Annotated in this window: 56 protein-coding genes (2 of these 56 cut by a window edge); 21 read left to right on the top strand and 35 right to left on the bottom strand. The window is 73.6% G+C overall.

The annotated features are described in order from the left end of the window. Positions 1 to 97, bottom strand: partial view of a S1 family peptidase gene (locus tag ACZ4NB_RS12505; protein WP_467660663.1) — the start only. Its footprint begins 710 nt before the window's first position; 97 of the gene's 807 nt are visible here — the first part of the coding sequence; it begins with the start codon at positions 95 to 97; its stop codon lies beyond the left edge, outside the window. A gap of 266 nt (positions 98 to 363) precedes the next feature. Between ACZ4NB_RS12505 and ACZ4NB_RS12510 the strand changes: the two genes are divergently transcribed. Beyond that, the gene (locus ACZ4NB_RS12510) at positions 364 to 1260 is read left to right on the top strand and encodes an RING finger protein (protein ID WP_467660664.1); all 897 of its coding nucleotides are present in this window, start codon (positions 364 to 366) and stop codon (positions 1258 to 1260) included. 33 nt (positions 1261 to 1293) lie between these two features. Here ACZ4NB_RS12510 and ACZ4NB_RS12515 read toward each other — a convergent pair whose 3' ends face one another. Beyond that, entirely contained in the window at positions 1294 to 2544 is a 1251-nt protein-coding gene (locus ACZ4NB_RS12515) for an alpha/beta hydrolase family protein (protein WP_467660666.1), read from the bottom strand. Positions 2545 to 2629: 85 nt separating this feature from the next. On the opposite strand from ACZ4NB_RS12515, the gene ACZ4NB_RS12520 reads away from it, so the two are divergent. After that, positions 2630 to 3601, top strand: a complete 972-nt coding sequence (locus tag ACZ4NB_RS12520) for an ArsR/SmtB family transcription factor (protein ID WP_467660668.1) — start codon at positions 2630 to 2632, stop codon at positions 3599 to 3601. 63 nt (positions 3602 to 3664) lie between these two features. Here the strand turns inward: ACZ4NB_RS12520 and ACZ4NB_RS12525 are convergent, their stop codons facing one another. Continuing rightward, positions 3665 to 4366 carry an alpha/beta fold hydrolase gene (locus ACZ4NB_RS12525; RefSeq protein WP_467660670.1) on the bottom strand — a complete coding sequence of 234 codons (702 nt, stop codon included), beginning with the start codon at positions 4364 to 4366 and terminating at the stop codon, positions 3665 to 3667. A gap of 169 nt (positions 4367 to 4535) precedes the next feature. On the opposite strand from ACZ4NB_RS12525, the gene ACZ4NB_RS12530 reads away from it, so the two are divergent. Continuing rightward, positions 4536 to 5582, top strand: a complete 1047-nt coding sequence (locus ACZ4NB_RS12530; protein ID WP_467660672.1) for a LacI family DNA-binding transcriptional regulator — start codon at positions 4536 to 4538, stop codon at positions 5580 to 5582. 32 nt (positions 5583 to 5614) lie between these two features. Here ACZ4NB_RS12530 and ACZ4NB_RS12535 read toward each other — a convergent pair whose 3' ends face one another. Next, positions 5615 to 6364, bottom strand: coding sequence for an MBL fold metallo-hydrolase (locus ACZ4NB_RS12535; protein WP_467660674.1), 750 nt, complete (start codon positions 6362 to 6364; stop codon positions 5615 to 5617). Between the two features lie 142 nt (positions 6365 to 6506). On the opposite strand from ACZ4NB_RS12535, the gene ACZ4NB_RS12540 reads away from it, so the two are divergent. After that, positions 6507 to 7004, top strand: coding sequence for a hypothetical protein (locus tag ACZ4NB_RS12540; protein WP_467660676.1), 498 nt, complete (start codon positions 6507 to 6509; stop codon positions 7002 to 7004). Positions 7005 to 7087: 83 nt separating this feature from the next. Then, positions 7088 to 7561, top strand: a complete 474-nt coding sequence (locus ACZ4NB_RS12545; protein ID WP_467660678.1) for a PPOX class F420-dependent oxidoreductase — start codon at positions 7088 to 7090, stop codon at positions 7559 to 7561. A gap of 4 nt (positions 7562 to 7565) precedes the next feature. Here ACZ4NB_RS12545 and ACZ4NB_RS12550 read toward each other — a convergent pair whose 3' ends face one another. After that, positions 7566 to 8294: an SDR family NAD(P)-dependent oxidoreductase gene (locus ACZ4NB_RS12550; RefSeq protein WP_467660680.1), complete on the bottom strand. Its 729-nt coding sequence runs from the start codon at positions 8292 to 8294 to the stop codon at positions 7566 to 7568. Positions 8295 to 8402: 108 nt separating this feature from the next. On the opposite strand from ACZ4NB_RS12550, the gene ACZ4NB_RS12555 reads away from it, so the two are divergent. Next, positions 8403 to 8984: a MarR family winged helix-turn-helix transcriptional regulator gene (locus ACZ4NB_RS12555; protein WP_467660682.1), complete on the top strand. Its 582-nt coding sequence runs from the start codon at positions 8403 to 8405 to the stop codon at positions 8982 to 8984. A 23-nt stretch (positions 8985 to 9007) separates the two neighbouring features. Here the strand turns inward: ACZ4NB_RS12555 and ACZ4NB_RS12560 are convergent, their stop codons facing one another. Further along, the gene (locus ACZ4NB_RS12560) at positions 9008 to 9769 is read right to left on the bottom strand and encodes an ArsR/SmtB family transcription factor (RefSeq protein ID WP_467660684.1); all 762 of its coding nucleotides are present in this window, start codon (positions 9767 to 9769) and stop codon (positions 9008 to 9010) included. A 67-nt stretch (positions 9770 to 9836) separates the two neighbouring features. Between ACZ4NB_RS12560 and ACZ4NB_RS12565 the strand changes: the two genes are divergently transcribed. Next, positions 9837 to 10433: a hypothetical protein gene (locus tag ACZ4NB_RS12565; RefSeq protein ID WP_467660686.1), complete on the top strand. Its 597-nt coding sequence runs from the start codon at positions 9837 to 9839 to the stop codon at positions 10431 to 10433. Positions 10434 to 10856: 423 nt separating this feature from the next. Here ACZ4NB_RS12565 and ACZ4NB_RS12570 read toward each other — a convergent pair whose 3' ends face one another. From ACZ4NB_RS12570 to ACZ4NB_RS12580, 3 genes are all read right to left on the bottom strand, one after another. Further along, positions 10857 to 12317: a glutamate synthase subunit beta gene (locus ACZ4NB_RS12570; RefSeq protein ID WP_467660688.1), complete on the bottom strand. Its 1461-nt coding sequence runs from the start codon at positions 12315 to 12317 to the stop codon at positions 10857 to 10859. Beyond that, positions 12310 to 16923: a glutamate synthase large subunit gene (gene gltB / locus ACZ4NB_RS12575; protein WP_467660690.1), complete on the bottom strand. Its 4614-nt coding sequence runs from the start codon at positions 16921 to 16923 to the stop codon at positions 12310 to 12312. The genes ACZ4NB_RS12570 and gltB overlap by 8 nt, the downstream gene beginning before the upstream one ends. A gap of 301 nt (positions 16924 to 17224) precedes the next feature. Beyond that, the gene (locus tag ACZ4NB_RS12580) at positions 17225 to 17956 is read right to left on the bottom strand and encodes a VIT1/CCC1 transporter family protein (protein WP_467660855.1); all 732 of its coding nucleotides are present in this window, start codon (positions 17954 to 17956) and stop codon (positions 17225 to 17227) included. Between the two features lie 508 nt (positions 17957 to 18464). Here ACZ4NB_RS12580 and ACZ4NB_RS12585 point away from each other — a divergent pair. Genes ACZ4NB_RS12585 through ACZ4NB_RS12610 form a run of 6 tightly spaced genes read left to right on the top strand, consistent with a single transcriptional unit; the run spans position 18465 to position 25878 of the window. Next, positions 18465 to 19610 carry an ADP-ribosylglycohydrolase family protein gene (locus tag ACZ4NB_RS12585; protein ID WP_467660692.1) on the top strand — a complete coding sequence of 382 codons (1146 nt, stop codon included), beginning with the start codon at positions 18465 to 18467 and terminating at the stop codon, positions 19608 to 19610. Beyond that, complete coding sequence (locus tag ACZ4NB_RS12590; protein WP_467660693.1) at positions 19607 to 20890, top strand: ADP-ribosylglycohydrolase family protein; 1284 nt, start codon at positions 19607 to 19609, stop codon at positions 20888 to 20890. Before ACZ4NB_RS12585 ends, ACZ4NB_RS12590 begins: the two co-directional genes overlap by 4 nt. Then, on the top strand, positions 20887 to 22155 hold the full coding sequence (locus tag ACZ4NB_RS12595; protein ID WP_467660695.1) for an ADP-ribosylglycohydrolase family protein: 1269 nt from the start codon (positions 20887 to 20889) through the stop codon (positions 22153 to 22155). The genes ACZ4NB_RS12590 and ACZ4NB_RS12595 overlap by 4 nt, the downstream gene beginning before the upstream one ends. After that, positions 22152 to 23615: an ADP-ribosylglycohydrolase family protein gene (locus ACZ4NB_RS12600; protein WP_467660697.1), complete on the top strand. Its 1464-nt coding sequence runs from the start codon at positions 22152 to 22154 to the stop codon at positions 23613 to 23615. Before ACZ4NB_RS12595 ends, ACZ4NB_RS12600 begins: the two co-directional genes overlap by 4 nt. After that, positions 23612 to 24868, top strand: coding sequence for a CaiB/BaiF CoA transferase family protein (locus ACZ4NB_RS12605; RefSeq protein WP_467660698.1), 1257 nt, complete (start codon positions 23612 to 23614; stop codon positions 24866 to 24868). The genes ACZ4NB_RS12600 and ACZ4NB_RS12605 overlap by 4 nt, the downstream gene beginning before the upstream one ends. Continuing rightward, on the top strand, positions 24865 to 25878 hold the full coding sequence (locus tag ACZ4NB_RS12610; RefSeq protein WP_467660700.1) for an HpcH/HpaI aldolase/citrate lyase family protein: 1014 nt from the start codon (positions 24865 to 24867) through the stop codon (positions 25876 to 25878). Before ACZ4NB_RS12605 ends, ACZ4NB_RS12610 begins: the two co-directional genes overlap by 4 nt. A 77-nt stretch (positions 25879 to 25955) precedes the next feature. Here the strand turns inward: ACZ4NB_RS12610 and lgt are convergent, their stop codons facing one another. The 11 genes from lgt to hisI form a co-directional block, all read right to left on the bottom strand. Beyond that, positions 25956 to 27086, bottom strand: coding sequence for a prolipoprotein diacylglyceryl transferase (gene lgt, locus ACZ4NB_RS12615; protein WP_467660702.1), 1131 nt, complete (start codon positions 27084 to 27086; stop codon positions 25956 to 25958). A gap of 146 nt (positions 27087 to 27232) precedes the next feature. Then, positions 27233 to 28153, bottom strand: coding sequence for a DsbA family protein (locus ACZ4NB_RS12620; RefSeq protein WP_467660704.1), 921 nt, complete (start codon positions 28151 to 28153; stop codon positions 27233 to 27235). A 105-nt stretch (positions 28154 to 28258) separates the two neighbouring features. Beyond that, the gene (trpA, locus tag ACZ4NB_RS12625; protein WP_467660705.1) at positions 28259 to 29077 is read right to left on the bottom strand and encodes a tryptophan synthase subunit alpha; all 819 of its coding nucleotides are present in this window, start codon (positions 29075 to 29077) and stop codon (positions 28259 to 28261) included. Beyond that, positions 29077 to 30348 carry a tryptophan synthase subunit beta gene (gene trpB, locus ACZ4NB_RS12630; protein ID WP_467660707.1) on the bottom strand — a complete coding sequence of 424 codons (1272 nt, stop codon included), beginning with the start codon at positions 30346 to 30348 and terminating at the stop codon, positions 29077 to 29079. The genes trpA and trpB overlap by 1 nt, the downstream gene beginning before the upstream one ends. A 149-nt stretch (positions 30349 to 30497) precedes the next feature. Further along, positions 30498 to 30725, bottom strand: a complete 228-nt coding sequence (gene trpM / locus ACZ4NB_RS12635) for a tryptophan biosynthesis modulator TrpM (protein WP_393494038.1) — start codon at positions 30723 to 30725, stop codon at positions 30498 to 30500. A 17-nt stretch (positions 30726 to 30742) separates the two neighbouring features. Next, positions 30743 to 31552: an indole-3-glycerol phosphate synthase TrpC gene (gene trpC / locus ACZ4NB_RS12640; RefSeq protein WP_467660709.1), complete on the bottom strand. Its 810-nt coding sequence runs from the start codon at positions 31550 to 31552 to the stop codon at positions 30743 to 30745. A gap of 150 nt (positions 31553 to 31702) precedes the next feature. Continuing rightward, on the bottom strand, positions 31703 to 32149 hold the full coding sequence (locus ACZ4NB_RS12645) for a DUF2752 domain-containing protein (protein ID WP_467660710.1): 447 nt from the start codon (positions 32147 to 32149) through the stop codon (positions 31703 to 31705). A gap of 205 nt (positions 32150 to 32354) precedes the next feature. Continuing rightward, entirely contained in the window at positions 32355 to 32594 is a 240-nt protein-coding gene (locus ACZ4NB_RS12650) for an HGxxPAAW family protein (RefSeq protein ID WP_467660711.1), read from the bottom strand. Between the two features lie 86 nt (positions 32595 to 32680). Continuing rightward, a complete protein-coding gene (locus tag ACZ4NB_RS12655) occupies positions 32681 to 33334 on the bottom strand; it encodes a TIGR02234 family membrane protein (protein ID WP_467660713.1) in 654 nt (217 codons plus the stop codon). Between the two features lie 67 nt (positions 33335 to 33401). Next, on the bottom strand, positions 33402 to 34943 hold the full coding sequence (locus ACZ4NB_RS12660; RefSeq protein ID WP_467660714.1) for an anthranilate synthase component I: 1542 nt from the start codon (positions 34941 to 34943) through the stop codon (positions 33402 to 33404). 11 nt (positions 34944 to 34954) lie between these two features. Then, on the bottom strand, positions 34955 to 35341 hold the full coding sequence (hisI, locus tag ACZ4NB_RS12665) for a phosphoribosyl-AMP cyclohydrolase (protein WP_467660715.1): 387 nt from the start codon (positions 35339 to 35341) through the stop codon (positions 34955 to 34957). Positions 35342 to 35373: 32 nt separating this feature from the next. On the opposite strand from hisI, the gene ACZ4NB_RS12670 reads away from it, so the two are divergent. Then, complete coding sequence (locus tag ACZ4NB_RS12670; RefSeq protein WP_384442405.1) at positions 35374 to 35514, top strand: hypothetical protein; 141 nt, start codon at positions 35374 to 35376, stop codon at positions 35512 to 35514. A gap of 215 nt (positions 35515 to 35729) precedes the next feature. Here ACZ4NB_RS12670 and ACZ4NB_RS12675 read toward each other — a convergent pair whose 3' ends face one another. Beyond that, the gene (locus ACZ4NB_RS12675; protein WP_467660717.1) at positions 35730 to 36362 is read right to left on the bottom strand and encodes a TIGR03085 family metal-binding protein; all 633 of its coding nucleotides are present in this window, start codon (positions 36360 to 36362) and stop codon (positions 35730 to 35732) included. Between the two features lie 9 nt (positions 36363 to 36371). Further along, positions 36372 to 37316, bottom strand: a complete 945-nt coding sequence (locus ACZ4NB_RS12680; RefSeq protein ID WP_467660719.1) for a LysR family transcriptional regulator — start codon at positions 37314 to 37316, stop codon at positions 36372 to 36374. A gap of 95 nt (positions 37317 to 37411) precedes the next feature. Here ACZ4NB_RS12680 and ACZ4NB_RS12685 point away from each other — a divergent pair, with 95 nt between their 5' ends. From ACZ4NB_RS12685 to ACZ4NB_RS12695, 3 genes are read left to right on the top strand one after another with little or no spacing between them, the layout of a single operon-like run. Then, entirely contained in the window at positions 37412 to 38164 is a 753-nt protein-coding gene (locus ACZ4NB_RS12685; RefSeq protein WP_467660720.1) for a succinate dehydrogenase, read from the top strand. A 4-nt stretch (positions 38165 to 38168) separates the two neighbouring features. Next, positions 38169 to 40154, top strand: a complete 1986-nt coding sequence (locus tag ACZ4NB_RS12690; RefSeq protein WP_467660722.1) for a fumarate reductase/succinate dehydrogenase flavoprotein subunit — start codon at positions 38169 to 38171, stop codon at positions 40152 to 40154. Continuing rightward, positions 40151 to 40894, top strand: a complete 744-nt coding sequence (locus tag ACZ4NB_RS12695; RefSeq protein WP_467660724.1) for a succinate dehydrogenase/fumarate reductase iron-sulfur subunit — start codon at positions 40151 to 40153, stop codon at positions 40892 to 40894. The genes ACZ4NB_RS12690 and ACZ4NB_RS12695 overlap by 4 nt, the downstream gene beginning before the upstream one ends. Positions 40895 to 40946: 52 nt before the next feature. Here the strand turns inward: ACZ4NB_RS12695 and hisF are convergent, their stop codons facing one another. The 8 genes from hisF to hisD are packed head-to-tail and all read right to left on the bottom strand — an operon-like array spanning position 40947 to position 46725. After that, the gene (gene hisF, locus ACZ4NB_RS12700) at positions 40947 to 41711 is read right to left on the bottom strand and encodes an imidazole glycerol phosphate synthase subunit HisF (protein WP_467660726.1); all 765 of its coding nucleotides are present in this window, start codon (positions 41709 to 41711) and stop codon (positions 40947 to 40949) included. Then, entirely contained in the window at positions 41708 to 42121 is a 414-nt protein-coding gene (locus tag ACZ4NB_RS12705; protein ID WP_467660728.1) for a Rid family hydrolase, read from the bottom strand. Before ACZ4NB_RS12705 ends, hisF begins: the two co-directional genes overlap by 4 nt. After that, entirely contained in the window at positions 42118 to 42843 is a 726-nt protein-coding gene (priA, locus tag ACZ4NB_RS12710; RefSeq protein WP_467660730.1) for a bifunctional 1-(5-phosphoribosyl)-5-((5-phosphoribosylamino)methylideneamino)imidazole-4-carboxamide isomerase/phosphoribosylanthranilate isomerase PriA, read from the bottom strand. The genes ACZ4NB_RS12705 and priA overlap by 4 nt, the downstream gene beginning before the upstream one ends. Positions 42844 to 42851: 8 nt before the next feature. After that, entirely contained in the window at positions 42852 to 43502 is a 651-nt protein-coding gene (hisH, locus tag ACZ4NB_RS12715; protein ID WP_467660732.1) for an imidazole glycerol phosphate synthase subunit HisH, read from the bottom strand. After that, positions 43499 to 43663 (bottom strand): hypothetical protein, encoded by a 165-nt coding sequence (locus ACZ4NB_RS12720; protein ID WP_393494081.1) that lies wholly within the window; start codon positions 43661 to 43663, stop codon positions 43499 to 43501. Before ACZ4NB_RS12720 ends, hisH begins: the two co-directional genes overlap by 4 nt. 4 nt (positions 43664 to 43667) lie before the next feature. Continuing rightward, positions 43668 to 44261 (bottom strand): imidazoleglycerol-phosphate dehydratase HisB, encoded by a 594-nt coding sequence (hisB, locus tag ACZ4NB_RS12725; RefSeq protein ID WP_467660734.1) that lies wholly within the window; start codon positions 44259 to 44261, stop codon positions 43668 to 43670. Continuing rightward, positions 44258 to 45391, bottom strand: a complete 1134-nt coding sequence (locus ACZ4NB_RS12730) for a histidinol-phosphate transaminase (RefSeq protein WP_467660857.1) — start codon at positions 45389 to 45391, stop codon at positions 44258 to 44260. The genes hisB and ACZ4NB_RS12730 overlap by 4 nt, the downstream gene beginning before the upstream one ends. An 8-nt stretch (positions 45392 to 45399) precedes the next feature. Next, the gene (hisD, locus tag ACZ4NB_RS12735) at positions 45400 to 46725 is read right to left on the bottom strand and encodes a histidinol dehydrogenase (protein WP_467660736.1); all 1326 of its coding nucleotides are present in this window, start codon (positions 46723 to 46725) and stop codon (positions 45400 to 45402) included. A gap of 271 nt (positions 46726 to 46996) precedes the next feature. On the opposite strand from hisD, the gene ACZ4NB_RS12740 reads away from it, so the two are divergent. The 3 genes from ACZ4NB_RS12740 (at position 46997) to ybaK (ending at position 49925) form a co-directional block, all read left to right on the top strand. Beyond that, on the top strand, positions 46997 to 48598 hold the full coding sequence (locus ACZ4NB_RS12740) for an oxidoreductase (RefSeq protein WP_467660738.1): 1602 nt from the start codon (positions 46997 to 46999) through the stop codon (positions 48596 to 48598). A gap of 68 nt (positions 48599 to 48666) precedes the next feature. Next, the gene (locus tag ACZ4NB_RS12745; RefSeq protein ID WP_467660740.1) at positions 48667 to 49413 is read left to right on the top strand and encodes an LON peptidase substrate-binding domain-containing protein; all 747 of its coding nucleotides are present in this window, start codon (positions 48667 to 48669) and stop codon (positions 49411 to 49413) included. Between the two features lie 17 nt (positions 49414 to 49430). Beyond that, positions 49431 to 49925, top strand: a complete 495-nt coding sequence (gene ybaK / locus ACZ4NB_RS12750) for a Cys-tRNA(Pro) deacylase (RefSeq protein ID WP_393494096.1) — start codon at positions 49431 to 49433, stop codon at positions 49923 to 49925. Between the two features lie 54 nt (positions 49926 to 49979). Here ybaK and ACZ4NB_RS12755 read toward each other — a convergent pair whose 3' ends face one another. From ACZ4NB_RS12755 to ACZ4NB_RS12770, 4 genes are all read right to left on the bottom strand, one after another. Continuing rightward, entirely contained in the window at positions 49980 to 50711 is a 732-nt protein-coding gene (locus ACZ4NB_RS12755; RefSeq protein ID WP_467660742.1) for an ABC transporter permease, read from the bottom strand. A gap of 68 nt (positions 50712 to 50779) precedes the next feature. Next, positions 50780 to 51580, bottom strand: a complete 801-nt coding sequence (locus ACZ4NB_RS12760) for an ABC transporter permease (protein WP_467660859.1) — start codon at positions 51578 to 51580, stop codon at positions 50780 to 50782. 100 nt (positions 51581 to 51680) lie between these two features. Then, on the bottom strand, positions 51681 to 52691 hold the full coding sequence (locus tag ACZ4NB_RS12765) for an ABC transporter ATP-binding protein (RefSeq protein ID WP_467660744.1): 1011 nt from the start codon (positions 52689 to 52691) through the stop codon (positions 51681 to 51683). Between the two features lie 82 nt (positions 52692 to 52773). After that, a complete protein-coding gene (locus ACZ4NB_RS12770; protein WP_467660746.1) occupies positions 52774 to 54051 on the bottom strand; it encodes an NYN domain-containing protein in 1278 nt (425 codons plus the stop codon). A gap of 275 nt (positions 54052 to 54326) precedes the next feature. Here ACZ4NB_RS12770 and ACZ4NB_RS12775 point away from each other — a divergent pair, with 275 nt between their 5' ends. Continuing rightward, complete coding sequence (locus ACZ4NB_RS12775) at positions 54327 to 54497, top strand: hypothetical protein (protein ID WP_467660747.1); 171 nt, start codon at positions 54327 to 54329, stop codon at positions 54495 to 54497. A gap of 82 nt (positions 54498 to 54579) precedes the next feature. Here ACZ4NB_RS12775 and dnaE read toward each other — a convergent pair whose 3' ends face one another. After that, positions 54580 to 55122, bottom strand: partial view of a DNA polymerase III subunit alpha gene (dnaE, locus tag ACZ4NB_RS12780; protein ID WP_467660749.1) — the end only. Its footprint extends 3009 nt past the window's final position; 543 of the gene's 3552 nt are visible here — the last part of the coding sequence; its start codon lies beyond the right edge, outside the window — the gene reads right to left on this strand; the stop codon is at positions 54580 to 54582.

Below are 55122 nucleotides of genomic sequence, written 5' to 3' on the forward strand. Positions count from 1 at the left end.
GGGCCGCGGAGGCCGAGCCGGGCTGGAGGCTGAAGGCGGCCAGGGCGATCGCGCCGACGGCGGTGGTTCTCTTCAGGAGCTTCCGGTAGCTGCGCAACGGGCTTCCTTTCGTGGGGGGTTGCACGTCGCTGACGAGCCCATGCCAACACCGGAGCCGGACGTACCCGCCGAAAAAGTGCGTGGAGGAACGGCGGCACGCCGTGAGGCGTCCGGACCCAGTGGGGGATGAGTCCGTAAAGCGCCCTTGGATTATGTGGAGTGGGCGATCAGGGTGACAAGGGTGCGCATCCAGCCAACTCCCTTACTACCCACGCCCCGTACGGCCCATACCGGACGAACCGGGGCAGTCGTAGAGTGGGCCGGGTGACCACGGGTGGCAGCGGTATCGAGCACGGATTCCCTCATCTCGACACGGTGCGCGCGGCCGTCCACGCCGTGTTCGCACGCCTGTCGTACGACACGGTGAGCACCTTCGCCACCAGCGTGCTCCCGGTCGACGTGGCCTTCGACGACACCGAGGACCTGTATCTGGGGGCGCAGCGCGTCGCCCATGCCCTGGTGCGGCAGCTGCGGCTGCCGGACGCGCGGATGGTGGTCGGCTTCCGCGAGATGGAGCACGCCGCGAACGTCGAACTCACCGCGGGACCCGAGTACTTCATCGAACTCAACGCACGCTTCAAGAAGCACCGCAAGGACATCGGCGCCGCGCTGGCCCATGAGGTGATGCACATCTATCTGCACCGCCTGGACCTGTCGTTCCCCGGCACCCGCGACAACGAGATCCTCACCGATACCGCGGCGGCGTACCTCGGCTCGGGCTGGCTGCTGCTGGACGCCTACCGCGAGCACGGCCCGTTCTCCCAGAAGCTGGGCTATCTGACGCCGGAGGAGTTCGGCTACGTCCTCGCCAAGCGGGCGGAGTTCTTCGGTGAGGACCCGGCGCCGTGGTTCACCAGCCCGCAGGCGTACGACGCGTATGCGGCGGGCGCGGCGCGGGCCCGCCAGGACGCGCGCCGGCCGCCGCTCGCCGGCGCCGGGTGGGCCGCGCGGCTCCGCTACGCCAAGGACCGCCGGGCGGCACAGGATCCGCGGCACACCGGCCGCCCGCCGGGCCCGGACGGCGGTTACGCCTTCGAGGGGCCGCCGCTGCGGGTGTCGTTCCGCTGCCCGGTGTGCGATCAGCGGATCCGGGTCCCGGTGCGCGGACGGCTCCAGGCACGCTGCGGACTGTGCAAGTCCCTGCTGGACTGCGATACGTGAGCGGGAGCCTTGCCCGTGACCTGAGCCGACCGGTCAGCGCCGGGGCAGGTGCCGGGCGAAGAACGACCGGATGTGGTGCCGCACCAGGGGCACCGATACGGCCGGCTCGATCGCGCCGACCAGCGCGACCCGATCCTCGGGCGGCATCAGTCCGGCGGCCTGCAACTGGGGCGCCAGCGCGGCGTAGTCGGTGAACACCGCGTGCGCGGCGTGGTCGATCCGCCGCCGGCGGGTGTGCCCTCCCGGATGGGCGAGCATCGCCGCCCAGGACCGCGCCAGCTCCGCGCGGCCGGGGAAGCCGTCGGTTCCCAGCAGGAGCAGCGGACGGTCCACCCCGTGGCGGGCGACCGGGAACAGCTCCCCTTCCCGGCCCGGACCGGGCGCCGGGTGGTCGAGGTAGCCCTCCATGTCGACCGCCGCGCCGATCCGGCGGTCCTCGTACATCGCCTCGGCCACGGTGGTCCCGCCGGCCGAGTGCCCGTAGGCGCCCACCCGCCGCAGATCCAGCGCCCGGCCGAGGTCCGGCGGCAGCGGGCGGCCGGCCGCGTCGGGGTTGCCGCCGGCCGCCAGGACCGCCAACTGGTCCAGCACGAAGCGGAGGTCCGCGATCCGGGTGCCGATCGCGGTGCGGAAGGTCTCCGGGGACGTACGGGGGTCGCCCCGGAAGACGGTCGGGCGGACCCGCCCCCGGCCCGCCCTCGCGGTGGGGAAGGCGACCTCGGCGGCGTCGCCGGGGTGGTCGACGGCCACCACCACCCAGCCGTGGCTCGCCAGTTCCTCCGCGACCCCGGTGCCCAGGGTGCGCGGATCACCGCCCCCCGGGCTGTAGAGCAGCACCGGGCGCGGTACGGCCTGCGCGGGGGCGCCCCTGTGCGCATGGGTCATGGTGGCCGCCCAGTCCACACCGGACTTCGGCAGGTGGTGGATCGCGGCGTCGATCCGCCCGAACAGGGCCGCGGCGTCGGCGGTCATCTGCGGGGCGACCGGGTGGCCGTGGACGGCGCGGGCCGGATACCAGACTGTGGCCATCACTTCCCGTACGGCGAGGGCGGCATCCCACGGGTCGCGCCGGGCGGGGTCGACCAGATACAGCGTGGTGTGGCCGATGCGGTGCGGACCGGTCGGTGCGGGCAGCCGCAGGATGCGGCCGCCGGCGGGTGCCGCCGCGGGCCGTGCCGTCGCGCGGGCGCCACCGGTGAGCAGCAGCGCGGCGGCCAGTGCGGCCGAGGCGGTGACGGTCCGCCGGGTCACCGCGCCGGCGCCATGAGTGAATGAGGAGGACATGACCTGAATGCTGGCGTCCGGCCGCGGCACGGGCGAACGTTGAGGGCCGGGCCGAAACGATGGCGCGGTGCCGCGGAGGAGAGTAGTGATCCGGATCCATTTCACGGCCGCCGACTTCGCCCGGGTCCGGTTCGCCCCCCGGCCGGCCCCGCTGCAGGAGCTGAACGTGGCCCTGCTGCGGATGACCCGGCCCGACGACGCGGTGCTCTTCGGCCGCTGGCGGCAACGGCTGCTGCGGGCGCTGCCGGCCGCCGCCGAGCCCCTGGCGGACCTGGTCCCCGCCGGTGAAGCCCCGCGGTTCCTCGATGTGTTCAGCGACAGCCTGGCGGAGGGACTGGAGGCGGTGCGGGCCGACCGCCCGGAAGTGGTGCGCGCCGAGATCGAGCGGGTCTACGCCCGGCACCCGGCCCCGGCACCGCCGTGGATCCGCGCGCTGCACCGGGGCGACGCCGAGGCCCTCCGGCTCCTGCGCCGCGCACAGCACGCGGCCTTCGAAACGGCCGTGCGCCCCGTATGGCCCGTGGTGCAGGACCTGCACCGGGCGGAGTTCACCCGCCATGCGCTGACGGTGGCCGAGCACGGTATCGGCGCCGCGCTCGACCGGCTCGTGCCCGGCGGCCGACTCCGCGGCGGCGTCTGGGAGTTCGCCGGGCCCGGGGAGTCGGACCGCCGGCTGCGCGGGCGCGGCCTGGTGCTCCAGCCCACCTTCCACTGGAGTGGCCCGCCCCTCATCGCCGACCTGCCCGGCCGCCCCCTGTTCCTGACCTACCCGGCCGGTCCGGGCCTGCCGCTCACTCCCGACGGGGCGAACGGCACGGCCGACGCGCTGGCCGAGGTGCTGGGACGCACCCGCCTGGAGATCCTGCTGCTGCTCGCGGCGGAGCACTCCACCACCGGGCTCGCCCGGCGACTGGGCGTCAGCAACGCCACCGCCTCCGCCCACACCGCCGCGCTGCGCGGCGCGGGCCTGATCACCACGGTCCGCGCGGGCCGCTGCGTACTGCACCGGCGCACGGCACTGGGGACGCTGCTGGTCCGGCAGCACGGCGCGGTATGACAGCGGGCGTCGACCGGTACGGCCGGGGTCGGCCCGCCGGCCGGAGCCCTGACGGACGCGCCCCTAGACCCACCCCTCCAGCCCCGCCAGGAAGCCGTCGAAGTCGTCGCGGTGGATGGTGTGGCCCGCGCCGGGCACCGTGCGGACCTCGAAGCCCCGGTCGGTCAGGTCGGCGGTGGCCGCCGCCTGGTCCGGGAAGAGGAAGCTCTCCCCCGCGATCTGGACCAGCGAGGGGACGACCGGCTTCTCGGGTGTCCGGTCCTGGAGCCGCTCGGTGGACAGCGCCAGGGCGGTCCCGGTGTCCCAGTCCGCGACCGTGGCGAGTTCGATGTCGACGTCGATGTCGTCCCAGCGCGGGTTGAAGCTCCGCACCATCGTGCGGTGGGCGGTCTTGAAGGTGACGAACACGGCCGGGTCGACGGGCTGTTCGACCCGGCCGAGCGACCAGGCCGGTTCGCTGTAGACCGCGCGACGCGGCTGCAGCCGCTCCACGGCCAGGGAGAGCGCCAGGCCGCCCAGGGAGTGGCCGATGGCGACTTCGGGGGCGGCCGGCAGGGTCTCGACCAGGTCGTCGGCGTACAGCTCGGCGCCGTACTCGCCGCGCGGGCTGCGGCCGTGGCCGCGCAGATCGACGGCGATGACGCGGTAGCCCCGCTCGGCGAGCGCCGGGCCGACCCGGCGCCAGGTGCGGTGGTCGGACATCATCCCGTGGACCAGCACCGCGATCCGTTCGCCGGCGCCCCATTCGTGGGTGTGCAGCTGCATGCCCGTGCCCTCTCTCCCGCAGGTCCGCTCCGGTCTACCGGCGCCCCCGGCCCCGGACTTGGCCGGGGACAGACCGCACCCCTGCGACGTTACACGTGTCAGTAGCCGTGAGGAATGTGCCGCGCCCCGACCCGCCGGGCAAAACCCCTGTGCGAGGATGCCCAGCAGCATGACTGACCCAGCCGGCCCACGGGCCCATCCAACGCCCCCCACCAGCGCGGCCGTTGCCCGGCGCGCCGGGGTCTCCCGCGCGACGGTCTCCTACGTCCTGAACGGGCAGGCCGCCGGGCGGGTCGGCGAGCGCACCCAGGCGAGGGTGCGGGCGGCGGCCGAGGAGCTGGGCTACGTGCCGCACGCGGCGGCCCGGAGTCTGCGGGCCGGGCGGGGCAGCATCGTGCTGCTGGCCGCGCACGCCGACACGGTGCCGGTCCTCGGCCCCCTCTTCACCCGGTTCCTGGCCGGCTTCCAGACCGCGCTGCACGGCCTCGGCTACACCGTCGTACTGCACGGCGCGCCCGCCGCCTCCCCGGTGGCGGCCGCCCGCGCCTGGGCCGAACTGCGGCCGGCCGCCGTGCTGACGCTGCACGGCCCGCCGCTGGACGCGGCCGCCGTCGAACTGCTGCACCGCTCCGGTACGGCCGCGGTCCTCACCCACGGGCCGTCGGCGCCGCCCGGCGCCCATACCCTCCTGCTCGACCAGCGGGAGGCCGGGCTGCGGGCCGGGGAGCATCTGCTGGCCGGCGGCCGGCGCCGGATCGGGGTGGTGCGGCCCGCCGAGCCGGGCCTCGCCGCCTTCGCGGAGCCCCGGCTGGCCGGCGTACGGGCCGCGGCCGCCGCCCACCCGGGCGTCCGGGTGCGGCCGCTGGACCTCGCGCTCACCGAGGAGTCCGCGGCGCGGCTCGCCGCCGACTGGCCGCGGTGGGGCCTGGACGCGGTGTTCGCCTACAACGACGAGTACGCGATGCTGCTGATGCGCGCCCTCCAGGACGCCGGCCGCACGATCGGTACCGCCTCCCCCGACCACATCGCGGTGGTCGGCGCGGACGATCTGCTGCTGGCCCGGCTGCTGCGCCCCCGGCTTACCAGCGTCCGCGCCGAGATCACCGCGCCGGACCGGATCGCGGAACTGGTCGACGCCCTCATCCGCGCCCCCGGCACCGCCCCGGCGACCCACCGGCTGGGCACCTTCCACGTCCAGGCCCGCGACTCCGGCTGAGCCGCCCAAGTCCCCCCGGTGGGGCGCCCAGGTCACAGCCAGTCCTCCTCCGGGCGCGCCGCCGCGAGCACCTTCCGGGCGCCGGTGCGGATCGGCCTGCCGTGCGCCACGCACACCGTGTCGAGGTCGTCGAGGGCGGCCAGCCGCCGGAAGGCCGCGATGGCCGCCTCCCGTTCGACGTTGCCCGGGCCGAGGACCGCACGCCCGCCGTCGGGATCGGTGCCGATGGCATCGCCGGGGAACAGCAGCCGGCTCCCGGGCAGATGCAGCGCGATCGCGCCCGGTGTGTGGCCGGGGACATGGAGCACCCGGACCGGCTCCGGCCAGCCGTCGAGGGTGTCGCCGTCGTGCAGTTCGACATCGACCGCGGTGGGGCGCGGCGGCGGGACCTCGGCGGCGGCGAGGTCCGCCATGATCCCTTCGTGCAACGTGCGTTCGGCGGCGGTGAAGGCGGGCACGGGCTCCGGGGCGGTACCGCGGATGTACGGGGCGTCCAGTGCGCCGGCCAGTACGCGGGCTCCGGTGGCGGCGACGAGGTCGGCGGCGGAGCCCATGTGGTCCAGGTGGAAGTGGGTGAGCACGATCTGCCGCAGCTGCTGCGGCCGGCCGCCGATCCGGGCCAGTGCGTCGAGGATGGCGGGGGCCGAGCCCGGTAGGCCGGTGTCGACCAGCGCGTATCCGTCGTCGGGGAGGGCGACGGCGTACACGTGCCCTACGGGGAAGGGGAGTTGCCAGACGTTGTCGGTGATCCTGACGGGGGTGATCGGGGTGAAGGTGTCCATGGCGTGGACGCTAAGGGACGGTCGGGCCGCCGCGGGACGGCTTGCGCCGTGGGCGGATTGAGCGGACCGCGAACGCGTTCGGATCCGGCCGGAACCCGTCTTGCCTTCGGCACGTCAGAGAGCTGAACCAAGGAGGCATGTCATGCGAGGATCCCACCTCTCCCGCACCCGTTCGCTCGCCGCCGTGCTGGCGCTGGCGGCGTCCGGCGCCGTCGCCCTGTCCGGCTGCGGTCAGAAGCAGCAGACCGTGAGCGGCGCGACGCCGTCGAAGAAGCAGGACGCCTTCGAGCGCCGGGCGGACCAGATAGTGCGGGACTGGCCGAAGGTCTCGCCGGTGGCGGGGCGGCAGGAGGCGCTGCTGCCGCTGGTCGGCGCGGAGCGCCCCAAGGACCCGAAGAGCAAGGACATACGGGAGATCACGGTGACCGTCGGGCACAGCGCCTGCGACGTCCGCTTCGGTGCGCGCAGCCAGGAGTCCGAGCGGCTGGTGGTGGTGACCGGCTGGGGCAAGAAGAAGAGCGCCAAGGGGATGTGCACCGAGATGCTGGCCACCGACAAGGTGAAGGTCAAGCTCCAGGACGCGCTGGGCGACCGCAAGGTCGTGGACGCGGCCACCGGCAAGGAGCTGCTCAAGGGCTGACCGCCGCCGGCCGGGCGCGACGCGGCGGGGCCGTCGCCCGCGCGTTCGCCTCGGAGCGCGCGCAACGCCCTACGCTCGGCCGTATGAGCCCTTCCATCGCCACCACCCACCGTGTCGAACTGCCCGAGCTGCTGGAGTTCGTCCGCCCCCGTCACCGCGCGATCCTGCTCACCCGCCGCAGCGACGGCACCCCGCAGGGCTCGCCGCTGACCTGCGGGGTGGACGACTCCGGGCGGCTGGTGATGTCGACGTACCCGGAGCGGGCCAAGGTCCGCAACGCCCGACGGGTGTCGTCGGTCAGCGTCATCGTGCTGTCCGACGAGTGGAACGGCCCGTGGGTGCAGATCGACGGCGAAGCCGAGGTGATCGACGCTCCGGATTCGATCGAGCCGCTCGTGGAGTACTACCGCAACATCGCCGGCGAGCACCCGGATTGGGACGAGTACCGTGCGGCGATGCGCAAGCAGGGCAAGTCGCTGATCCGGGTGGTTCCGCGCCGCTGGGGCCCGGTGGCGACCGGCGGGTTCCCGGCCCGCTTGGTGGAGGGCGACGCCTAGGGCGTCAACGGGTGGTGCGGGTGCCGCCGTTGACGTTGAGCACCTGGCCGGTGAGGTGCCGGGCCGCCGGTGAGGCAAGGAAGGCGACCGTCCCCGCGATGTCGTCCGGGGAGCCCGCGCGGCCCACGGCCGAGGCGGCCACCAGGCTCTCGCGGCGCTCGGCGGTGAGGTGGTCGCCGAAGAAGTCGGTGTCGGCGATATAGCCGGGCGCGACGACGTTCGCGGTGATGCCGCGCGGGCCGAGTGTCCGCGACAGCTCGACGTTCCAGGAGGCGAGGCCGGCCTTGGCCGCTCCATAGGAGCCCGCCCCCTGGTCGGCGGCGATCGATCCGATGTGGACGACGGCACCACCGGGTGCCAGCCGGTCCCGCACCGCCGTGGTGGTCAGTGCGGCGCTGAGCAGGTTCGCGTCGAGGTTGGCGCGGAAGTCGCGGGCGTAGGCGGCGAGGTCGGCGGCGCCGTCGGCCGCGGCGTCGAAGTCGGTCTTGCCGCCGGCGTTGTTGACCAGGACGTCGATGCGGGCGGGGAGCTCGGCCAGCAGCGCGGTGAGCGACTCGGGGTCGGTGTGGTCGCAGACCAGCGGGCGGATGCCCGGGTGGCCGCCGGCCGTGTCCTGGAGGGGTCCGGGGCGGCGGCCGGTGACGACGACCTCGTCGCCCTGGGCCGCGAAGTGGTGGGCGACGGCGCGTCCGATGCCGGTTCCGCCGCCGGTGACCAGGATGGTGCGTGACATACGCTGAGCTCCGTTCATCATGTTCAGCCCTAAATCCAGAGCACGGACCAGGACTTCGTTCGTTTAGGTCTATATTTAGAGCTGAACATAACATCACCGGGAGGGCCAGTGGCAAGGGATTTCAAGGCGGAGCGCGGCCCCGACCGCTCCACGGCGCAGGCCGCCCCGTACCCCGTCGAGGAGATCGCCGCCGCCTGGGAGCGCGAACGCCCCGGCACCCCGGTGTCCTCCATCGGGATCGTGACGCCCATCTGGCAGCTGGCCAAGCTCCTGGGCGACGACCGGCGGCGGGTGCTGGCCGCCGCCGGGGTGGACACGGCCACCCTCGACCTGCTCAGCATGCTGCGCCGCAGCGGCGAGCCGTACACCCTGACGACCCGTGAGCTGAGCCGGCGCTCGATGGTCACCGCGGGGGCGATCTCCCAGCGGGTGGCGCGCGCCGAGCGCGAGGGGCTGGTGACCCGGCGGCCGGGCGAGGGCCGGACGCGTACGGTCCTGGTCGCACTCACCCCGGCCGGCCATGAGCTGGTCGAGGCCACCGTCGACCAAGTGCTGTGCCGTGAGGCCGAGTTGGTCGGCGGACTGACGCCCGAGCAGCAGGAGCAGCTCGCCGGGCTGCTGCGGATCCTGCTCCAGGACACCCAGCACAGGCTCGGCGACGACCGGCTCCGCCACGTCGGCGAGGACTGAGCGCCCGGGCGTCCCCGCGGCGGTCAAGTACGGGGGGACGTGAGCGGGAGGGACGGGAAGAGCGCCTCGTCGGGCAGGCCGAGCAGCTCCCGGAAGGCCGTACGGCCCGCGTCGGTGACGCCGAGGATGCGGGTGGTGGGCGACTTGGCGATCCACGCGCGGTCCAGGGCGTGGCGGTAGAGGGCGGCACCGACCGCGCCGGAGAGGTGCTGGCGGCGCACCGTCCAGTCGAAGCAGGTGCGCACATGGGCGCGATGGGCGGCCGAGGGGCCGGTGTCGGGGATGCCGACGGCGGTCAGCCACCGGGCCCCGGCGCGGGTCAGCACCAGGCCGTACTCCCGGGCGAGCAGGCCGCGTTCGGTCATCGCCTCGGCGAGGGCGACCCCGAGGGCGCCGGCGATGTGGTCGTAGCACGTACGGGCATGGTGCAGGGCTCTTCGCTGGTTGGCCTCGGCCAGGGAGCGGATCGGGACATGGCGGTAGGGGGCCAGGCCGGCGAGGTTCTCCAGGACCTCCGCGGTGCCCGGCCCGGCCAGGCGGACATAGCGCCGCCGGCCCTGGCGCTCCTCGGCGAGGAGGCCGCCGGAGACCAGGAGGTTGAGGTGCTCGGTGGTCGTGGAGGGCGCCACACCGGCGTATTCGGCGAGCTCACCGGCGGTCCAGGTGCCGCCGTCGAGCAGGGCCATGCAGATGGCGGCGCGGGTGCGGTCCGCGAGCAGCGCCGCGAGAGCGGCGAGGTCGGGCGTCTCCGCGAGGCTTTCCTGATCTGCGTCCCATCGGTTCATGTACACAGAGTAACCTCTGATAACATTTCGGTGAGCACCGAATCATCTGGCTTCTATCCTCGACGGCATGAAAGGCGCGCTGGAGAAGAGCAGTTCGGTCACCCCGGCGCTGCTGTCCACGGAGAACGACGACGGAACATTCGTGCTGGTCGAGCTGCGGATCCGGTGGGAACTCGGCCCGGTCGTGAGCCTCTGGCTGCCGACCCGGGGGCGCACCGCCAAGAACCTCGCGGTACGCCCGGACGTGGTGTTCAATCTGCCGCCGGACGCGAGGGGGACCGAGGAAGGGACGGGCGCCATGGCGCCGTCGACGGACGCTCCATGGACGGAGCCGTCCGAGCTGGTACGACCACCCCGACTGGTGCACTGCCCCGTGCAGTTGGAGGCACGCCGGGTCGGTGAGCGCACGGTGACCGACGGAGCGTGGACGCAGCTTGAGGCGCAGGTGCTGCGGGTGCACGCCGACCCGCGGTGGGTGCTGCCGCTGAGCGACCGCCGGATCGACCTGGGGGCGTGGCATCCGCCGGTGCACGACTTCCGGCCGCCGGCCGATCCCCCCGCACAGGCATTACCGGCCCCGGCCCAGGAACTGGCGCGGCAGTTGGGGCGGCGCTTCCCGACCGAGCGCAGCGGCCTGTTGGGGGCGGGCGAACAGATCCCGTAGGGGACGCGAGGGCCCCTTGCGGGCCACAACGGGGTGGGGGTGGCGGGTATTCCCGCGAAGAGAGGCGGGGGTAGTCCCGCGAAGAGAGGCAGAGGTAGCCCCGCGAAGCGGGCGAGGCGAGGGCGGGGGGTGTTCTCGCGAAGAGGGGCGGGGGTGAGGGTGTTCCCGCGAAGAGGGGCGGGAGTGGGGGAATTTCCCGGGAAGAGGGGGCGGGGCGAGCGTGTTCCCGCGAAGACGGGCGGAGAGGGGGAACTTCCCGCGAAGACCCGCGGGCGTGAGGGTGTTCCCGCGAAGACCCGCGGCGCCTGCCCTCCGGTCGGGGAAGGAGACAGGCGCCGCGGTCGGGATCGGGGTCGGCCCCGGTCCCCATGCCTCCGTACGACGTTGTACGGGACACTCAGGGACGGTCGCTCACACTGCCGGTCACACGGTCAGTGCGCGGTCCGTCGGCTTGATGGGAGCCGGCAGGGCGCTGGCTCCGGTCAGGAAGCGGTCCACACCGCGGGCGGCGGAGCGGCCCTCGGCGATGGCCCACACGATCAGCGACTGGCCGCGGCCGGCGTCGCCGGCGACGAACACACCGGGGACGTTGGTGGCGAAGTCGCCGTCACGGGCGACGTTGCCGCGCTGGTCCAGCTCCAGGCCGAACTGCTCGACCAGGCCGTTCTCCTGGTCGGTGCCGGTGAAGCCCATCGCGAGGGTGACCAGCTGGGCCGGGATCTTCCGCTCGGTGCCCGGCTTCTGCTCCAGCTTGCCGTCCTTGAACTCCACCTCGATCAGGTGCAGCCACTGGACGTTGCCGTCCTCGTCGCCCTCGAAGTGGGTGGTGGAGACGGAGTAGACCCGCTCGCCGCCCTCCTCGTGCGCGGAGGTGACCTTGTAGAGCATCGGGAAGGTCGGCCAGGGCTGGCCGGCGCTGCGCTCCTCGCCCGGCTTGGGCATGATCTCCAGCTGGGTGACGGAGGCCGCGCCCTGGCGGTGGGCGGTGCCGACGCAGTCCGCACCGGTGTCGCCGCCGCCGATGACCACGACGTGCTTGCCCTCGGCGGTGATCGGGGCGACCGTCAGATCGCCCTCCTGCACCTTGTTGGCGAGCGGGAGGTACTCCATCGCGAAGTGGACGCCCTTGAGGTCGCGGCCGGGCACCGGCAGATCGCGGGAGGTGGTGGCGCCGGCGGCGATGACGACGGCGTCGTAGCGCTTGCGCAGCTTCTTGGCGTCGATGTCGCGGCCGATCTCCACCTCCGTACGGAACTTGGTGCCCTCCGCGCGCATCTGCTCGATGCGGCGGTTGATGTGGCGCTTCTCCATCTTGAACTCGGGGATGCCGTAGCGGAGGAGACCGCCGATGCGGTCCGCCCGCTCGTACACCGCCACGGTGTGGCCGGCCCGGGTCAGCTGCTGGGCGGCGGCCAGACCGGCCGGGCCGGAGCCGATGACGGCCACGGTCTTGCCGGAGAGGCGCTCGGGCGGCTGCGGGGTGACGTCGCCGCTGTCCCACGCCTTGTCGATGATGGAGACCTCGACGTTCTTGATGGTCACCGGCGGCTGGTTGATGCCCAGCACACAGGCGGCCTCACAGGGGGCGGGGCAGAGGCGACCGGTGAACTCCGGGAAGTTGTTGGTCGCGTGCAGCCGCTCGCTGGCCTCGGTCCAGTCCTCGCGGTAGGCGTAGTCGTTCCACTCGGGGATGAGGTTTCCGAGCGGGCAGCCGTTGTGGCAGAAGGGGATGCCGCAGTCCATGCAGCGCGACGCCTGCTTGCTGATGATCGGCAGCAGCGAGCCCGGCTGGTAGACCTCGTTCCAGTCCTTGACGCGCTCCTCGACGGGGCGGGTCTTGGCGATCTCGCGCTGGTGGGTCAGGAAGCCCTTGGGGTCAGCCATTGGTCGCCGCCTCCATCATCTTCTCGTGGGTCTCGGACTCGGAGAGTCCGGCCTGCTCAGCGGCGTCCTTGGCGTCGAGCACTGCCTTGTACGTGGGCGGGATGACCTTGCTGAAGCGGGCCGCAGCCGCATCCCAGTCGGCGAGGAGCTTGGCGGCGACGGTCGAGCCGGTCTCCTCCTGGTGGCGGCGCACCACGTCGTGCAGCCATTGCTTGTCGGCGGCGTCCAGCGCGTGGACCGCGGAGACCAGCTCCTTGTTGACGTTGTCCGGGTCCAGGTCGATGACGTAGGCGAACCCGCCGGACATACCGGCCGCGAAGTTGCGGCCCGTCTCGCCGAGCACGACCGCGTTGCCGCCGGTCATGTACTCGCAGCCGTGGTCGCCGACGCCCTCGGAGACCACCGTGGCACCGGAGTTGCGGACGCAGAAGCGCTCGCCGACCCGGCCCCGCAGGAACAGCTCGCCGCCGGTGGCGCCGTAGGCGAGGGTGTTGCCCGCGATGGTGGAGTACTCCGCCAGGTGGTCGGCGCCGCGGTCCGGGCGGACGACGATGCGGCCGCCGGAGAGGCCCTTGCCGACGTAGTCGTTGGCGTCGCCCTCCAGGCGCAGCGTGATGCCGCGCGGCAGGAACGCGCCGAAGGACTGGCCGGCCGAGCCGGTGAAGGTGATGTCGATGGTGTCGTCGGGCAGGCCCGCGCCACCGAACTTCTTGGTCACCTCGTGGCCGAGCATGGTGCCGACCGTGCGGTTGATGTTGCGGACGGCGACCTGGGCGCGCACGGGCTGCGCGGCCTCGGCGGTGTCGGCGGCCAGCGCGTCGGCGGCGAGCTTGATCAGCTCGTTGTCGAGCGCCTTCTCCAGACCGTGGTCCTGGACGGTGACCTGGTGGCGGACCGCGCCTTCGGGCAGCTCGGGGACGTGCAGCAGCGGGGCCAGGTCCAGGCCCTGCGCCTTCCAGTGGTCCACGGCCTTGGTGGTGTCCAGCAGCTCGGCCTGGCCGACGGCCTCTTCGAGGGACCTGAAGCCCAGCTCGGCGAGGAGCTCGCGGACCTCCTCGGCGATGAACTCGAAGTAGTTGACGACGTACTCGGCCTTGCCGCTGAACCGCTCGCGCAGCGTCGGGTTCTGGGTGGCGATGCCGACCGGGCAGGTGTCCAGGTGGCACACGCGCATCATGACGCAGCCGGAGACGACCAGCGGGGCGGTCGCGAAGCCGAACTCCTCGGCGCCCAGCAGGGCGGCGATGACGACGTCGCGGCCGGTCTTGAGCTGGCCGTCGGTCTGCACGACGATCCGGTCGCGCAGGCCGTTGAGCAGCAGGGTCTGCTGGGTCTCGGCCAGGCCCAGCTCCCAGGGGCCGCCCGCGTGCTTGAGGGAGGTGAGCGGGGAGGCGCCCGTACCGCCGTCGTGGCCGGAGATCAGGACCACGTCCGCGTGCGCCTTGGAGACACCCGCGGCGACCGTGCCGACGCCGACCTCGGAGACCAGCTTCACGTGGATGCGGGCCTGCGGGTTGGCGTTCTTGAGGTCGTGGATCAGCTGGGCCAGGTCCTCGATGGAGTAGATGTCGTGGTGCGGCGGCGGGGAGATCAGGCCCACACCGGGGGTGGAGTGCCGGGTCTTGGCCACCCAGGGGTAGACCTTGTGGCCGGGCAGCTGGCCGCCCTCGCCGGGCTTGGCGCCCTGGGCCATCTTGATCTGGATGTCGTCGGAGTTGACCAGGTACTCGCTGGTCACACCGAAGCGGCCGGAGGCGACCTGCTTGATGGACGAGCGGCGCGCCGGGTCGTAGAGGCGCTCGGGGTCCTCGCCGCCCTCACCGGTGTTGGACTTGCCGCCCAGCTGGTTCATGGCGATGGCGAGGGTCTCGTGCGCCTCCTGGGAGATGGAGCCGTACGACATGGCGCCGGTGGAGAAGCGCTTGACGATCTCGGACGCCGGCTCGACCTCCTCGATCGGGATCGAGGGCCGGTCGGACTTGAAGCCGAACAGGCCGCGCAGCGTCATCAGCCGCTCGGACTGCTCGTTCACCCGGTCGGTGTACTGCTTGAAGATGTCGTAGCGGCGCGAGCGGGTGGAGTGCTGGAGCCGGAAGACGGTGTCCGGGTCGAAGAGGTGCGGTTCGCCCTCGCGGCGCCACTGGTACTCGCCGCCGATCTCCAGCGCGCGGTGCGTGGCGGCGATGCCGGAGGCCGGGTATGCCTTGGCGTGCCGGGCCGCGACTTCCTTGGCGATGACGTCCAGGCCGGCGCCGCCGATCTTGGTGGCGGTGCCGTGGAAGTACTGGGCGACGAACTCCTCGTCCAGGCCGACGGCCTCGAAGACCTGCGCGCCCCGGTAGGAGGCGACGGTGGAGATGCCCATCTTGGACATGACCTTCAAAACGCCCTTGCCGAGCGCCTTGATGAGGTTCTTGATGGCCTGCTCGGCCTCGATGCCGGGCAGGAAGGTGCCGGCCCGGACCAGGTCCTCGACGGACTCCATCGCCAGGTAGGGGTTGACCGCGGCCGCGCCGTAGCCGATGAGCAGCGCGACGTGGTGCACCTCGCGCACGTCGCCGGCCTCGACCAGCAGCCCGACCTGGGTGCGGGTCTTGGTGGCGATGAGGTGGTGGTGGACCGCTGCGGTCAGCAGCAGCGAGGGGATCGGCGCGTGCTCGGCGTCGGAGTGGCGGTCGGAGAGCACGATCAGCCGGGCGCCGTCGGCGATGGCGGCGTCGGCCTCGGCGCAGATCTTCTCGATCCGGGCGGCCAGCGACTCGCCGCCGCCGGAGACCCGGTAGAGGCCGGAGAGGGTCACGGCCTTCATGCCGGGCATGTCGCCGTCGGCGTTGATGTGGATGAGCTTGGCCAGCTCGTCGTTGTCGATGACCGGGAAGGGCAGGGTCACGCTGCGGCAGGAGGCCGCAGTGGGCTCCAGGAGGTTGCCCTGCGGGCCGAGCGAGGAGATCAGCGAGGTGACCAGTTCCTCGCGGATGGCGTCCAGCGGCGGGTTGGTGACCTGCGCGAAGAGCTGGGTGAAGTAGTCGAAGAGCAGCCGGGGGCGCTCGGAGAGCGCGGCGATCGGCGAGTCGGTGCCCATCGAGCCGATGGGCTCGGCGCCGGCCTTGGCCATCGGGGCGAGGATGACCCGCAGCTCCTCCTCGGTGTAGCCGAAGGTCTGCTGGCGGCGGGTGACCGAGGCGTGGGTGTGCACGATGTGCTCGCGCTCGGGCAGGTCGGCCAGCTCGATCAGGCCGGACTCCAGCCAGTCCTGGTAGGGGTGCTCGGCGGCGAGCTGCGCCTTGATCTCGTCGTCCTCGATGATGCGGTGCTCGGCGGTGTCGACGAGGAACATCCGGCCGGGCTGCAGGCGGCCCTTGCGGACGACCTTGGACGGGTCGATGTCCAGGACGCCGACCTCGGAGGAGAGCACGACCAGGCCGTCGTCGGTGACCCAGTAGCGACCGGGGCGCAGGCCGTTGCGGTCGAGGACCGCGCCGACCTGGACGCCGTCGGTGAAGGTGACGCAGGCCGGGCCGTCCCAGGGCTCCATCATCGTGGAGTGGTACTGGTAGAAGGCGCGCCGGGCCGGGTCCATGGAGGTGGAGTTCTCCCATGCCTCCGGGACCATCATCAGCACGGAGTGCGGCAGCGAGCGGCCGCCGAGGTGGAGCAGCTCCAGGACCTCGTCGAAGGAGGCGGAGTCGGAGGCATCGGGGGTGCAGACCGGGAAGATCCGCGCGAGCTTCTCGGGCTCTCCCTCGCCGAACAGCTCCGAGGCGAGCTGGGACTCGCGGGCGCGCATCCAGTTGCGGTTGCCCTTGACCGTGTTGATCTCGCCGTTGTGCGCGACGAAGCGGTAGGGGTGGGCCAGCGGCCAGCTCGGGAAGGTGTTGGTGGAGAACCGCGAGTGGACCAGGGCGATGGCCGTGGCGAAGCGGCGGTCGGACAGGTCCGGGAAGAAGGGCTCCAGCTGGCCGGTGGTCAGCATGCCCTTGTAGACGATGGTCCGGGCGGACAGCGAGGGGAAGTAGACCCCCGCCTCGCGCTCGGCGCGCTTGCGCAGCGCGAACGCCTTGCGGTCCAGCGCCAGGCCGGTGCTCGTACCGTCCGCGACGAACAGCTGGGAGAAGGCCGGCATGGTGGCGCGGGCGCCGTTGCCGAGCAGCTGCGGGGCGACGGGGACGACCCGCCAGCCGATGACGTCCAGGCCCTCCTCGACGGCGATCGTCTCGATGCGCGAGACGGCCGCGGCCGCTTCCTGGGCATCGGAGGGCAGGAAGGCGATACCGACGGCGTAGGAGCCGGCCTCGGGGAGCTCGAAGGTGACGTTCTCGCGGAGGAACGCGTCCGGGACCTGGAGCAGGATGCCGGCGCCGTCGCCCGAGTCGGGCTCCGAGCCGGTGGCACCGCGGTGCTCCAGGTTCGTCAGGACGGTGAGCGCCTGCTCGACCAGTGCGTGGCTGGCCTCGCCGGTGAGGGTGGCCACAAAGCCGACGCCGCAGGCGTCGTGCTCGTTGCGCGGGTCGTACATCCCCTGCTGGGCGGGGCGCCCGTCCATGGGCGACCAGGCGGCACCGGTGGTGCTGCCGGGGGTCGCGGAGTGCGTGGACGCGAAGCGCATCGGCTCTCCCATACGTCGTCGTGGCATAGGCATTGCCGAGGGACGACGTTGGCCCTCCGCGAAATTTCGTGCAGGTTACAGGATGACTCCCTTCTCGAAAAGCGAAAAGGGGCTTCCAACATGCGGACACCGCGGTGCGGTGATCTCAGGACGCGGACGGAATCGGGGCCGTCTCACAAGGCGGCGTTCGGCGAGCGACATTGCCCGCGACGCCAGGGCCTTATGCCCGGTCGTCAACAAACCGAAACCGTTGGGTAACAGAGTAATTATGCCGTCACCCGTATGACACATCACTCGCGCGTCAGCTTACGACGGTTCCGAACACCGCTCCCAGGACGTACGTCACACCCGCGGCCGCGCCGCCGAGGGCGAGTTGCCGCAGTCCGCTGAACCACCAGGAACGCGCCGTCACCCGCGCCACGACGGCACCGCAGGCGAAGAGTCCGACCAGCGCCAGCAGCACCGCGGGCCAGATGGCGGAGGCGCCCAACAGGTAAGGAAGGACAGGCAGAAGGGCGCCCAGCGCAAACGATCCGAAGGACGACAGGGCGGCGACGGTGGGCGAAGGAAGGTCGGAGGGGTCGATGCCCAACTCCTCCCGGGCATGGATCTCCAGGGCCTGCTCGGGGTCCCGGGAGAGCTGCTCGGCGACCTTGCGGGCGAGCTCCGGCTCGACGCCGCGCGACTCGTACAGCGCCGCCAGCTCCGCCTGCTCGTCCTTGGGGTGCTTGCGCAGCTCGGCCCGCTCGACGTCCAGCTCGGCCTGCACCAGCTCGCGCTGCGAGGCGACCGAGGTGTACTCCCCCGCGGCCATGGAGAAGGCTCCGGCGGCCAGGCCCGCCAGTCCGGTGATGATGATCGTCTGCTGCGACAGCGCGCCGCCGGCGACGCCCGTCATCAGGGCGAGGTTCGAGACCAGACCGTCCATCGCGCCGAAGACGGCGGGGCGCAGCCAGCCGCCGTTCACATCGCGGTGGGTGTGGTTGTCGCGGTGGGCGGCATGCGTCGGTGCCGCGGCATCCATGATCTCCATGACAGACATATCGGGACCTACTCCCTTCAGCGAGGTGTGGGCCGATGGCGGCGCTTCCCCCTTCAACACCTCGAAGCTATGCGCGGATTGCCCTCCCGCGCTAGCAAGGAAGGCCGAACTTACCGCGCTGACCTGCGGCTTCTCCGTGAGAGGGGCGCTGAGATCCCGATCACAGGCTTCACGGGGGCCGCTCCCGCGGCGGCGTCCGGGGGCGTCGACCGGGTGACCGTGGCGCCGGTGGCAGGAGAGGCGGCCCGCCGCGTGGCACGGATACGGCGTGAGCGAGCGCAGCGAGCGAGCCATGGAGAGGTGCGCGCCGCGCGAATGCGGGGTTGAGCGAAGCGAGGTTTCGGCGTGAGCGAGCGCAGCGAGCGAGCCATGGAGAGGTGCGCGCCACGCGAATGCGGGGTTGAGCGAAGCGAGGTTTCGGCGTGAGCGAGCGCAGCGAGCGAGCCATGGAGAGGTGCGCGCCGCGCGAATGCGGGGCCGAGCGAAGCGAGGTTTCGGCATGAGCGAGCGCAGCGAGCACCCCCCGTCCCCGGAGTCGGCACCCCCCGCCGCCCCCGGCTCCCCGCGCGACCGGGCCCGCGGCGCGCTGCTCGGGCTGGCCGTCGGCGACGCGCTCGGCGCCCCGGCGGAGAACATGAAGCCCTCTCAGATCCGGCGCCGCTGGGGCCGGATCGAGGGCTACGTCGAGGACGACCCGGCCGGCACCGACGACACCGAGTACGCCCTCTTCTCGGGGCTGCTGCTGGCGGCGCACGGTTCGGCGCTGACCGTCGCCCATGTCGAGGCCGCCTGGCACCAGTGGATCGCCGACCGCGACGAGGGGCCGTTCCGCGGCGCGGGCTTCAGCGAACGCGGCACGCTGGAGAACCTGCGCCGCGGTCTGGCCGCGCCGATCTCCGCGCAGCACCGGCACGCCTGGAGCGACGGGCTGGCGATGCGCGCCGCGCCGTTCGGGGTGTTCGCCGCCGGCCGGCCCGCCGAGGCGGCCCGGCTGGTCGCCATCGACGGCACGGTCAGCCATGACGGCGAGGGGATCTACGGCGGCCGGGCGGTGGCCGCCGGGGTCGCCGCCGCCATGGTCGGCCTCCCCCAAGGGCCTTCGGCCGGGTCCGGGGGGCCAGGGGGGACCCCGCTCACCGACGTGGTGATCGCCGCCGCGCTGTCGGTGGTGCCGGAGGACTCCTGGACCGCCCGCTCGCTGCGCCGCGCGGTCGGCGCCGCCCAGCGCTGCCGGCATGACCCCGGCATCACCCAGTTGGGGACCGAGCGCGCGGTGCGCTCCGCCGTCGTGATCGGCGGCTACCCCTGGACGGACCTCGCACCCGAGGCCGTGGGGCTGGCCTTCGGCGCCTTCGCGGCGGCCCGCGGCGACTTCTCCGCCTCGGTGCTGACCGCGGTGAACATGGGCCGGGACGCCGACACCACGGCGGCGGTGGCCGGTGCGCTGGCCGGTGCGCTGTGCGGGGCCGCGGCGATCCCCGAGGCGTGGGCCGGCGCCATCGGCCCGGCGCGCGGCAGCTGTCTGCCCTCGATGGCCGGCTACCACGTCCTGGACGTCGCCGACCTGCTGGCGCCGGCCGGGGCGGGCGCGCGGGCCGCGGCGGAACCCGGGGCGGGCTCCCCCGCCGAGGCGGTCGCGCGATGAACGGGGACGGCGCCGCCGTGGCCGGCCCCGGTGCCGGCGGCCGCATCGAGGGCCTGCTGCTGGGGCTCGCCGCGGGCGACGCCGCCGGGTGGCCGGCGGCCCGGCACCGGGCGGCGCGGATGCCGGAGTGGACCCGGCGGCTGACCCGTGAGCTGGACACCTTCGCCGAGCAGAACGCCACCACCACGCTGCCGGTGCCGATCGCCCTCAACCAGCCGCCGGAGCCGCTGCGGCTGGGTCCCTCCGACGACGCCGAGTGGGCGGCCTTCACCGCCGAGTCGGTGCTCACCGCGGCCGGTGCGCTGTTGAGCGGCCTGGGCCGGGACCGCCGGATGCGCGCGGCCCTCGACCTCGCCTGGAACGCGCTGGCCAACGAGGTCGCCGCGGCCGCCGACCGGGCGCCCGAGGTGGAGTCCGCCGTACTGCCGCTGCGCGCCCGGATCTCCGTACGGGCCGGGCTCGGCAACCTCGCCGCCGGGCTGCGGCCGCCCGCCACCGGGCACGACAATCCGCACTTCTTCGACGACGCGGCGTGTGTGCGGGCCGCCGTGCTGGCCGTGGTGCACCCCGGCGAGCCCGCCGCGGCGGCCGACCTCGCCGAGTACGACGCGCGCTACACCCAGGACGGCGACGGGGTGCACGGCGCCCGCGCGATGGCCGCCGCGATCGCCGCCGCGATCGGCGGGGCCCCGGCCGGCGACTGTGTGGAGACCGCGCTCGGCCAGCTCCCCGAGGGCACCGAGATCCGCCGCAACGCGCTGCACGCCGTCCACCTCGCGCGGGCCTTCGCCGCCGACCGGCCCGGACGGCAGGGCACCGCTTTCGCGCTGGTCCCGGTGCTGGAGCACGAGATCGTCGACCACGTCTACAGCTACGGCATCGCCGCCGCCGAGACCGTCCCGGTCGCGCTGGCGCTCGCCCTGGCGACGGACGGGCTGGTCGCCGAGGCGGTACCGGCCGCCGCCTGCCTCTCCCGGGTCGCCGACTCCGCGCCCGCCCTCGCCGGCGCGCTGACCGGCGCCCTGGGCGGCGCCCGGGCCCTGCCGCGCACCTGGCGCAACGCCTGCCGGGTGCTGTCCGGCTGCGCGCTGCCGCGGCTGGCCGGCACGGACCTGGTCGAGCTGGCCGGGCGGCTCGCCGGTGCGGCGCCGGCCGCCCCGGAAGCCGCCGCCCGCGCCGCCCCGGAAGCCGGCTCCCCCGCCGCCCCGCAAGCCGAGGCGGAGGCCGCTTCGCCCCCGCCCCTCATCACCCCCACCGTGGAAGGACTCATCCGCAGATGACGTACACCAGCGAGACGACGCCGAGCGCGCCGGGCGTCCCCGCTACCCAGATCACCCAGGTCCTGCCGGTCGCGCCCGGCGCACCGGCCGTCACGGCCCCGCCGTCCTTGGAGGACCGGGCCGCCGGGTGCCTGATCGGCGCCGCGGTCGGCGACGCGCTCGGCGGGGCGGTGGAGGGCCGGACGCCGGAGGAGATCGTCAAGCGGCACGGCGGGCCGGTCGAGGGCATCGTCGGCCCGTTCCACGACGACTGGCGCACCGCCCGCCCGATCGCCCCGTACCACAAGGGCAACGGGCACGTCACCGACGACACCCTGATGACCCATGCGCTGGTGCGGGTCTACGAGTCGGTGCGCGACCACCTCGACGCCTACGACATCGCCGACCACCTCGTCCCGGACCTGATCGGCACCCCGCGCTGGATCCCGGAGCTGGAGACCGAGGCGCTGCCGCTGCAGCGGATCTTCCTCGCCGAGAAGTGGATCGTGGCGCGGCTGCACTACGGGCACGCCGATCCGCGCGAGGCCGGCACCGGCAACATCGTCAACTGCGGTGCGGCGATGTACATGGCGCCGGTCGGCGTGGTCAACGCCGGCAATCCGGACCGGGCCTACGCCGAGGCGCTGGACATCTCCGGTACCCATCAGTCCTCTTACGGGCGGGAGGCGGCCGGGGTGTTCGCCGCGGCCGTCGCCGCCGCGTTCGTCCCCGGGGCCACCGCCTCCTCGGTCGTCGTCCAGGCGCTGCGGCTCGCCAAGGACGGCACCCGCGCCGCCATCGAAGCGGTCTGCGAGGCCGCGGCGTCGGTCACCGACCGCGCCTCGGCGGCGAGCGCGCTGCGTGCCGCGGTCGCCCCCTTCGACACCGTCGGCCCCGACTACCGCAACCCCTCGCTCGGCGCCCGCCGTCCCTCCCGGCTGCACGCCGTCGAGGAACTCCCCATCGCCCTGGGCATGTTGCTGGTCGGCGGCGGCGACTACCGCACCACCGTCCTCGGTTCGGTCAACTACGGGCGCGACTGCGACTCGATCGCCACGATGAGCGGCGCCCTGGCCGGCGCCCTGCACGGCGCCTCGGCCGTACCGGCGGAGTGGGCCGCCGAGGTCGCCCGCGCCAGCCGGCTGGACCTCCATGCGCCGGGGGCCGCGCTGGCCACCGTCGCCCGCGAGGTCTTCACCCGCGACCGGGCCCGCGCCCGCACCCACGAGCAGGCGTTCACCGCGATCTCGGCCATCCCGGCGATGACCGAGGCGGGCGGACGGTGACGACCACGCCGGTGGCCGACGCCCGTACGGCGCCCTCCGCTCCCGGGGAGCCGCTGCGGGTGACCTGGGTGCAGCCCGAGGACCTGCTCGGGCACGAGCTGCGGCAGGCGGCGGAGGACGGTCGGGACGCCGGCTCCGTCGCGCGCCGGTGGCGGGCGGCGGGCGGGGCGCCGGCCCCGGGCCGGGCGGGCGCCTCCCCGGGGCCGGGCGATCCGGCGCTGCGCGCCCTGGCCCGGGAGCTGCTCGACGAACTGGCCGCGCTGCCCTGCCCGTCGGCGGCCGATGAGCCCACGGAGCTGGCCGAGATCCAGGCGGCGTGCCCCCCTGCGCCGGCGGCCGCGGCGACGCGGCGGGGCGGGGCCGTGCCCACCGCCCGCCTGGAGGCCGCCTGGCTCGGGCGGGCGGCCGGCTGCCTGCTGGGCAAGCCGGTGGAGAAGCTGCCGCTGAGCGGGATCCGCGGGCTCGCCCGCTCGACCGGGAACTGGCCGCTGGCCTCGTACTTCACCGGGATCGGGCTCGACCCGGCGGTGGCCGCGCGGCACCCCTGGAACCGCCGCAGCCGCGCCACGTCGCTCGCCGAGCACATCGACGGCATGCCCGAGGACGACGACCTCGACTTCCCGCTGCTGGGCCTGCTGCTCCTCGAACGCCACGGCCCCGGCTTCGGCACCGGCGACGTGGCGCGGCTGTGGCTGGACGAGCTGCCGGCCGGGCGGACGTTCACCGCCGAGCGCGTCGCCTACCGCAACCTGCTGGACGGCGTCGAACCGCCGCACACCGCGCGGCACCGCAACCCGTTCCGGGAGTGGATCGGTGCGCTGATCCGCGCGGACGTCCACGGCTGGACGCACCCCGGCGACCCGGCGGCCGCCGCGGCCCAGACCTGGCGGGACGCCGCGCTCAGCCACACCGCGAACGGGGTGTACGGCGCGATGTTCGCGGCCGGGGCGCTCGCCGAGGCGGCCGGCGGCACCGCCGACGTGCACGGCGCGCTGCGGGCCGGGCTCGCCGTGATCCCCCCGCGCTCCCGGCTCGCGCGGGCCGTCCGCTTCGGCATCGCGGCGGCACACGACGAGCCGACCGGCACCCCGGAGGGCTTCGGCGCCGTCGTCGACCGGCTGCACGCCGCGTACGGCCGCCACCACTGGGTGCACGCCGTGCCGAACGCCGCGCTGCTGGCCGCCGCGCTCACCCATGCCGACGGCGACTTCAGCGGCTCCATCTGCCGTGCGGTGTCCGGCGGTTGGGACACCGACTCCAACGGCGCGACGGCCGGTTCGCTGGCCGGGCTGCTCGCCGGTTCGCCCGCCGCCCTGCCCGAGCACTGGACGCGGCCGCTGCGCAACCGGCTCGCCACCAGCGTCGCGGGGCTGGACGGCATCGGCTTCGACGCCCTCGCCGCGCGCACCGCCGCGCTCGTCGCACCCACCCCCGACCGACCGGAGGCCGACGCATCATGACCGACCCGTCCCCGACCGGGATGACCGAGCCAGTCGGCGGCCCCGCCGCGCCGGAGCCCGGGCCACGCCCCGGCCCGCTCGCCGGGCTGCGGGTGCTCGATCTCGCCACGCTGTTCGCCGGGCCGCTCGCCGCCACCCTGCTCGGGGACTTCGGCGCCGAGGTGATCAAGGTCGAGCACCCCCGGCGGCCCGACCCCTCGCGCGGCCACGGGCCCGCCAAGGACGGCATCGGGCTGTGGTGGAAGCTGCTGGGCCGCAACAAGCGCACCATGACGCTGGATCTGTCCCACCCCGGCGGCCGGGACGTCCTGCTGCGGCTCGCCGCCGACGCGGACGTCGTCGTCGAGAACTTCCGGCCCGGGACCCTGGAGAAGTGGGGCCTGGGCTGGGAGGAGCTGTCCGCCGTCAACCCCCGCCTGGTGCTGGCCCGGGTCACCGGCTTCGGGCAGTTCGGCCCGTACGCCCGGCGTCCCGGGTTCGGCACCCTCGCGGAGGCGATGAGCGGATTCGCCGCGATCACCGGGGAGCCGGACGGCCCGCCGACCCTGCCGCCGTTCGGTCTGGCCGATGCGATCGCCGCGCTGACCACGTCGTACGCCGTGCTGACCGCGCTGCGCGGACGGGAGGCCACCGGCCGCGGCCAGGTCGTCGACCTGGCGCTGATCGAGCCGATGCTGACCGTCCTCGGTCCGCAGCCCCTCTGGTACGACCAGCTGGGCCACCTCCAGCCGCGGACCGGCAACCGCTCCGCCAACGTCGCGCCGCGCAACACCTACCGCACCGCCGACGGCTCGTGGGTGGCCGTCTCCACCTCGGCGGAGTCCGTCGCCGAGCGGGTGATGCGGCTGGTGGGCCGGCCCGAGGTGATCGACGAGCCCTGGTTCGGCACCGGCGCGGGACGCGCGCGGCACGCCGACGAACTCGATGCGGCGGTCGGCGGCTGGATCGCCCGGCACGACCGGGCGGAGGTCCTGGCCGCCTTCGAGAAGGCCGAGGCGGCCGTCGCACCGGTCTACGACGTCCGCGATGTGCTGGCGGATCCGCAGTACCAGGCGCTGGGGACGATCACCGAGGTCCCGGACGAGGAACTGGGCACGCTGCGGATGCAGAACGTCCTCTTCCGGCTCTCCGAGACCCCGGGGGCGATCCAGTGGGCCGGCCGCCCGCACGGTGCCGACACCGACCGGGTGCTGGCCGGGCTCGGCATGGCCCCGGAGGAGATCGCCGGGCTGCGGGCGGCGGGCGCGCTATGACCCCGGCGCCCGCCGAGACCTCCCTGGGCACGCCGCTGACCTGGCTGTATGTGCCCGGCGACCGCCCCGGGGTGGTCGCCAAGGCGCTCGGCTGCGGGGCGGATGTGGTGGTGGTCGACCTGGAGGACGCGGTCGCCCCGGACCGCAAGCGCTACGCGCTGCACGCCACCGCCGAACTGCTCGGCGACCCGTCCCCTGGCCCGTCCCCCGTCCACGTCCGGGTCAACGCGCTGGACGGCCCGCTCGCCGAGACCGAGATCCGCACCCTCGCCGCGCTGCCCGGCCTGGCCGGTCTGCGGCTGCCCAAGGTGCAGGGGCCGGCCGACGTCCACCGGGCGGCCGGGTGGGCGACGACGGCGGGGCCGCCCGCCGCGCCCGCCCTCGCCGAGCCCCCGGCCGCCGGCCGCGGCCTCGGTGCGGCGCCCGGCGCCCCGGCGTCCGCCCTCGGCGCCCCGCAGCGCGCCACCACCGTGCTCACGCCCTCCCCCGCCCCCGACGCCGGGGCGCTGCCCGCCACCCCGGCGCTCTACGCCCTGCTCGAATCCGCGCTCGGCATCGAGCACGCCTTCGCCATCGCCACCGCGCACCCGGCGCTGCGCGGGATCGCGGTCGGCGAGGCCGATCTCGGCGCGGAGCTGGGCGTACGGGACGATGCGGGGCTGGCCTGGCCGCGCAGCCGGACCGTGGTCGCGGCCCGGGCGGCCGGGCTGCCCCCGCCGCCGCAGTCGGTCTACCCGGACGTCCGCGACCTGGAGGGCCTGGCCCGCTCCAGCGCGCAGGGCCGGGCGCTGGGTTTCCTGGGCCGGGCCGCGATCCATCCGCGCCAGCTCCCGGTCATCGAGGCGGCCCATCTGCCGTCGTCGCAGGAGGTCGAGGCGGCGGAGCGGATCGTGCGGGCGGCCGCGGCGCAGGGCGGGGCGCAGGCGCTGCCGGAGGGGCGGTTCGTGGACGCGGCGGTGGTCGCCGGGGCCCGTCGGGTGCTGGCGCTGGCCGAGCGGCGGGGCCGCTGAGAGGCGGGGACGAAAAGAGCGCCGGCCCGACTCGATCGCTCGAATCCGGCCGGCGCTGTCGGCGGTCGGGGCCGCCTTCAGGACTTCTTGTTGCTGCCGCTCCCGGCGGGCTTGGCGTCGGCGGCGTCCGCGGTGTCCGCCGCGTCCTTCGCCGCATCCGGCGCGTCCTCGGCGGACTCCTCGGCCCGCTCGGCCTTCTCCGTCTTCGCGGACTTCCCGGCCTCCGCGGCGGCGGGCCCGGCCTCGGGCCCCGCGGGGTCCTGCTCGCCGTGCTTCTTTGCGGCGGGCTTCTCCTCCGCCTTCTCGACGGAGACCTTGCCGCGCTCGCCGTCGGTCCGCTCCGCGTCGGCGGCGCCTTCGGCGGCCTCGCGCTCGGCGCGCTCCTCCAGCGCCCCGGGCTCGACGACCTCTTCCCGGCCCGGTGCCCGCTTGGCGGAGACCACGAAGTAGACGACGGCCAGGACGAGGACGATCAGCGCGGTCCAGACGTTCAGCCGCAGGCCCAGGATGTGGTGGGCCTCGTCGACCCGCATGTACTCGATCCAGGCGCGGCCCGCGCAGTAGGCGGCGACGTACAGCGCGAAGGCCCGTCCGTGGCCGAGCCGGAAGCGCCGGTCGGCCCAGATCACCAGCGCCGCGACGCCGATGCACCACAGGCTCTCGTAGAGGAAGGTCGGGTGGTAGGTGCCGCCGATGCGCCCGATGGCCGGGTCGGAGCTGATCTCCAGCCCCCACGGCAGGTCGGTCGGCCTGCCGTACAGCTCCTGGTTGAACCAGTTGCCCCAGCGGCCGATCGCCTGGCCGAGGGCCAGACCGGGCGCCAGCGCGTCCGCGTAGGCCGGCAGCGGGATACCGCGGCGGCGGCAGCCGATCCAGGCGCCGACCGCGCCGAGCGCGACCGCGCCCCAGATGCCGAGGCCGCCCTCCCACACCTTGAGGGCGTCGATCGGATGGCCGTTCTCGCCGAAGTACGGCTCGTACGTCGTGATGACGTGGTAGAGGCGGCCGCCGACCAGTCCGAAGGGCACGGCCCACACGGCGATGTCCGCGACGGTTCCGGAGCGGCCGCCGCGCTGGATCCAGCGCTTGTTGCCGAGCCAGACGCCGACGAAGACGCCGATGATGATGCAGAACGCGTAGCCGCGCAACGGGATCGGGCCGAGGTGTACGACGCCGACCGACGGGCTGGGAATGAATGCGAGGTCCATGGCAGGGTCGACGCTACCGCGCCGGGCGGGGTCGGCGACAACCCGCCCGGCAACGGCTGCGTAACGACGCCCTCGGCGCAGTGTGACGCCGCGGGCCCCGGGCGGCCGCGGTGCCCACCAGGACCGTGCGCACCGGAGCGGGGCCGCTAGGGGGACGGCACCGTGCCGGTCCGCGGCGAGGCGCTCGCCGCCCCGGCCCGCTTTTCGTGGGGCGCGGCGCTCGCGCCCGCCGCGCCCCTGCCCGGCGCGGCGGGTGTGCTCGCGCCCGGGGAGGCGCTGCCCGGCTTCTTGCCCTTGTTGGCGGCCCGGACGAGCTTCTTGAGGACCGCGGGGGTGACCCGGCCGCTCTGCTCCTTGGCGAGGTCCTTGCCGTTGAGCAGGACCGTCGGGGTGCCGCGGTATCCGGACTTGCCGAAGGCGTCGTCGGACTTGCGCACGAAGCCGTTGTACCTGCCGTCGTTGACGCACTTGGTGAAGGCGGGCGAGGCCAGGCCCTCGACCTTGCCGGCCAGCCGGAGGAGGTACTGCTTGTCGGCGAACTTGTCCTGCGACTCGGGCGGCTGGTGGGAGTAGAGCACGTCGTGGAAGTCGCGGAACTTCCCGGCGTCCTGGGCGCACAGCGCGGCGTTGGCGGCGTTGCGGGAGCCCTGGCCGCCCATGTTGCCGTCGATGATCGTCACGAGGTGGTACTCGCTCTTGAGCTGGCCGGAGTCCTCCAGCTCATGGGTCACCTTGCGAAAGCCGGTCTCGAACTGCTGGCAGGCGGGGCAGCGGAAGTCCTCCCACACCGTCAGGGTGGAGGGGGCGTCGGGCGCGCCGACAGGGACGGCGGGCCGGTCACCCCCGCCGGCCTGCTTGGGACGGGCCGTCTCGTTGTCGGTGCCGCTCTGGCCGTTGCGGGCCGCGGTGATCCACACGGCGACACCGCCGGCCATCGCCAGCACCGCCAGCAGCGACCCGGCCACGATCACCTGGCGGCCGCGCCGGGCGCGTGCCTGCTCCTTCGCCCGCTGGGCCTGAAGCCGCTCGCGGGCGCTTCTCCTACCCTCATGATTCTTCTCGTTCACGCCCGTGCACAACGAAGCGGAGGGGTGCCGCCGCACCCCTCCGCACCGATGTTCGCCCTATCGAGGGACCGCGCGCCGGACGGTCGTGGACGCCCGGCCGCCCGTCTAGCGGCGGTTGCGTACGCCCTCGGCCAGCTCGCCCGCCAGGGCGCGGACCCCGGCGAGCCCGGCCGTCAGGTCGCCGTCCGCGGAGAGCAGCCGCTTGACGAACGCCGAACCGACGATCACCCCGTCGGCGAACTGCGCCACCTCGGCGGCCTGCTCGGGGTTGGAGACCCCCAGGCCGACGCAGACCGGCAGTTCGGTGGTGGCGCGGGTGCGGGCCACCAGTTCCTGGGCCTCGCGGCCGACGGACTCGCGGGTTCCGGTGACGCCCATCAGGGAGGCGGCGTAGACGAAGCCGCTGCCGGCCGCGGTGATCTTGGCGAGCCGCTCGTCCCGGCTGCTGGGCGCGACCACGAAGACCGTGGCGAGCCCGTGCTGCTCGGCGGCCTTGCGCCACACCTCGGACTCCTCGACCGGGAGGTCCGGCAGGATGCAGCCGGCGCCGCCGGCCTCGGCCAGGTCGGCGGCGAACCGCTCCACGCCGTAGCGGTCGACGGGGTTCCAGTACGTCATGCACAGCACCGGGGCGCCGGTGGCGGCGTGCACCTCGCGGACCGTGCGGATCACGTCGACGATCTTGACGCCGCCGCGCAGCGCGATGTCGTCGGCGGTCTGGATGACCGGGCCGTCCAGGACCGGGTCGCTGTGCGGCAGGCCGACCTCGACGATGTCGCAGCCGCCGTCCAGCATCTCGGTCATCGCCCGTACGCCGCCGTCGACGGTCGGGAAGCCGGCCGGGAGGTAGCCGACGAGCGCGGCGCGGTTCTCGGTGCGGGCCTGCGCCAGCACCGTGTTCAGCAGCTCGATGTTGCCCGCCATCACTTCTCCCCCTGCTCTGCCGCGTGGGCGGCGTCCGCCGCGCTCTCGCCGTCGTACAGCCCGAAGTAGCGGGCGGCGGTGTCCATGTCCTTGTCGCCGCGCCCGGAGAGGTTGACCAGCAGCAGGCCCTCGGGGCCCAGCTCACGGCCGATCTCCAGGGCACCGGCCAGTGCGTGGGCGCTCTCGATCGCCGGGATGATGCCCTCGGTGCGCGACAGCAGCCGCAGCGCCTGCATCGCCGCGTCGTCGGTGACGGCGCGGTACTCGGCGCGGCCGGTGTCCTTGAGGTAGGCGTGCTCGGGGCCGATGCCGGGGTAGTCCAGGCCGGCGGAGATCGAGTACGGCTCGGTGATCTGGCCGTCCTCGTCCTGCAGGACGTAGCTGCGCGAGCCGTGCAGGATGCCGGGGGTGCCCTCGGTGAGGGTGGCGGCGTGCTCGCCGGTCTCGACGCCGTGGCCGCCCGGTTCGCAGCCGATCAGGCGGACGCCGGTGTCGGGGAGGAAGGCGTGGAAGAGGCCGATGGCGTTGGAGCCGCCGCCGACGCAGGCGAGGGCGGCGTCCGGCAGGCGGCCCGCGCGCTGGAGGATCTGCCGGCGGGCCTCGACGCCGATGACCCGGTGGAAGTCGCGGACCAGGGCCGGGAAGGGGTGCGGTCCGGCGACCGTGCCGAAGAGGTAGTGGGTGCGGTCGACGTTGGCGACCCAGTCGCGGAATGCCTCGTTGATGGCGTCCTTGAGGGTGCGGCTGCCGGACTTCACGGCGATGACCTCGGCGCCCAGCATCCGCATCCGGGCGACGTTGAGGGCTTGGCGCTCGGTGTCGATCTCGCCCATGTAGACGGTGCAGTCGAGGCCGAAGAGGGCGCAGGCGGTGGCGGTGGCGACGCCGTGCTGGCCGGCGCCGGTCTCGGCGATGACCCGGGTCTTGCCCATCCGCTTGGTGAGCAGCGCCTGGCCCAGCACGTTGTTGATCTTGTGTGAGCCGGTGTGGTTGAGGTCCTCGCGCTTGAGGAACACCCGGGCCCCGCCGGCGTGTTCGGCGAACCGCGGCACCTCGGTGAGCGCGCTGGGGCGCCCGGTGTAGTTGACCATCAGGTCGTCGAGCTCGGCCGCGAACGCGGGGTCCGCCTTGGCCTTCTCGTACTCGGCGGCGACCTCGTCGACCGCGGCGACCAGCGCTTCGGGGATGAACTTGCCGCCGAAGGCGCCGAAGTAGCCCTCGGGGCCGGGCACGCGCCCTTCGGGGTCGGGAAGGAAGAAAGCGGAGGACATCTGACGCACTCCTAGGCCGGGGCGGGCGCCCCGGAAAGTCCGGTCATGTCGGGAGAGGGCACATCACGGTATGCGGCGCGCGATGCGAGGGCGTGCTGCCGCCGCGCGGTGGTCGATCGCCACCGCGGCGCCGGCAGGGGGCCGACGCGTCAGCGCGCGGCGGCCGTGCGCCATCGGCGCCCGTTGATCTGTCCCGGCTCCGAACCGATGTGGTAGCGGACCCGCCGTCCGCGGACCCGGCGCGCCGGTGCCCGGCACCCGCGCGGCCGGCACCCGCGCCCCAGCGCCGCATGCCGCCCGTCCCCGGCGGCCGCGGCGAGCAGCACGGCGGGGCCGGAGCGGTGGCTCGGGCGGCGGATGCGGGCGGCGGCGGTCATGTCGGCGATCCGGGCGGTCAGGCCCGCCCGTGGCGGATCGCCGGGTGGGAGCCCGCGGCGACCAGGTCGGCGACCGCGGTCCTGGGGTCCTTGCCGGTGACCAGCGACTCGCCGACCAGCACCGCGTCCGCGCCGTCGTTGGCGTACGCGATGAGGTCGTGCGGCCCGCGGACACCGGACTCGGCGATCTTGACGATGTGGTCGGGGATCTCGGGGGCGACCCGGGCGAAGTTGCCCCGGTCGACCTCCAGGGTCTTGAGGTTGCGGGCGTTGACGCCGATGATCCGGGCGCCGGCGTCCACCGCGCGGGCGACCTCTTCCTCGTCGTGCACCTCGACCAGCGGCGTCAGCCCGATCGACTCGGCCCGCTCGATCAGCGAGACCAGGGCCTCCTGCTCCAGCGCGGAGACGATCAGCAGGGCGAGGTCGGCGCCGTAGGCGCGGGCCTCCCACAGCTGGTAGGCGGTGACGATGAAGTCCTTGCGCAGCACGGGGATGTCGACCCGGGCGCGGACGGCCTCCAGGTCGGCCAGCGAGCCGCCGAAGCGGCGCTGCTCGGTCAGGACGGAGATGACCGCGGCGCCGCCCGCCTCGTAGTCGGCGGCCAGACCGGCCGGGTCGGCGATCGCGGCGAGCGCGCCCTTCGACGGGCTGGAGCGCTTCACCTCGCAGATCACCGTGACGCTCTCGCCCTTGAGTGCCGCGACACCGTCCATCACGGGGCGTGCCTTGCGGGCCCGCTCCTTGAGCTCGTCGAGGGAGACGCGCGCCTGCCGCTCAGCGAGGTCGGCGCGGACCCCGTCGATGATCTCGTCGAGCACACTCACGCGAGCGGCCTCCTTCTTGAGCGGCGGCGGTGGACAGCGGCCCGGGGGACGAGCTGTCCCGTCCGGCTCTCCGATGGTATCCGCCATGGGATGCAGGTCCCGCATCCGGTTGACGGCGGTCCCACAGGCTGGACATCTCCGGGCCCCGGGTCACGGCGCCAGACCGCTGCCGAAGGGGAGGTTGCGCACGACCGTGAAGGCCAGCAGCAGCCCGCCCAGGGCCCACCCGTGCACGGCTCGGGGGCGGGGGCCCGGCCTACGGCGGCCCCGCGCGGCCCGGCCGCACCAGACCGTCCATAAGACCGCGCAGGCGGCGTAGCCGGCCACCGCGAGCGCATTGGCGCCCAGGGCGGCGGCCAGGTCGCCGTGCGCGAGGGCGTGGGCGCTGCGCAGGCCGCCGCAGGCCGGGCAGTACACGCCGGTCAGCTGCCGCAGCGGGCAGACGGGGTAGTGGCCGGGCTCGTTCGGATCGACGGCGCCGACCACGGCGAAGGCGGCGGCGACGGCCGCGAGGGCGCCCAGGGGCGCGGCGAGACGGCGGGGCACGCCGCCCGCCGACCGGGCTTCCGGCCGAGCCGGCGCCAAGGGATCGCTCACGTGCCGATTGTCCTGCCGGAGGCGCGAAGGCGCCGCTTCTTGACCGCCGTACGGGTCCGCACAGCGCGAAGGCGCGGCTTCTCGGCCGCCGTACGGGGTGTGCACGGACGGCGGGTACGGCACCCAGGGGTGCGTACGGGCCGGGAAGCGGCGCCTTCGGGGGTGGTGCGAGGTGGCGCCGGGACCCGGCGCCACGGGAGCGTGGTCAGCCCTCCTGCGGCTGCGCCTGGACAGCCGGCTTCGCCGAGCGCTTGGGCTCCTGGCCCAGGCCGGCCGCGCGCATCAGGCCGCCCACCACGGCACCGGCGGCGATCAGCACCATGCCGGCCCAGAAGCCCGGCACGCTGTTCAGCACGATGAAGGCTCCGGCGACACAGAAGCCGATGAACGAGATGATGACGCCGGTCCAGGCGGCGGGGGTGTGTCCGTGGCCACTGCTCGACATTGACTGCTCCTCGTTGCTCTCTCGCGCCGGGGTCGGGGCGCGGTGATCCTCGCGGTCCATTGTCACCGATGCCGCGCCGGTCCCCCTTACCGGGTGGGGTCCTCGCCGCGGTCCAGGGACTTCCAGATCTCCTCCGGACGGTCCGGATCCGGGGCGGCCGCGGCGCGCCGCGGACCCCGGGCGCCGCCGGGCGTGCGCTCATATCGGCCCGACATCGCAGGCCAGTGGCGCCCGTACACCAGCGCCAGCAGCCCGGCGATCAGCAGCAGCAGACCGCCGGCCGCGGCCACCCACGGCCAGCCGGTGTGCGTGACGTGATGCACATCGGCGCCGGTCAGACCGACCGCGGTGGCGGCCTTCTCGCGCAGCGCCGAGGTGTCGGCGTTGCCCAGCACCGCGGCGGTGACGATGCCGGCGCCGCTCAGCGCCAGCAGCGCGGCCACCGCGATCCGGCCGGCACGGCGCACCGCGAAGACGGCGACCAGCGCGGCCAGGCCGACGACGGCCAGCGCGCCGGGCACGCCGGTGACGTCCGCGCCGGTCACGGTGCGCGGCAGCTCGCCCTGGGCCAGCACCGCCGAGCCCCGGGCCCAGGTGCGGCCGGAGGCCAGCAGCGCCAGGCCCGCGCCGGCCGCGCCGGCCAGCAGCGCCAGGGCCAGGCTGCGCTTGGCGCTGCGGGGCGCGGGGGCCGGCGCGGGGGCGGGCGCGGCGTCTGTGGGGGTCTGGGGTGCGGCACTCACGCGTACCACTATCGCGCACCGGCCGGCGGGGTCCGGCGCGCGGGGGTGGCGCCGCTCCCGCGGCCGGCTACTTCCCCAGGTGGTTGGCGGTGTACACGGCGCGCAGCACCGCCGCCGCCTTGTTACGGCACTCCGTGTCCTCGGCCACCGGGTCGGAGTCGGCGACCACGCCGGCGCCGGCCTGGACGTAGGCGGTGCCGCCGCGCAGCAGCGCCGTACGGATCGCGATGGCGGTGTCGGAGTCCCCCGCGAAGTCGAGGTAGCCCACACAGCCGCCGTACAGGCCGCGCCGGGTCGGCTCCAGCTCCTCGATGATCTGCATGGCGCGCGGCTTGGGGGCGCCGGAGAGGGTGCCGGCCGGGAAGCAGGCGGTGAGCACGTCGAAGGCGGTACGGCCCTTTGCCACCGTTCCGGTGACCGTGGAGACGATGTGCATCACATGGCTGTAGCGCTCGATGGACATGAAGTCGACGACCTCGACGCTGCCCGGTTCGCAGACCCGGCCCAGGTCGTTGCGGCCCAGGTCGACCAGCATCAGATGCTCGGCGCGCTCCTTGGGGTCGGCCATCAGCTCGTCGGCCAGGGCCTGGTCCTCCGGGACGGATGAGCCGCGCGGGCGGGTGCCGGCGATGGGGTGGACCATGGCGCGGCCGTCCTCGACCTTCACCAGTGCCTCGGGGCTGGAGCCGACCACGTCGAAGGCGCTGTCCGGGCCGTCGCCGCCCTCGAAGCGGAAGAGGTACATGTACGGGCTGGGGTTGGTGGCCCGCAGCACCCTGTAGACGTCCAACGCGCTTGCCGTGCAGGGGGTTTCGAAGCGCTGGGAGGGCACGACCTGGAATGCCTCGCCGGCCCGGATGCGCTCCTTGACGTCCTCGACGGCCTCCTGGTAGTCCGCGCCGCCCCATTCGACGGTGAACGGCGGGACCTGCGACGGCGGCAGCGCCGCGGCGCCGGCGGGGGCGGGCCGGGCGAGGTCGTCGGCCATGGTGTCCAGGCGGGCCACCGCGTCCGCATATGCCTCGTCGATGCCGGTGTCGAGGTCGTTGTGGTTGATCGCGTTGGCGATCAGCAGGACCGTGCCGCTCCAGTGGTCGAGGACGGCGAGGTCGGAGGTGAGCAGCATGCTCAGCTCGGGCAGCCGGAGGTCGTCGGTGGTGCGCTCGCCGATCTTCTCCAGGCGGCGCACGACGTCGTAGCCGAGGTAGCCGACCATGCCGCCGGTGAACGGCGGCAGCCCCGCGCCCTCGATGAGGTCGCGGGGGGTGTGCAGGGTCTCGACGGTGGCGCGCAGCGCGGCGAGCGGGTCGCCGTCGGTGGGGAGGCCGACCGGCGGGGTGCCGAGCCAGTGCGCCTGCCCGTCGCGGGTGGTGAGGGTGGCGGCGCTGCGGACGCCGATGAAGGAGTAGCGCGACCACGTGCGGCCGTTCTCGGCGGACTCCAGCAGGAAGGTGCCGGGGCGCTCGGCGGCGAGTTTGCGGTAGAGCCCGACCGGTGTGTCGCCGTCCGCGAGCAGGCGCCGGGTGACGGGGATGACCCGCCGGTCCTTGGCGAGGGTGCGGAAGGTGTCGAGGTCCGGATTGGCGGTGCCGGTGGTTCCCGTGGTCATGGCAGCGGAGCCTACTGGTCCCGGTCGGCCTCGGTGGCCAGTACATCCGCGTCGAAGCAGGTGCGCGCCCCGGTGTGGCAGGCGGCGCCGACCTGGTCGACCTTGACCAGGACGGTGTCCGCGTCGCAGTCCAGCGCCACCGACTTCACGTACTGGAAGTGGCCGGAGGTGTCGCCCTTGACCCAGTACTCCTGGCGGCTGCGGCTCCAGTACGTGCAGCGCCCGGTGGTCAGGGTGCGGTGCAGCGCCTCGTCGTCCATCCACCCCATCATCAGCACCTCGCCGGTGTCGTACTGCTGGGCGATGGCGGGGACCAGGCCGTCGGCGCCCCGCTTGAGGCGGGCGGCGATGGCGGGGTCCAACAGGGAGTCGGCGGCGGTGGTGCGGCTGCTGGTCATGGGTCCATTGTGCCGTGCGGCATCCTGCAGACATGCCTCCTTCACCACCCGTGCCGCCACCGCCGCCGGACCCGGACCGTGCCGCGCGGGTGGCGGCGCTGGTGCTGGCCGCGGTGTTCGTGGCGGCAGCGGTGGTGGCCGTGGTGGTGGCGGTCGTGGTGCTGCGGACCTAGGGCCCGTCCGATGGGTCGGGGCCCAAAGGACAGGCCCGACAAGTGCTCGGGGAGAGCGGACCCGGCGGTGTCCGCCGTCGGCCGGCGGGACGCGGCCGCACTCGGGAATACGCCCCGCACCCGCCGCGTTGTGGCCCCGCAGGGGGCCTTGGCACCCCCTACGGGATCCGTTCGACCACCCCCTGCGGGCGCCCCCGGCCCCCGGCCCGCCGCGCTCACACCCCCAGCTTCGCGCCCCGCAGCCGCTCGATGGCCTCCTTGTCCCCCTCCAGCTCCACCTCGGCCATGTCCTGCCGGCCGAAGGCGAACATGGTCAGCTCGCCCGGCTCCCCGACGACGGTGACCACCGGGGTGCCGCGGCGGGCCACCGCGGTCCGCCCGTCCGGCCGCCGCAGCACCAGCCCCACCGGCGACTTGCGGCCGAGCACCCGGGCCATCCGCTCGATCCTCGACCACAGGGCGTCCGCGAAGACCGGGTCCAGCTCCCGCGGGCTCCAGTCGGGCTGCGCCCGCCGCACGTCCTCGGAGTGGACGTAGAACTCCACCGTGTTGGACGCCTCGTCGATCTGCTTCAGCGAGAACGGCGACATCCGCGGCGGCCCGCTCCTGATGAGCTGGATCAGCTCCTCGTACGGCTTGGCCGCGAACTCGGCCTGCACCCGCTCCAGCCGGGGCGCCAGCGACTTGACGAGGAGCCCGCCCGCCGCGTCGGCGCGCCGCTCGCGCACCACCACATGCGCGGCCAGGTCCCGCGCGGTCCAGTTCTCACACAGGGTCGGCGCCTCGGGACCCGCGCTCTCCAACAGGTCGGCGAGGAGGAGCCGTTCACGCTTGGCATGGGTCGACATGCCGCCAGCCTACGACCGGCCCGGATCACCCGCCACGACGCCGCGCGACGCGGCCCGCAGGCCGCCGGGTTCGATGCGCTGCCGCAGGATCCGCTCCAGCTCGCGGGCGGCGCGCGGCGGGGAGACGTCGCCGCGGTGGGCGACGGAGACCACGCGGTGCATACCGGGGGTCGCGAAGCGGGTGACGCGCAGCCCGGAGCGCTCGGCGACCATGCTGGGGACGACGGCGATGCCGAGCCCGGCGCGTACGAAGCCGAGGACCGCGTCCATCTCGCCGCCCTCGACGGTGAAGGTGGGTTCGAAGCCGGCCGCGCGGCACGCCGCGGTGGTGAATTCCCGCAGGTCGTAGCCTCGGCGGAACATCGCCAGCGGGCGGCCGCGGAGGTCCTCGACCAGGATGCGGGTGCGGCGGCCGCCCGCCGGGGCGGGCCGGTCCGGGGCGGAGACCACCACGAGTTCCTCGCGCAGCAGGTCGGAGGTGGCCAGCGCCGGGGCCTGGTCCGGGAGCGGGGTGATGATCAGGGCCAGGTCCAGTTCGCCGTCGGCCAGCGCACGGACCAGGTCCTGTGAGCCGTTCTCGGTGACGAGCAGGTCGACGCCGGGATAGGTGGCGTGGAAGGCGCTCAGGACGTCGGGGACGAGGCTGGCGCAGAGGCTGGGCGGGGCGCCGAGGCGGAGCCGGCCGCGGCGCAGCTGGGCGACCTCCTGCACCTCGCGGCGGGCGGTCTCGGTGTCGGCGAGGATCCGCCGGGCGAGCGGCAGCAGGGTCTCGCCGGCGTCGGTGAGGGTGATGTGGCCGCGGGCGCGGTGGAACAGCTCGGCGCCCAACTCCCGTTCCAGGGAGCGGATCTGCTGGGAGAGGGAGGGCTGGGCGACATGCTCGCGCTCGGCGGCGCGAGTGAAGTGGCGGGTGTCGGCCACGGCGGTGAAGTAGCGGAGCTGCTGCAGCTGCATAAGGCGAATGTAAAGCATCGATAGCTTCAGCCTATGGAGATGAGCCGGACCATGTCTTGGACTGATGGGTAGCCCGGTCCTTACCTTCGGGACCCATGGCACTGGACACACGGGCAGAACGACGGCCTTCGAAGGAGAAACGCGAGCGCTCCGTGAGGGGCGGTGGTCGGGCGACGGGTGGGCGCGCGTTCTGGGACTCGTCCGTCGGCAAGAAGACGGTGATGGCCGTCAGCGGCCTGATCATGCTGCTCTACTTGGTCGTCCACATGATCGGCAACCTGAAGATCTTCTTCGGGTCGGGCGAGTTCAACCACTACGCGCACTGGCTGCGCACGGTCGGCGAGCCCTTCATGCACTACGAGTGGACGCTGTGGCTGATCCGCGTCGTCCTCGTGGTCGCCGTCGTCGCCCACGCCACGTCCGCGTACCAGCTCAGCCGCCGCGGCATCAAGGCGCGCCCCGGCACCTACGTGCACAAGCGGCGGCGCGCGAGCTATGCCACCCGCACCATGCGCTGGGGCGGGATCATCCTCGGCCTGTTCATCGTGTGGCACGTCCTGGACCTGACGACCGGCACGGTGCACCCGAACGGCTTCCAGGCCGGGCACCCGTACCAGAACGTCATCGACACCTTCTCGACCTGGTACGGCAACGTCGTCTACATCGTCGCGATGGTCGCCCTCGGCTTCCACATCCAGCACGGGTTCTGGAGCGCCGCGCAGACCCTCGGCGTCGGCAGCCGCACCCGCGACCGCGCCCTGAAGACCGCCGGCAACGTCCTCGCCGTACTGCTCACGCTCGGCTTCGTCGCCGTGCCCGTGGGCGTCATGAGCGGATTGGTGAGCTGAATCCATGACCACGTACCCGCAGTACGCGACCGGGGCGCCGGTCGTCGACACCAAGGCCCCGTCCGGGCCCGTCAACGAGCGCTGGGACACCCGCCGCTTCGAGGCGAAGCTGGTCAACCCCGCCAACCGCCGCAAGCACACCGTCATCGTCGTCGGCACCGGTCTCGCGGGCGGCTCGGCGGGGGCCACGCTCGCCGAACAGGGCTACCACGTCGTGCAGTTCTGCTACCAGGACTCGCCGCGCCGGGCGCACTCCATCGCCGCGCAGGGCGGCATCAACGCGGCGAAGGACTACCGCAACGACGGCGACTCGGTGCACCGGCTGTTCTACGACACCGTCAAGGGCGGCGACTTCCGGGCGCGGGAGTCCAACGTGCACCGGCTCGCGCAGATCTCCGTCGAGATCATCGACCAGTGCGTGGCCCAGGGCGTGCCGTTCGCCCGTGAGTACGGCGGTCTGCTCGACACCCGGTCCTTCGGCGGGGTGCAGGTGTCCCGGACGTTCTACGCCCGGGGCCAGACGGGGCAGCAGCTGCTGCTCGGCGCCTACCAGGCGCTGTCCCGGCAGATCGCCGCCGGCAACGTCGAGATGCACGCCCGCACCGAGATGCTCGACCTGGTCGTCGTGGACGGCAAGGCGCGCGGCATCGTCGCCCGCGACCTGGTCACCGGCAAGATCGACACCTACTTCGCGGACGCCGTCGTGCTGGCGTCCGGCGGCTACGGCAACGTCTTCTACCTCTCGACGAACGCCATGAACTCCAACGCCACCGCCGTGTGGCGGGCGCACCGGCGCGGCGCCTACTTCGCCAACCCGTGCTTCACCCAGATCCACCCGACGTGCATCCCGCGCACCGGCGACCACCAGTCGAAGCTGACGCTGATGAGCGAGTCGCTGCGCAACGACGGACGGATCTGGGTGCCGAAGGCCAAGGGCGACACCCGTCCGGCGCACCAGATCCCCGAGGACGAGCGGGACTACTACCTGGAGCGCATCTACCCGTCGTTCGGCAACCTCGTGCCCCGGGACATCGCCTCCCGCGCCGCGAAGAACGTCTGCGACGAGGGCCGGGGCGTGGGGCCCGGCGGGCAGGGCGTGTACCTGGACTTCGCCGACGCCATCGCTCGCATGGGCCGCGAGGCCGTCGAGGCCAAGTACGGCAACCTCTTCGACATGTACCAGCGGATCACCGACGAGGATCCGTACCGGGTGCCGATGCGGATCTACCCGGCCGTGCACTACACGATGGGCGGGCTGTGGGTCGACTACGACCTGCAGACCACCGTCCCCGGCCTGTTCGCGATCGGCGAGGCCAACTTCTCCGACCACGGCGCCAACCGGCTCGGCGCGTCCGCCCTCATGCAGGGCCTCGCCGACGGCTACTTCGTGCTCCCGGCCACCATCAACGACTACCTCGCGCGCAACCCGCACAAGGACGAGGTGGACGCCGAGCACCCCGCCACCGTCGAGGTCGTGCGGGAGACCGAGGAGCGGCTCGCGAGGCTGCTCGCCGTCGACGGCGACCGCACCCCGGACTCCTTCCACCGCGAACTCGGCGAGCTGATGTGGGAGTTCTGCGGTATGGCCCGCACCGACGAGGGGCTGCGCAAGGCCCTGGACCGCATCCCGCAGATCCGCGAGGAGTTCTGGCGCCGCATCAAGGTCCCCGGCACCGGCGAGGAGTTCAACCAGTCGCTGGAGAAGGCGAACCGCATCGTCGACTACCTGGAGCTGGCCGAGCTGATGTGCCTCGACGCGCTGCACCGCGCCGAGTCCTGCGGCGGCCACTTCCGCGAGGAGTCCCAGACCCCCGACGGCGAGGCCGCCCGCCGGGACCATGAGTTCTCCTACGTCGCCGCCTGGGAGTACGGGGGCTCCGGGGGTCGTCCCCCGGGAGAGCACAGCACCGGCACCGGCGGGGCGCCCACCCTGCACAAGGAAGACCTGGTCTTCGAGTACGTCCACCCCACCCAGCGGAGCTACGCATGAGGCTCACCCTGCGCGTCTGGCGCCAGAAGAACGCCGACGCCCCCGGCGCCATGTCCACGTACGAGGTGGACGGCATCTCGCAGGACATGTCGTTCCTGGAGATGCTCGACACCCTCAACGAGGAGCTGATCCTCAAGGGCGACGACCCGGTCGCCTTCGACCACGACTGCCGCGAGGGGATCTGCGGCGCCTGCTCGCTGGTCATCAACGGCGACGCGCACGGCCCCGAGCGCACCACCACCTGCCAGCTGCACATGCGGTCCTTCAAGGACGGCGACACGATCGACATCGAGCCGTGGCGGGCCGCCGCCTTCCCGGTCGTCAAGGACCTGGTCGTCGACCGCACGGCCTTCGACCGCATCATCCAGGCCGGCGGCTACATCACCGCGCCGACCGGCGCCGCGCCCGAGGCGCATGCGACGCCCGTGCCCAAGCCGGACGCCGACTTCGCCTTCGAGCACGCCGAGTGCATCGGCTGCGGCGCGTGCGTGGCGGCCTGCCCGAACGGCGCGGCGATGCTGTTCACCTCGGCGAAGGTCAACCACCTCAACGTGCTGCCGCAGGGTTCGCCCGAGCGGGAGAGCCGGGTGCTGGACATGGTGGCGCAGATGGACGAGGAGGGCTTCGGCGGCTGCACGCTGGCCGGTGAGTGCGCCACGGCCTGCCCCAAGGGCATTCCGCTGTTCAGCATCACCAAGATGAACCGGGAGTTCGTCCGGGCGGTGCGCAAGGGGCGCTGAGCGGTACCGGGGCGCGGCCGGGGGTACTCCCCCGGGCCGCGCCGTGCGTGCTTCAGCGGACGGGGTGCCCCGCCTCCCGCAGCGCCTCCTTGACCTGCGGGATGCGCAGGTCGCCGAAGTGGAAGACGGAGGCGGCCAGCACCGCGTCGGCGCCGGCGGCGACGGCCGGGGCGAAGTCGGCGAGCTTCCCGGCGCCGCCCGACGCGATCACCGGGACGGTGACGTGCTTGCGGACGGCCTCGATCATCTCGACGTCGTAGCCGTCCTTGGTGCCGTCGGCGTCCATGGAGTTCAGCAGGATCTCGCCGGCGCCCAGCTCGGCGGCGCGGTGGGCCCATTCGACGGCGTCGATGCCGGTGCCGCGGCGGCCGCCGTGGGTGGTGACCTCGAATCCGGACGGGGTGCCGGCTTCGGTGCGGCGGGCGTCGACGGACAGCACCAGGACCTGGCGCCCGAAGCGCTCGGCGATCTCGCGGATCACGTCGGGGCGGGCGATGGCGGCGGTGTTGACGCCGACCTTGTCGGCGCCCGCGCGCAGCAGCCTGTCGACGTCGTCGGGGGTGCGGACGCCGCCGCCGACGGTGAGCGGGATGAAGACCTGCTCGGCGGTGCGGCGGACCACGTCGTAGGTGGTCTCGCGGTTGCCGGAGGAGGCGGTGATGTCGAGGAAGGTCAGCTCGTCGGCGCCCTCCTCACCGTAGATCTTCGCCATTTCGACGGGGTCGCCGGCGTCCCTGAGGTTCTGGAAGTTGACGCCCTTGACGACCCGGCCGTTGTCGACGTCCAGGCAGGGGATGACTCGTACGGCCAGGGTCATGACGCGGGGGCCTCTCTGTACGCCTCCAGCTCGACCTCGACGACCAGGCGCGGGTCGACGAAACCGGAGACGATGATCATGGATGCGGCGGGGCGGACGGAGTCGAACAGCTCCTTGTGAGCGCGTCCGACCTCGTCCACGTCCCGGGCATGGGTCAGGTACATGCGGGTGCGTACGACGTCGTCACGGCCGAGGCCGACCTGCTCCAGTGCCGACAGCGCGGTCCGGAAGGCCGTGACCGCCTGCTCGTACGGGTCGGCGGCGACGACCTGGCCGTCGATGACCGACGTGCAGCCGGAGACCAGCACCAGGCCGTTGGGCAGCGCCACCGCCCGGGAGCGGCCGAAGGCGTCCGCCCAGGGGTCCTCCGCCCGCGGGCCGCCGGCCGTGAAGCGGCGTACGCCACTCATGTCGCCACGGCCTCCAGGGCCTGCTCCAGCGTGAACGCCTTGGCGTAGAGCGCCTTTCCGACGATCGCGCCCTCCACGCCCTCGGGCACCAGCGAGGCGATCGCCCGCAGGTCGTCGAGGGAGGAGACGCCGCCGGAGGCGACGACCGGGCGGTCGGTGGCGGCGCAGACGTTGCGCAGCAGGTCGAGGTTGGGGCCCTGGAGGGTGCCGTCCTTGTTGATGTCGGTGACGACGTAGCGGGCGCAGCCCTCGGAGTCCAGGCGGGCCAGCGTCTCGTAGAGGTCGCCGCCGTCGCGGGTCCAGCCGCGGCCGCGCAGCGTCGTGCCGCGCACGTCCAGGCCGACCGCGATCCGGTCGCCGTACTCGGCGATGATCTTGGCGACCCACTCGGGGTCCTCCAGGGCCGCGGTGCCGATGTTGACGCGGGTGCAGCCGGTGGCCAGGGCGGCGGCCAGCGAGTCGTCGTCGCGGATGCCGCCGGACAGCTCGACCTTGATATCCATGGAGCGGGCGACCTCGGCGATCTGCGCGCGGTTGTCGCCGGTGCCGAAGGCCGCGTCGAGGTCGACCAGGTGCAGCCACTCGGCGCCGGCCCGCTGCCAGGCGAGGGCCGCCTGGAGCGGGTCGCCGTAGGAGGTCTCGGAGCCGGACTCGCCGTGGACCAGGCGGACGGCCTGGCCGTCGCGGACGTCGACGGCGGGAAGGAGTTCAAGCTTCGGCATCTGGGGGCTCACAGGGTGTTGATCCAGTTGGTCAGGAGCTGGGCGCCGGCGTCGCCGGACTTCTCGGGGTGGAACTGGGTGGCCCACAGCGGGCCGTTCTCGACGGCGGCCACGAACGGCTCGCCGTGCGTGGCCCAGGTGACCTTCGGGGCGGCGAGGTGCGGGTTGCCGACCTCCAGCTCCCAGTCGTGCACCGCGTAGGAGTGCACGAAGTAGTAGCGGGCGTCGGCGGGCAGACCGGCGAACAGCTGCGAGCCCTCGGGGGCGTCGACGGTGTTCCAGCCCATGTGCGGGACGACGTCGGCCTTCAGCGGGCCGACCGTGCCGGGCCACTCGTCCAGGCCCTCGGTCTCCACACCGTGCTCGATGCCCCGGCCGAAGAGGATCTGCATGCCGACGCAGATGCCCATCACGGGGCGGCCGCCGGCCAGCCTGCGGCCGACGACCCAGTCGCCGCGGGCCTCGCGCAGTCCGCGCATGCAGGCGGCGAACGCGCCGACGCCGGGGACCAGCAGCCCCTCGGCGTTCATCGCCCGGTCGAAGTCCCGGGTGATCTCCACGTCGGCGCCGACGTGCGCCAGGGCGCGCTCGGCGGAGCGGACGTTGCCGAAGCCGTAGTCGAAGACGACGACCTTCTTACGGGGTGCGGCGGCGGTCAACTCCACACCCCCAGCCGCAGCACACCGGCGGCCAGGCACATCGCCGAGCCGACGGACAGCAGCACGATCAGGCTCTTGGGCAGCTGCTGCTTCCAGAAGGAGTAGACGCCGCCGAGGAGGAACAGTCCGACGAGGATGAAGGCGGTGGACATGCCGTTCACGGGGCTACAGCGCTCCCTTGGTGGACGGGATGATGCCCGCGGCGCGCGGGTCGCGCTCGCTGGCGTAGCGCAGGGCCCGGGCCAGCGCCTTGAACTGGCACTCCACGATGTGGTGGGCGTTGCGGCCGTAGGGCACGTGGATGTGCAGCGCTATCTGGGCCTGCGCGACGAAGGACTCGAAGATGTGCCGGGTCATCGTCGTGTCGTAGCTGCCGATCATCGGCGCCATGTTCTCCGGTTCGGTGTGCACCAGGTACGGGCGGCCGGAGAGGTCGACGGTCACCTGGGCGAGCGACTCGTCCAGCGGGACGGTGCAGTTGCCGAAGCGGTAGATGCCGGTCTTGTCGCCGAGGGCCTGCTTGAAGGCGGCGCCCAGCGCGAGGGCGGTGTCCTCGATCGTGTGGTGGGTGTCGATGTGCAGATCGCCGTCGGTCTTGACCTTGAGGTCGAACAGGCCGTGCCGGCCGAGCTGGTCGAGCATGTGGTCGTAGAAGCCGACGCCGGTGGCGACATCGACCTCGCCCCGGCCGTCGAGGTCGATCTCGACGAGCACGGACGTTTCCTTCGTTGTGCGCTCCACGCGTCCTACGCGGGTCATCGCTCGTTCTCCTTCAAGCTGCGTTCTTTGAACAGCGTGCGAACCGCGTCGAGGAACGCGTCGTTCTCGGCCGGGGTGCCGGCGGTGACCCGCAGCCAGCCCGGTACGCCGTTGTCACGGACCAGTACGCCCTGGTCGAGGATCGCCCGCCAGGCGGCGTGGGCGTCCTCGAATCGGCCGAACTGCACGAAGTTGGCGTCGGAGGCGGTGACCTCGCAGCCGATCGCCCGCAGCTCGGTGACCAGGCGGTCCCGTTCGGCCTTGAGCTGCTCGACGTACTTCAGGAGCGTATCGGTGTGCTCCAGCGCGGCCAGCGCGGTGGCCTGGGTGACCGACGACAGGTGGTACGGCAGGCGGACGAGCTGGACGGCGTCGACCACGGCCGGGTCGGCGGCCAGATAGCCCAGCCGCAGCCCGGCGGCGCCGAACGCCTTGGACATGGTCCGCGAGACCACCAGATTCGGCCGCCCCTCGATCAGCGGCAGCAGCGAGGGCCGGTGGCTGAACTCGCCGTATGCCTCGTCGACCACCACCAGCGCCCCGGCGCTGTCCGCCTTGGCGGCCTGCGCCGCCTCGTACAGCGCCAGCACCGTCTCCGCCTCGACGGCGGTGCCGGTGGGGTTGTTGGGCGAGCAGACGAAGACCACGTCGGGCCGGCGCTCGGCGATGGCCTCGCGGGCCGCCGCCAGGTCGATGGTGAAGTCGTCGTTGCGCGGGCCGGAGATCCACTCCGTGCCCGTGCCGCGCGAGATCAGGGCGTGCATGGAGTACGAGGGCTCGAAGCCGAGGGCCGAGCGGCCGGGGCCGCCGAAGGTCTGCAGCAGCTGCTGGATGACCTCGTTCGATCCGTTGGCCGCCCAGACCTGGTCCTGGGCGACCTCGTGGCCGCCGGTGCGGGTGAGGTAGCGGGCCAGCTCGGTGCGCAGCTCGACCGCGTCCCGGTCGGGGTAGCGGTTGAGCTGCCGGGCGGCCTCGGTCACCCGCTCGGCGATCCGGGCGACCAGCGGCTCGGGCAGCGGGTAGGGGTTCTCGTTGGTGTTCAGGCGTACCGGCACGTCCAGCTGCGGGGCGCCGTAGGGGGACTTGCCGCGCAGCTCGTCCCGGATGGGGAGATCGTCGATGCGGGTCACGTGCCTGCTCACTTGCTCTGGGGGACCTTCCAGCCGAACCTTGCCTTGATCGCCGCGCCGTGGGCCGGGAGGTCCTCGGCCTCGGCGAGGGTCACCACATGGTGGGCGACCTCGGCCAGTGCGTCGCGGGTGTAGTCCACGACATGGATGCCGCGCAGGAAGGACTGCACGGAGAGCCCCGAGGAGTGGCAGGCGCAGCCGCCGGTGGGAAGGACGTGGTTGGAGCCGGCGCAGTAGTCGCCGAGCGAGACCGGGGCGTACGGGCCGACGAAGATCGCGCCGGCGTTGCGGACCCGGGCCGCGACGGCGGCGGCGTCGGCGGTCTGGACCTCCAGGTGCTCGGCGCCGTAGGCGTCCACGACCCGCAGGCCCTCGTCGATGCCGTCGACGAGGACGATGGCGGACTGCCGGCCGGCCAGGGCCGGGGCGATCCGGTCCTCGACGTGCCGGGTCGCCGCGATCTGCGGCGCCAGCTCCTGCTCGGTCTTCTCCGCCAGCGCCACCGAGTCGGTGACCAGGACGGCGGCGGCCATCGGGTCGTGCTCGGCCTGGCTGATCAGGTCGGCGGCGATGTGCGCGGGGTCGGCGGTGTCGTCCGCGAGGATCGCGATCTCGGTGGGCCCGGCCTCGGAGTCGATGCCGATCCGGCCCTTGAGCAGGCGCTTGGCCGCGGCGACGTAGATGTTGCCGGGGCCGGTGACGAGGTTGGCGGGCGGGCACTCGGCCGTGCCGTAGGCGAACATCGCGATGGCCTGGGCGCCGCCGGCGGCGTAGACCTCGTCGACGCCGAGCAGTGCGCAGGTCGCCAGGATCGTCGGGTGCGGCAGACCGCCGAACTCGGCCTGCGGCGGCGAGGTCACGGCCAGGGACTCGACGCCGGCCTCCTGGGCGGGGACCACGTTCATCACGACGGACGAGGGGTAGACCGAGCGGCCGCCCGGTACGTACAGCCCCACCCGCTCGACCGGGACCCAGCGCTCGGTGACCGTGCCGCCGGGGACGACCTTGGTGGTGACGTCGCTGCGGCGCTGCTCGCGGTGGACGATCCGGGCGCGCCGGATGGACTCCTCCAGGGCGGCGCGGACGGCCGGATCCAGCTCCTCCAGGGCGGTCTTGAGGGCCTCGGCGGGCACCCGCACCCGCTCGATCTCGACACCGTCGAACCGCCGCGCGTACTCGATCAGCGCCGCGGTGCCGCGATGGCGTACGTCCTCGCAGATGGGCCGCACCTTCTCCAGGGCGGCTTCCACGTCGAACTCGGCACGGGGCAGCAGGTCGCGCAGGGCGCCACCCTCGGGGAGGGCGTCACCGCGCAGATCGATTCGGGAGATCACCTCCCCAGTGTCTCAGACCCGATCCCTGGCCCGATCCGCCGTATCACTCAGTGATACACAGCGACGCGGGTCCCGGACGTCCGGTGGCCCGGCCTCGTGAAGTTGACCGGAGTTGGCCCTGACCGCGCGTGTTCAAGCAGTCACCGGGCGGGCAAGGGCCACGTAGCGGCGTACGGGGAGACCTGCGGGACGTGTGCGGTGCCGCGCGCAGACCACGCGCGAAGTGCGTCCGAACAGGTCGCGCCACACCACGGATGGCAAGGGGGACACAGTGACCGAGCCCAGGGACGGCGATGCGCCCGCCGACCTGCGACTGACGTCGGCGGAATGGAGCATGTGGCAGGCATTCCGCAACGGCAGCACCTGCGATCTGCACATCGGCGACCCGGTGCGCGACGATCCGCACGGGCAGCATCTGTGGGGCCCGGAGCGCCGGGTGCGGGCGCGGGTCGTGGCGCTGCTGCTGCTCGACGGGCCGCCGGCGCAGCCGGGCCGGGTGTCGGCCCTCAAGCTCACCGGTGCGTACATCACGGACACTCTCGACGTTGCGGGCGGCACGATCGAGCCATTCGTGGAGCTGCGGGACTGCCGCTTCGAGGCCGAGGTGGTGCTGCCGGAGAGCCGCTTCACCACCCTGCGGATGGTGAACTGCGCGATACCCCGGCTGGAGGCGGCCCGGCTGCACACCGAGGGCGACCTGCATCTGCCGCGCTGCGTGGTGCAGTCCGGCGTCCGCCTCACCGACGCGCACATAGGCACCGACCTGATGCTGAACCAGACCGTGGTGCACAAGGACCGCCAGGGCCGGTCGATCATGGCGGACGGGCTGACCGTCACCCAGGACCTCCAGGCCGAGATGCTGGAGTCCTACGGCGAGCTGTCGCTGCGCGGCGCCACGATCGGCGTGTCGATGAGCCTGCGCGGCAGCCATCTGAGCAACCCCTTCGGCCGCCGGGCGCTGAACGCCCCCCAGCTCACCGTCGAGCGCACCCTCTACCTGACCGCCGCGGGCCTGGCCAACTCCCCCTTCTCCAGCAGCGCCACTCCCCCCTACGGCATTGCGCACACCCCCTCGCGGGGCACCCGTATGCAGCGCTTCGAGTGCGAGGGCGGGATGCGGCTGGACGACGGCCGCTTCGGCGACGCCGTGGACTTCGAGCACGCCCGCTTCATCATGGAGTCCGACCAGGAACTCTCGCTGCGCCGCATCCAGACCCCCGAGCTGCGCTTCCTCGGTGAGCGGCCGCAGCGCGGCCGGGTCATCCTCTCCGGCGCCCGGGTCGTCAACCTCGTCGACAAGTCGGCGAGCTGGCCGGGGCTCGGCGGGCTGTGGATGGCCGGCTTCGCCTACGAGACGCTGATCCCGCGCGGCCACTTCCCGCTCGCGCAGCGGCTGCAGTGGGTGGCCGCGGCGACCCCCGAGTACGCGCCCGAGCCGTACGAGATGCTCGCCACCTCGCTGCGCCGCAGCGGTGAGGACTCCGATGCCCGTGAGGTGCTGCTGGCCAAGCAGCGGCGGCGCCGCGAGACGCTGCCGCTGGCGGCGAAGGCATGGGGCTTCCTCCAGGACTGGACGGTGGCGTACGGCTACCGCCCCGGGCGGGCCGCGGTGTGGATGGCCATCCTGTGGGCGATCGGCACGGTCTACTTCTCGATGTCCCCGCCGCCGCCCCTCAAGGCGGGCGAGGCACCCCCCTGGAACCCCTACCTCTACGCCCTCGACCTCCTGCTGCCCGTGATCGACCTCAACCAGGACGCCGCCTGGAAACCCGGCGGCACCGCCCAGTGGGCCGCGGCCGTACTGATCCTCGCCGGCTGGGTCCTGGCGACGACGGTGGCGGCGGGCGCGTCGCGGCTGCTGAGGCGGCAGTAGCCGGCCGCGGGCGGCGAGAGAGCACCACGGCCGAAGGGCCGGAAACACGGGCGGCTAGGCTTCAGCGCGTGACCTCCATGCGCCTCCCCCTCTTCCCGTTGAACTCGGTGCTGTTCCCGGGACTCGTGCTCCCGCTGAACGTCTTCGAGGCGCGGTATCGGGCGATGATGCGCGATCTGAGCGCGGTGCCCGAGGACGACCGCCGCTTCGCGGTGATCGCGATCCGGGACGGCCGGGAGGTGGCGCCCACCGCCCAGGGCATGCCGGACACCACGCTGCCGTCCGAGGGCGGCCCCGCGGCGGGCTTCGGGGACGACCCGCTGCAGGCGTTCCACTCGGTGGGCTGCGTCGCGGACGCGGCGACCATCCGGGAGAAGTCGTCCGCCGACGACACCGGCTACGAGGTCCTGGCCACCGGCACGACCCGCTTCCGGCTGCTGTCGGTGGACGCCTCCGGGCCGTATCTGACCGGCGAGCTGGAGGAGCTCGAAGAGAGCCAGGGGGAGGGCGCGGGCGCGCTCGCCTCCGGGGTCGTACGGGCCTTTCGGACGTATCAGAAGCGGCTGGCCTGGGCGAACGAGCGGACCCTGTCGAGCGGGCAGGACCTGCCGGCCGATCCGTCCGTGCTGTCCTACCTCGTCGCGGCGGCGGCCGTGCTGGACGTCCCCGCCAAGCAGCTGCTGCTGGAGGCGCCCGACACCGCCACCCGGCTGGGGCAGGAGCTGAAACTCCTTCGCCAGGAGTCGGCGCTGCTCGGTAAGCTCCCGTCGCTGCCGGCCGTGGATCTGACCAGGCAGCCGACCAGCCCGAACTGACATAAGGCCCGAAGACGGTGGCGAAGAAGTCCAGGAAGTCCGGTGGGACGCCCGCGACGGTGGCCCTCACCGCGTCCGGTGTCCCCTTCACGGTGCACGCCTACGAGCACGATCCGGCCGCTCCCTCGTACGGCGAGGAGGCCGCCGAGGCCCTCGGTGTCCCCGCCGACCAGGTGTTCAAGACGCTGCTGGCGGATGTCGACGGCACCCTGACGGTCGCCGTGGTGCCGGTGTCGGGGTCCTTGGACCTCAAGGCACTGGCGGCCGCGGTGGGCGGCAAGAAGGCCGCGATGGCCGATCCGGCGGCGGCCGAGCGCAGCACCGGCTATGTCCTCGGCGGGATCTCGCCGCTGGGGCAGCGCAAGCGGCTGCGTACGGTCGTGGACGCCTCGGCCGAGGGCCGCCCGACGGTGTGCGTCTCGGCGGGGCGCCGGGGGCTGGAGGTCGAGCTGGCGCCGGCGGACCTGGTGGCGCTGACCGGGGCCCGGGTGGCGCCGATCGCGCGCGGCTGAGGGGCCGCGGGGCGGCCGGTGGACCCGGCCGCCGACGGTGGTGCCGCGCGCCGGTCAGGTCGCGGTCGGCGGCTGCTGCCCGTGGTGGCCGTGCGGTGTGTGCTGATCGTGCGGGGCGCGCTGGTCGTCCGGTGCGTGGTGATCGTGCGGCCCGTGGTGGTCATGGCTCCCGGACCAGTCCGGCACCTGCGGCTCGGGGTCGCGGGGGCCGAAGAGCCCGGTCAGCGCCAGCTGCGTGACCATGGCGGCGATCGGCCAGGCCAGCAGCGCGCCCTTCGACTGCAGCCGCAGCGGGCCGTCGAAGACCACACCGGGGCCGGCCTGCTTGGCGTGCGCGACCACGTCGGGGGTGGGGCCCAGCCACATGCCGGTCACCCAGCCCACCGCCGCGCCCAGCAGCCCGCCCAGTACCAGCGCCACGACCAGCGGGATGCCGCCGCGCCGGCGGAAGAGGAAGACCACGGCCGCGGTGAGCACACCGAATCCCAGCGAGAGCAGCACGAAGGTGCCGTCCGCGCCGATCGCCTCCTCGCCCTCGGTGTTCTTCAGATAGACGTTGCGGGCGTCCGCGATCAGCGGGACATGCGGCGCGAGCCAGTTCCACAGCACGCCGAGCAGCACGCCGCTCACCGCGACCAGGATCGCGATCACCGCGCCCTCGCGCAGCTCGCGCGGCAGCTCGGGGTGCGCCGGGCCGTCATGGCCGGCCGGGGCCGCGGGCGCGGCCTGCGGGTACTGCGGCTCTTCGGGCGGTTGGTTGTCGGAAGGCGTCAGCGGTGCGGTCACCCCGTCATCGTGCCAGGTGGGGCCCTGGGGCCCGGCGGCAGGACGCCCGTTCGGGGCGCCGGCTGCGGTCATCGGGCCGCCGCCCTGCGGTACGCCCAGGTCGCGATGGCCAGCGAGAGCACGCCGACGGCCGCGCAGACGCCCAGGTCGGCGACGACCGCCACCCAGTCGGGGTGGGCGTCGAAGCTGCGGGCCAGCGCCTCCACACCGTAGGTCGAGGGCAGCAGATCGCGGGCCCAGCCGATCACCTCGGGCATCCGCTCGGCCGGCAGCACCCCCAGCAGCAGCGCCGCCGACATGCCCAACTGACCGCAGAGCGTGGCGAGTTCGGGGCGCGGCGCAAGCAGTCCGAGGGCCGCGCCGAGGCCGGCCAGCGCGGCCCCGGCGAGCGGGAGCACGGCGGCCAGCACCCACAGGTTGGCCATCGGCAGCTGGAAGAGCACACAGCCGGTGACGGCGGTGACGATCGTCCCCGGGACGGTGAAGGAGGCGTAGGCGGCGGCCGCGCCGAGCACCACGGCGGCCGGTGGGACCGGCAGCGTCGCGTAGTGGTCGAGCCCGCCGCCGGCCCGCAGCTGGCCGAAGTACTGGGCGAGCAGGTTGAGCGCCACGAAGGCGACGACCAGCACGCTGGAGCCGGAGACCACCGACCGCGCCGCCTCGCCGTCGTCGACCACCCCGCGCAGCAGGACCATGATCCCGATGGACTGGAAGGTCGCGACGAACAGCAGCGGGATCCGTGCGACCCGGGCCCGGGAGAGCTGGGCGCGGTAGACGGCGCCGAGCGCGGGCAGCAGGCGGGCGCGCGGCGCCAGCGGGGCGGCCCCGTCCTCGGACCACGCCCCGGCGCCCGTCACCGCCCCGGCCACCGCCTGCGCGGGAACCGTACTCACGCTGCCACCCGGCCTTCCTCGCTGCCCTCGCAGCACTTGACACGTCCGCCGCGCCCCCGCGCCCCGATCCACCCGCTCACGCCTTGACCAGCCCCTCGCCGCGCCCGCCGAGCGCCAGATACACGTCCTCCAGGCTCGGCGTGGCGAGGGTGAAGTCGTCGAGGGCCGCGAAGGCGGGCCCCGCGGTGACCTCGGCCACCGCGGAGCGGGCCCGGTCGGCGGGGAGGCGGAGGGTCCAGCGGCGGCCGGAGACACGGGCGCCGGCTTCGAGGGCGGCGACCTCGGGGACGTCCAGCGGCGGGCGGTCGCGCCAGACCAGCTCCAGCCGCACCTCGTCGCTGACCATGTCCTTCAGTCCGCCTGGCGTGTCGCAGGCGATGACCCGGCCCCGGTCGATCACCGCGACCCGGTCGAGCACGCTCTCGGCCTCCAGGACGTTGTGGGTCACCAGCACCACCGTGACGCCCCGCTCGGCCCGGCGCCGGTCCACCGCGGCCCATACGGCGCGCCGCGCGACCGGGTCCATACCGGTGGTCGGCTCGTCCAGCACCAGCAGCGGCCGCTCGCCGATCAGCGCGGTGGCGACGCAGGCCAGCCGCCGCTGACCGCCGGAGAGCTTCTTCAGCGCCCGGCCGGCGATGTCCGCCAGGCCCAGCTCGTCGGTCACCGCGTCCCGCTCGGCGCGCGCCTCGCGCGACCCGAGGCCGCGCAGCCGGCCGGTGGTCTCCACGGCGAGGGCGACCGTCATCTCGTCCAGGGCGGTGGACTCCTGCCCCAGGTAGCCGAGCAGCCGGGCGGCCCGCTCCGGGTGGCGCACCAGGTCGTGGCCGAGTACGGCGATGCTGCCGGAGTCCGGGCGCAGCAGTCCGGTCAGCTGGCGGACCAGGGTGGACTTGCCGGCGCCGTTGGGGCCCAGCAGCCCGAAGATCTCGCCGCGGCGCACGTCCAGGGTGATGCCGTCGTTGGCCCGTACGGCGGGTGCCTGTGCCGCCCCGCGGCGCCCACGCACCGCGGGGTACGTCTTGACCAGGTCCCGCACGGCGCACACCGGCCCGCCGCGCTCCGCCTGTTTTGCGCCCGTCCTCACGAGCTACGAGGGTACGCGTCCCCGGCCCGCCACCGGCCCGCGGGGCTCCGGGGGCGAGCCGGCATGCGGCGGGCGGGGGCCGTCAGTCACCGGCCGGGGCGTGTTCGGCGGCCGTCCGCAGATCGACCTCGCGCCAGAATCCGGCCCGGATGGCGTAGCGGTCGTGCTCGTCGATCTGGTCGTCCTTGTGGGCGAGCAGCCCGAACCGGGCGGCGTAGCGCAGCAGTTCGCCGTCGATGCGGTGCGGGATGCGCGGGTACTCCGTCGACAGCTGCTGCAGATGCGCGGTGTCGGAGAGCCGGTCGGTCCAGCGGCGGGCGAAGACCTGGCCGACCTCGAAGGGGTCGCCGCTGACGGCGGTGATGTCCTCCTCGCGGTCGGCCCAGCGCTGTTCGGCGCTGGTGAGCTGGGCGAGGGTGGGCAGGCCGGCGGTCTCGGAGGGTTCGCCGACCGGGCCGCCGCGCTCGACCCAGCCCTTGTCGGACGACCAGCGCAGGGTGGCGCCGGCGGCGGGCGGGGGCTGCTGGCCGGCGGCGCGGTCCCGGCCGAGCCCGGCCAGGTCCTTGGGGGTGGGGACGCCGCCCCGCCCGGCGGCGGCGTCCGGCTCGTCGTCGGTCCGCGGCCCTGTGTCGGTGCCGGCCGCGGGCTGCGCCGCGCCGTTGGAACCGTTGTGCTCGTGCGTGCGGTCGGAGGTCTCCGGGTCCGCGGCGGCGGCCGCGGCGGCCGCGACCGCGGACTCGGGCAGCGGCGCGGAGAGGATGGCGGCGATCTCGGGGCGGGGGGCGGGCGGCGGTGCGCAGGGGCCGCCGAGTTCCTTGGCGCGCACCGCGCGGGTGATCCAGGTGCGGTCCAGCACCCGCCGCTCGTCGGCCTCGGCGACCAGGTCCTCGGACTGGTTGTAGTCGCCGTCGGCGGCCTGGACGGCCCACAGATGGACGGCGACGCCGTGCTCCTTGGCCGACATCAGTCCGGGCAGCAGATCGCCGTCGCCGGTGACCAGGACGATGTCGGAGCAGGCGCGGTTGCGGGCCAGCTCGGTCAGCTCGGCGTGCATGGCGGCGTCCACGCCCTTCTGCGCCCAGCGGCCGTCGCTTCGGGTCAGGGCGCCCAGCCGGACGGTGACCCGGGACATCACGCGCAGTTTGCGGTGCTCGGGCTGCGGGACCCGGTCGGGGGCGCCGTCGAACCAGTAGATCCGCAGCAGCGGGCGCTCGGTGTCCGCCTCCGCGCGCTGGCGCAGGCCCTGGATGAGGGCGGCGTGATCGACGGTGATCCGGGAACGGACGGGCTCTCCGGCGAGCAGACTCGCGGCGGCGCCGAGCAAGTACCCGGCGTCCACCAGCACGACGCAGCGATCCACGTTCCACCCTCTTCCCTGAGGTGCTGAAAGTCCGGTCGCCCCCCGGCTCGGCACGTGGCGCGAGTCTTCCTTCGGCTTTCCTTCGAGTCTGCCCGACCGTACGGGGGTTATCAGCCCGAACTCGATCATCGGCGTGGCGGATTCGGCGAGGATCTTGAGCACAGCGCGTGATCGCGCGTATTACAGAGGGTAATTGCCCGAAATGCAGGCTTCTGTCCGGCATGTAAGTCTGGTCCCGGCCCCGATCCCAGATTCCCCCTCAGGAGGCAATGGTCATGGCCAAGGACAAGAAGCAGAACCGCAGTCAGCAGAAGTCGGCATCCGCGGCGGAACGCGGCCAGCAGCAGGCCCAGCAGTCGGCCATGGAGGCCCAGTCGAAGTCCACCTCGGCGACGCCCGGAGACCTGGCCCGCAAGAACCGCGAGCGGCGCTTCGGCCACAACTGACCTATGCCGCAGATGAGTTGAGGGGCGCGTCCACTGCGGACGCGCCCCTCGGGGCAGCGCGGACCGGCGGCCCGCCGCGGACTCAGCCCGCCAGGCAGGACGGTCCGAGCAGCACCTTGAGGTCACCGAAGAGCGACGGGTCCGGTGTGACGCGGTGCCGGTCCAGTCGCAGCACCGTGGTCTTGCGCGCCCCCTGCAGCTTGATCCGCACCTCCGTGGAGCCGCGGTGGCTGCTGAGCACCTCGCCGAGCTTCTCGACCATCGGCGGGGTGACCTTCACCGTCGGGATGGTGATCGTCACCGGGGCGTTGGCGCCCGCCTCGGAGAGGTCGGGGACCATCATCTCCATGGCGACCAGCCGCGGGATGTCCTCGCGCTTGTCGAGCCGCCCCTTGACGAACACCACGGTGTCCTCGACGAGTTGGGTGGACACCAGCTGGTAGGTCGCGGGGAAGAACATGCAGTCGATGGAGCCGGCCAGGTCCTCGACGGTGGCGATCGCCCAGGCGTTGCCCTGCTTGGTCATCTTGCGCTGCAGGCCGGAGATGATGCCGCCGATGGTGACGATGGAGCCGTCGGAGTAGTCGCCGCCGGTGAGCTGGGCGATGGCGGCGTCGGCCTTGTC

The organism is Streptomyces sp. NPDC026575, assembly GCF_055567415.1.

Coding starts and splice junctions, on each gene's coding strand:
- ACZ4NB_RS12515 (WP_467660666.1), bottom strand. CDS start 2,544: ATGTCCTCCTCATTCACTCATGGCGCCGGCGCGGTGACCCGGCGGACC.
- ACZ4NB_RS12525 (WP_467660670.1), bottom strand. CDS start 4,366: ATGCAGCTGCACACCCACGAATGGGGCGCCGGCGAACGGATCGCGGTG.
- ACZ4NB_RS12530 (WP_467660672.1), top strand. CDS start 4,536: ATGACTGACCCAGCCGGCCCACGGGCCCATCCAACGCCCCCCACCAGC.
- ACZ4NB_RS12535 (WP_467660674.1), bottom strand. CDS start 6,364: ATGGACACCTTCACCCCGATCACCCCCGTCAGGATCACCGACAACGTC.
- ACZ4NB_RS12540 (WP_467660676.1), top strand. CDS start 6,507: ATGCGAGGATCCCACCTCTCCCGCACCCGTTCGCTCGCCGCCGTGCTG.
- ACZ4NB_RS12545 (WP_467660678.1), top strand. CDS start 7,088: ATGAGCCCTTCCATCGCCACCACCCACCGTGTCGAACTGCCCGAGCTG.
- ACZ4NB_RS12550 (WP_467660680.1), bottom strand. CDS start 8,294: ATGTCACGCACCATCCTGGTCACCGGCGGCGGAACCGGCATCGGACGC.
- ACZ4NB_RS12560 (WP_467660684.1), bottom strand. CDS start 9,769: ATGAACCGATGGGACGCAGATCAGGAAAGCCTCGCGGAGACGCCCGAC.
- ACZ4NB_RS12565 (WP_467660686.1), top strand. CDS start 9,837: ATGAAAGGCGCGCTGGAGAAGAGCAGTTCGGTCACCCCGGCGCTGCTG.
- ACZ4NB_RS12570 (WP_467660688.1), bottom strand. CDS start 12,317: ATGGCTGACCCCAAGGGCTTCCTGACCCACCAGCGCGAGATCGCCAAG.
- gltB (WP_467660690.1), bottom strand. CDS start 16,923: ATGCGCTTCGCGTCCACGCACTCCGCGACCCCCGGCAGCACCACCGGT.
- ACZ4NB_RS12580 (WP_467660855.1), bottom strand. CDS start 17,956: ATGGAGATCATGGATGCCGCGGCACCGACGCATGCCGCCCACCGCGAC.
- ACZ4NB_RS12585 (WP_467660692.1), top strand. CDS start 18,465: ATGAGCGAGCGCAGCGAGCACCCCCCGTCCCCGGAGTCGGCACCCCCC.
- ACZ4NB_RS12590 (WP_467660693.1), top strand. CDS start 19,607: ATGAACGGGGACGGCGCCGCCGTGGCCGGCCCCGGTGCCGGCGGCCGC.
- ACZ4NB_RS12595 (WP_467660695.1), top strand. CDS start 20,887: ATGACGTACACCAGCGAGACGACGCCGAGCGCGCCGGGCGTCCCCGCT.
- ACZ4NB_RS12605 (WP_467660698.1), top strand. CDS start 23,612: ATGACCGACCCGTCCCCGACCGGGATGACCGAGCCAGTCGGCGGCCCC.
- ACZ4NB_RS12610 (WP_467660700.1), top strand. CDS start 24,865: ATGACCCCGGCGCCCGCCGAGACCTCCCTGGGCACGCCGCTGACCTGG.
- lgt (WP_467660702.1), bottom strand. CDS start 27,086: ATGGACCTCGCATTCATTCCCAGCCCGTCGGTCGGCGTCGTACACCTC.
- trpA (WP_467660705.1), bottom strand. CDS start 29,077: ATGGCGGGCAACATCGAGCTGCTGAACACGGTGCTGGCGCAGGCCCGC.
- trpB (WP_467660707.1), bottom strand. CDS start 30,348: ATGTCCTCCGCTTTCTTCCTTCCCGACCCCGAAGGGCGCGTGCCCGGC.
- trpM (WP_393494038.1), bottom strand. CDS start 30,725: ATGACCGCCGCCGCCCGCATCCGCCGCCCGAGCCACCGCTCCGGCCCC.
- ACZ4NB_RS12650 (WP_467660711.1), bottom strand. CDS start 32,594: ATGTCGAGCAGTGGCCACGGACACACCCCCGCCGCCTGGACCGGCGTC.
- ACZ4NB_RS12660 (WP_467660714.1), bottom strand. CDS start 34,943: ATGACCACGGGAACCACCGGCACCGCCAATCCGGACCTCGACACCTTC.
- hisI (WP_467660715.1), bottom strand. CDS start 35,341: ATGACCAGCAGCCGCACCACCGCCGCCGACTCCCTGTTGGACCCCGCC.
- ACZ4NB_RS12670 (WP_384442405.1), top strand. CDS start 35,374: ATGCCTCCTTCACCACCCGTGCCGCCACCGCCGCCGGACCCGGACCGT.
- ACZ4NB_RS12675 (WP_467660717.1), bottom strand. CDS start 36,362: ATGTCGACCCATGCCAAGCGTGAACGGCTCCTCCTCGCCGACCTGTTG.
- ACZ4NB_RS12680 (WP_467660719.1), bottom strand. CDS start 37,316: ATGCAGCTGCAGCAGCTCCGCTACTTCACCGCCGTGGCCGACACCCGC.
- ACZ4NB_RS12685 (WP_467660720.1), top strand. CDS start 37,412: ATGGCACTGGACACACGGGCAGAACGACGGCCTTCGAAGGAGAAACGC.
- ACZ4NB_RS12690 (WP_467660722.1), top strand. CDS start 38,169: ATGACCACGTACCCGCAGTACGCGACCGGGGCGCCGGTCGTCGACACC.
- ACZ4NB_RS12695 (WP_467660724.1), top strand. CDS start 40,151: ATGAGGCTCACCCTGCGCGTCTGGCGCCAGAAGAACGCCGACGCCCCC.
- hisF (WP_467660726.1), bottom strand. CDS start 41,711: ATGACCCTGGCCGTACGAGTCATCCCCTGCCTGGACGTCGACAACGGC.
- ACZ4NB_RS12705 (WP_467660728.1), bottom strand. CDS start 42,121: ATGAGTGGCGTACGCCGCTTCACGGCCGGCGGCCCGCGGGCGGAGGAC.
- priA (WP_467660730.1), bottom strand. CDS start 42,843: ATGCCGAAGCTTGAACTCCTTCCCGCCGTCGACGTCCGCGACGGCCAG.
- hisB (WP_467660734.1), bottom strand. CDS start 44,261: ATGACCCGCGTAGGACGCGTGGAGCGCACAACGAAGGAAACGTCCGTG.
- ACZ4NB_RS12775 (WP_467660747.1), top strand. CDS start 54,327: ATGGCCAAGGACAAGAAGCAGAACCGCAGTCAGCAGAAGTCGGCATCC.